This window comes from Streptomyces sp. NPDC050856 (assembly GCF_040653855.1).
In the GTDB taxonomy this organism is placed as follows: domain Bacteria; phylum Actinomycetota; class Actinomycetes; order Streptomycetales; family Streptomycetaceae; genus Streptomyces.
Genome location: NZ_JBFAGV010000010.1, coordinates 115,344 through 171,885, shown reverse-complemented (window position 1 = coordinate 171,885; position 56,542 = coordinate 115,344). Strand labels below are relative to the sequence as shown.

Genomic DNA, 56,542 nt, shown 5'->3' with positions numbered 1-56,542 from the left:
GCGCCGCTTGCGCGCGGACCCACGCGCGGTTCGCCCCGGACGCGGAGTGCCGTCACTACGGCCGGCTGCTCGACATATCCCTGCGGCGGGGCGGCACGCTGATTCCGGATATCCAGCACCACCTGGCGAAGTGCCGGTACTGCCGGTACGCGGCCGAGCAGCTGCGCCGCTTCGACGGGCGGCTGGCCCCGCTGCTCGCCGAAGCGCTGCTCGGGGAGGGCGCGCGGGGATACCTCGAGTCCCGGCCGGCGCGCTCCCGGCCGCGTCCGCTGCCACGCCGGGCCCGCCACTCCCGGACCGGACGCCCGGGGACCGGGTGGCATGGCACGCTGCCGCGCGGTGGGCCGGCGCGTGCCGGGCGGCTTCGCGGCGGCCGGCGGGCCGGGGGCCGGCCGGGCGGGGAACTGCTGGTGGGTCTGGGGATCGTGGTGACGGGTGCGCTGCTCGCGGCGGCGGTTGCCGTCCTGCGGGCCGGCGGCGGGGACGGCGGCGACGGCGGTCACGGCGCCGGTACGGGCGGGCCGAGCGGCGCCGTGACCGGCACCGCGCGCCCGCCGGCCCCGCCACCCGCCTCGGCCGGGGACCCCACCGGCCCGCTGAGCACCGGCCTGCGCAACGCCGGGGCAGGGCTGTGCCTGGACGTCCGGGACGGCCGGCCGGCCGTCGGAGCCGGGCTCACCCTCGCGCCGTGCACGGCCGGCGCCGCGACCCAGCGGTGGCTGTACGAGGACGACGGGCTGCTGCACAGCGCGGCGGCCCCCGAGCTGTGCCCGCACTCCCGGGAGCCGGCCGGGGTGGTGGTGCTGCGCCTGTGTGCCACCCGGGCCGGTACCGACGTCCGGTACGACCTGCTGGTGCGGGGCCAGGTGACCCCCAGGTGGCACCAGGGCCTGGCGCTCGCGCCGGTGGCCGCGGCGCCGGGCACCGACATCGTCGTCAAGGTGCGCGACGGCGCCGCCGCCCAGCGGTGGCTGACCGACCCGACGGGGCGGGCACCGTCGCCCGGCCCGGCCCGGGGGGCCTGAGCGCCGCCGCCGGCCCGGCGGGGTGCTCAGGGCGCCGGATGGACGCGTACGCCCCCGACGAAGGTCTGGAGCACGCGCGTGTCGGCGATCTCGTCCACGGGCGCGTCGAACGGGTCCCGGTCCAGTACCGCCAGGTCGGCCAGGTGGCCCACCCGGACGGTGCCCGTGTCGTCGAGGCGGTTCACATACGCGCTGCCCGCGGTGTACGCGGCGAGCGCGGCGTCCAGGCCGATGCGCTGCTCCGGCAGGAAGACCGGGGTTCCCTCGTCCGCGTCCGGCAGCCGGCGGTTGACGGCGACGTGCAGGGCGGCCAGCGGGTCCGGGCTGCTGACCGGCCAGTCGCTGCCGGCCGCCAGCCGGGCGCCGGAGCGCAGCAGGTCGCCGAACGGGTACTGCAGCGCGGCGCGTTCGGCGCCCAGGAACGGGATGGTCAGCTCGTCCATCTGCGGTTCGTGCGCCGCCCACAGCGCCTGGATGTTCGCGGTGGCGCCGAGCCTGGCGAACCGGGGCACGTCCTGGGGGTGGACGACCTGGAGGTGGGCCAGGTGCGGGCGGGTGCCGGTGGCGCCGTTCGCCGCCCGGGCGGCCTCCACCGCGTCCAGCGCCTCACGGACCGCGCGGTCGCCGAGCGCGTGGAAGTGCGGCTGGAACCCGTGGGCGTCCAGGGCGGTGACACAGGCCGCGAGGGCGTCCGGCTCGATGAACGAGATGCCCGAGTTGTCGGAGGCGCGGCCGCAGGCGGTGAGGTACGGGCCCAGCAGCGCGGCCGTGTGGTTCTCGGCGATGCCGTCCTGCATGATCTTCACGGTGCCGGCGCGGAGCCTGCCGTAGGTCAGCTCCTCGCGGCGCGCCAGCAGTTCCGGGAGCTGCTCCGGGCCCCGGGTCCGGTCCCACCACAGGGCGCCGACGACACGGGCGGTCAGCCGTCCGTCGCGGGACGCGGCGGCGTAGGCGGGGGCCGGGTCGTGCATCCCGGCGTGGGCGCCGAGCAGGGCGTCCTGCCAGGCGGTGACGCCGTGGGAGTGGAGCTGCGCCTGGGCCCGCAGCAGACCGGCCGTCAGCTCCGCGAGGTCCGGCTCCGGCACCAGGTCCGCGATGAGGCTCATCGCGCCCTCCTGGAGCATGCCGGTGGGGTGGCCGTCCGGTTCGCGTTCGATCCGCCCGTCGGCGGGGTCCGGGGTGGTGGCGGTGATCCCGGCCAGCTCCAGGGCCCGGGTGTTGGCCCAGCCGCCGTGGTGGTCGCGGTTGACGAGGTAGACCGGGCGGTCGGGGACCAGCTCGTCCAGGAACTGGCGGGTCGGGGTGCCGCCGGGGAACGCCTCCATCGACCAGCCGCCCCCGGTGACCCAGGCCGCGTCCGGGTGGGCGTCCGCGTAGGCCCGGACGCGCGGCCGGTACTCCTGGGCCGTGGTGGCGCCGCTCAGGTCGCAGCGGCCGAGCTCCACTCCGGCGCCCACCGCGTGGACGTGGGCGTCCTGGAACCCGGGGATGAGCAACCGGCCGCGCAGGTCGACCACTTCGGTGCGCGGGCCGATCAGGTCGTGCACCTCGTCGTGGCCGACGGCGACGACACGCTCGCCGCGTACGGCCACCGCGCTCGCCACGGGCAGCGCGGGGTTCATGGTGCGGACCGGCCCGCCGGTCAGGACGAGGTCGGCGGTGTGGGCGTACGGCATGGGTCGGGCTCCTGGGTGGTGCTGCGGGTGGACGTCTCCCGGCAGGGTGGTCCATCCGTCGCCGTACGGCCAGGGGCCCGGCGGGCGCACGCGTCCCGCCGGGCCCCGGTGTGCCGGTGTGCCGGTGTGTCGGTGTGCCGTCAGGAGGTCTGCGCCTTGTCGTACACCGCCTTGGCCTCGTCGCCGAAGTACGGGCCGAACATCCGGTTCGGCAGGAAGGTGTAGCCGAAGCTGTTCACCGAGACCTGAAGGCCGGTGCCGGCCGTCTCGCTGAAGCCGGTGAACCAGGGGCCGCCGCTGGAACCGCCCGTCATGTTGCAGCCCAGGCTGTGGTCCTGCGAGAACAGGAAGTCCTTGGCGGAGTTCCCGGAGCAGTAGATCAGCTTCGAGCCGTCGTACGGGGCCGCCGCCGGGAACCCGAAGGCGTACATCGGCTTGTTGTAGCCGCCGTTGAACTGGATGCCCTGCGCGCCGGTGACCGAGGTGAGCTTCCTGCCGTCGAGCGGGGCGACGACCGCCGCGCCGATGTCGTAGTTGATGTCCTCGCTCGCCTCCCACTGCGGGGTGGTCAGCGTCCTGGTCGCGGTCCACTGGCCGTGGGGCGCCTGGCCGTTGTCGTAGCCGGGGACGAAGACCCAGTTGGTGTGCCAGCTCCCCTGGTACTTCACGCAGTGCCCGGCGGTGATCACCGTGCTGGCGTTCTGGCTGGTGACCGCGTTGCCGGAGCAGGAGGCGGTCTTGCCCTGGAAGGTGAAGAACACCCGCCCGGTGGTCTTCGCGACGGCGCCGCCGCCGCTCCACGCGCCGCCCGCCTGCGGGAAGGCGGTGGGGCCGACCGTGGTCGTCGCGGCGCCCGGCTGCGGGGCGCGGAGGGACTTGCGCGCGGTGGGCGTGAGCCGCAGGTCGAGCGGGGCCGCGCCGCGCATCCGCTCGGCGGTCCAGAACGCGGCGGCCTGCCGCTGCTCGGCGGCGGGCGCGGTGCGGACGGCGGCGTCCCCGGGCGAGGGGGTGGCGCTCGCGGCGGTGGCGGCGGTGGCGGACAGGGCGCCGGTGAGCAGGGCTCCGACGGTCAGCAGGATGCCCACGGCGGTGCGATGGCGTCTCACGCATGTCTCCTTCTGCCGCGCCCGGTCCCGATCGGGGCCCGGGCAGGGGTGGGGGAACGAAGAGCGGTGCGAACAGACGTGCGTCAGGCAGAGTCCCACGGCACCGGTGGCTCTGTCAGGAGCGCGTCACCGACTTTCCGCGCGCCCCGCGCAGCGGCTTGGCGTAGCAGAGGCTGGCCTCGTGGTGCCGGTAGTAGCCGAACTTGGCGCACGGCTCGTATCCGCTGGAGGTGTAGAGCCCGATCGCCTCCGGCTGCTTGGTCCCCGTCTCCAGCACCATGCGGGTGCGGCCGGCGGCGCGGGCGTCGTCCTCCAGGGCGGCCAGGATGCGCCGGGCCAGGCCCAGGCCGCGGGCGGCCGGCACCACGTACATCCGCTTCAGCTCGGCGTCCCCGTCCGAGTAACCCAGGTCGTTGGCGTCCTGCGAGCGCCAGCCGCCACTGGCGACGGGCCGGCCGCCGGAGTCGTGGGCGAGGAGGTACAGGCCGCGCGGCGGCCGGAACATCGCGGGGGCGAGCGGGGTGAGATCGCCCTCGTCCTCGTACCGCTCGGCGTATTCGAGCTGGACCTGGTCGTTGAGTCTGACGGCGTCCGGGTCGTCGAACGCGGCAATGCGGATCAGCATGCGCGTTATCGTACGGGCGTGCGATAGCGCCGGGTCGGTATGGTGCCGGGATGCTCACTGTGACGACCGCCAATGTCAATGGCCTGCGCGCCGCCGCCAAGAAGGGCTTCGTGGAGTGGCTGGCGGGGACCGCCGCGGACGTGGTCTGTCTCCAGGAGGTGCGGGCCGAGCCGGCGCAGCTCCCGGACGCGGTACGGGCGCCGGACGGCTGGTACCCCCTGCACGCGCCGGCCGCCGCCAAGGGCCGCGCCGGCGTCTCCCTCTACACCCGGCGGGAGCCGGACGCGGTACGGATCGGGTTCGGGTCGAGCGAGTTCGACGGCGCCGGCCGGTACGCGGAGGTGGACCTGCCGGGCGTCACGGTCGCCAGTCTCTACCTGCCGTCGGGTGAGGTGGGCACGGAGCGGCAGGACGAGAAGACGCGTTTCATGGGCGAGTTCCTGCCGTACCTGAAGGAGCTCCGGGAGCGGGCGGCGGCCGACGGCCGTGAGGTGCTGGTCTGCGGCGACTGGAACATCGCCCACCAGGAGGCCGACCTGAAGAACTGGAAGGCCAACCGCAGGAGCTCGGGGTTCCTGCCCGAGGAGCGGGAGTGGCTGGGCCGGGTCCTGGGCGAGGCGGCGTACGTCGACGTCGTACGGGCGCTGCACCCCGGGCAGGCCGGGCCGTACACGTGGTGGTCGTACCGGGGCCGGGCCTTCGACAACGACGCGGGCTGGCGGATCGACTACCAGGTCGCCACCCCCGGGCTCGCGGCGCGCGCGGTCAAGGCGTGGGTGGAGCGGGCGGCGACGCACGCCGAGCGGTGGAGCGACCACGCGCCGGTGACGGCCGTCTACGACCTGTAGGGCGGCGACGCCCGCCGAGCGGCGGGGCGACCACGCGCCGGTGACGGCGGTCCCGATCCGCGAGTGACTCGGATCGGCGGTGTGCCCGGCCCCTCGGGGCTGCCACACTCCGGTGCTGTGCGCCCTGTCCCCGTAACCGCGCCGCGGTCCGCGCTCGTCGCCGTGCTCGCGCTCTCGCTGCTCGCCGCCACCCCCGCCGGGTCCGCGTCCCCGGCCCATTCCCCGACCCGCGGCCCCGCCGCCTGGATCCCGGCCGGGACCCCCGACGTCCTCGTCACCGACCAGGCGTCCAAGCGGATCCTGCTGCTCGACGGGGCCCGGCGCCGCTGGGACCCGGCCGCCGACCCGGCCGCCGTCAAGTGGGCCTTCTCACCGGTCGGGGACCCCCGGTACGCCGACCTCGACCCGGCCACCGGCTGGGTGCACCCCAACGAGGCCAAGGTGCGCAGGCACCGGGGCCGGACCTACGTCCTGACCACCGCCTCGTACGGGTTCGCCGCGGTCGTGGCCTACCCGGGCGGCGCGCGGTACTGGGCCGGCACCCTCTCGACCGGCACCATCCGGCACAACCCGCACAGCATCGAGCTGCTGCCGGACGGCAATGTGGCCGTCGCGGCCAGCACCGGTGACGAGGTGCGGCTCTACGCGGCCTCGCAGGGCCCGGCGGACGTGCCGTTCGCCTCGTACCGGCTCGACGACGCGCACGGGCTCCAGTGGGACGCCCGGCGGCGGGTGCTGTGGGCGCTGGGCGGCGACCGGCTGGTGGCGTTGAAGCCCGGCGGTACGGCGGCGAGGCCCACGCTCGCGGCGGACTTCGAGGTGCCGCTGCCGACGCCGCACGGGCACGACCTCGGGCAGGTGGCGGGGCGGCCCGGCCGGCTGTGGGTCAGCAGCGGTTCGGCCGTGTACCAGTACGTGAAGCGCACGGGCGCCTTCCTGCGGGACTACCCGGGCGCGGCCGGGATCAGCCGGGCCCGCGTCAAGTCCGTCGGCGACGACCCGGGGACCGGCCAGGTCGCCTCGACGGTGCCGGAGAGCGGGCTCGGCGAGACCTGGTGGACCAGGAAGGTGACGGTGCACCGGCCCGGCGGCGGCTACGAGCTGGTGAACGGCGGCATCTACAAGGCGCGTTGGTGGCTGCCGGGCGGTCCGCGCAGCGGGGGGTCCCGGAGGTCGTGAGGCCCGCCGGAGGGATCAGCCGTCCTCGGAGGCGGAGCGCAGCCGGCGGTCCAGCGCCATCGACAGCTCCGCCTCCACCACGCTCTTGGCCAGTGGGCGCAGCCGCTCGGCCCCCGCCGCGCCGTCCGCGTGCTGGTACAGCAGATCCGTGAAGAGCGTGGCCAGGGCGTCGGCGTGGACGCGTACCCGGCCGGCGGCGGCCAGTACCGCCGACAGCGGGACGCCCTCCTTGACCAGCGCGGCCGACACCTCCAGCAGGCGGCGGCTGACGTGCACGATCTCCTCGCCGTCGGTGGCCAGGTAGCCGAGGTCCAGGGCGGCGGCGAAGTTCTCGGGGGTGACCTGGTCGCCGAAGTGGTCGGCCAGTTGCTCGGGCGTCAGCCGGACCGGTTCCTCCTCGGACGGCTCGCCAAGCCCCAGCACCTCGCCGACGTCCCGCCCGCTCTCGAAGGCGGCGGCCAGGTCGGCGATGCCATTGAGGGTGTGGCCGCGCTCCAGCAGGGCGGCGATGGTGCGCAGCCGGGCCAGGTGGTGCGGCCCGTACCAGGCGATGCGGCCCTCGCGGCGGGGCGGCGGGATCAGGCCCCGCTCGCGGTAGAAACGCAGGGTGCGCTCGGTGATGCCGGCGGCCCGGGCCAGCTCCGCCACGCGGTACTCCCGCTCACCGTTCCGCTCGCCCGCCGGGTCACTCGTCACGCCCGCCACCCTATGTCGTACCGCCGGTAACTTTCCTTGTCCGCCCCCTACCGCTCGGTAAGGAGCTGCTCTACTCTCCCCATTGCGCCAGTGATTGCTGGCAGAGTCTTGGGAGGCGGCATGAGCCAGCACGAACACGAGCGGGTACGGGTGGCGGTGATCGGATCCGGTTTCGGCGGCCTCGGGGCCGCCGTCCGGCTGCGCCGCGAGGGCGTCACCGACTTCGTCGTCCTGGAGCGGGCGGATTTGGTCGGCGGCACCTGGCGGGACAACAGCTACCCCGGTTGCGCCTGCGACGTGCCCTCGCACCTCTACTCGTTCTCGTTCTGCCCCAACCCCGACTGGCCGCGCACCTTCTCCGGGCAGCGGCACATCCGCGCCTACCTGGAGCGGGTGACCGACACCTTCGGACTCCGCCCGCACCTGCGGCTGGGGCGCGAGGTGCTGGCGGCGCGCTGGGACAACGACGAACTGCGCTGGGAGATCGAGACCTCGCGCGGCCGGTTCACCGCCGACGTCGTCATCTCCGCCACCGGACCGCTGTCCGACCCGAAGATCCCCGACGTCCCCGGCCTGGCGGAGTTCCAGGAGCGCGGCGGCAAGGTCTTCCACTCCGCCCGCTGGGACCACGACTACGACCTGGCCGGCAAGCGCGTGGCGATGGTCGGCACGGGCGCCTCGGCGATCCAGATCGTGCCGGCCATCCAGCCGCGGGTGGCCCGGTTGACGCTCTTCCAGCGCACCCCGCCCTGGGTCATGCCGCGCATGGACCGGGCCATCACCGGCGTCGAGCGCTGGCTGCACCGGCAGTTGCCCTTCACCGGCACCGCGCGGCGCGGACTGCTCTGGGGCATCAGGGAGTTGCAGGTCAGCGCCTTCACCAAGCGCCCCGACGAGCTGCGCCTGGTGGAGTCGATCGCCAAGGCCAACATGGCCCGGGCCGTCAAGGACCCGGAGCTGCGGGCGAAGCTGACCCCCTCGTACCGGATCGGCTGCAAGCGCATCCTGCTCTCCAGCGACTACTACCCGGCCCTCGCCCGCCCCAATGTGGACGTCATCGCCGCCGGACTCACACGGCTGGACGGCACCAGGGCCGTCGCGGCCGGGGGCCCCGGGGAAGGGGGCGAGGCCGAGGTCGACGCCGTCATCTTCGGTACGGGCTTCCACGTGACGGACATGCCGATCGCCGACCGCGTGGTGGGCGCGGACGGCATCACGCTCGCCGAGGCGTGGAAGGACGGCATGCAGTCGCTGCGCGGCGCCACCGCCGCCGGTTTCCCCAACTGGATGACGATCATCGGCCCCAACACCGGGCTCGGGAACTCCTCCATGATCCTGATGATCGAGTCGCAGCTCAACTACCTGGCCGACTACCTGCGGCGGCTGGACTCCCTGGGCGGCCGGGCGGCGCTCACCCCCCGGGCGTCGGCGGTGGGGGCCTGGAACCGGCGGGTGCAGGCGCGGATGGAGCGCACCGTGTGGCAGGCGGGCGGCTGCGAGAGCTGGTACCTGGACGCCAACGGCCGCAACACCACGCTGTGGCCGGGCACCACCGCCGAGTTCCGGCGGGCGACGCGGAGCGTCGACCTCGGGGAGTACGAGGTACTGCGGGTGCGCGAGAAGGAGACCGTCCGATGAGCCCGGCCGCCCCCGCGCGCGGCCCGCTGCGGGTGACCTCGGCCGACGGTTCGTCCCTGCACGTCGAGGTGCACGGCCCAGGGAACGCGCCGGCCGTGGTGCTGGCGCACGGCTGGACGTGCTCCACCGAGTTCTGGGCGGCCCAGGTCCGTGACCTGTCCGCCGACCACCGCGTGGTGGTCTACGACCAGCGCGGCCACGGGCGCAGCCCGGCCGCCGGGCCGTCCGGCTACTCGACCGACGCCCTCGCCGACGACCTCGAAGCGGTGCTGGGGGCCACCCTGGAGGCGGGCGAGAAGGCGGTCCTCGTGGGGCACTCCATGGGCGGTATGACGCTCATGGCGGCGGGCCCCCGCCCGGCGGTTCGGGAGCACGCGGCGGCGGTACTGCTGTGCAGCACGGGCGCGTCCCGGCTGGTCGCCGAGTCGCTGCTGCTGCCGGTGCGGGCCGGGCGCGCGCGTACCCTCCTGACCCGGCTGGTGCTGGGGGCGCGGGCACCGCTCGGGCCGGTCACGGCGCTCTCCAGGGCGGTCCTCAAGTACGGGACGATGGGCCCGGGGACGGCGCCCGAACGGGTCGCCGAGTGCGCCCGGATCGTCCACGCCTGTCCGCGCGCGGTGCGGGTCGCCTGGTCGCGGGTGCTCGCCGAGCTCGATCTGGAGCCGGGCCTGGCGGAGTTGACCGTGCCGACGGCCGTCCTGGTCGGCTCCGCCGACCGGCTCACCCCGCCGGTGCACGCCCGCGCGCTGGCGGCGGCGCTGCCCGGGTGCCTGGGAGTCGAGGAGCTGCCCGGGATCGGTCACATGACGCCCGTCGAGGCGCCGGAGGCGGTGACGGCCCGGATCCGGGCGCTGGTGGCCGCGTACGTCCGCACCCCCGATCAGGAGGAAGTGGTATGAGCAGGGTCAGCCTGGAGGGACAGGTCGCCGTCGTCACGGGCGGGGCGCGGGGTGTGGGGGAGCTGCTGGCGCGCAAGCTCTCCGCGCGCGGCGCCAAGGTCGCGCTGGTGGGGCTGGAGCCCGACGAGCTGAAGCGGGTCTCGGCGCGGCTGCACTGCGAGAGCGACTGGTGGTACGCGGACGTCACCGACCACGAGGCGATGGCCCGGGTCGCCGGCGAGGTCAAGGACCGCTTCGGCAAGGTGGACATCGTCGTCGCCAACGCGGGCGTCGCGGCCGGCGGGCCGTTCGTGGACTCCGACCCGGTGGCGTGGCGGCGGGTGATCGAGGTCAACCTGATCGGCGGCGCCGTGACGGCGCGGGCGTTCCTGCCCGTACTGCTGGAGAGCCGGGGCTACTTCCTCCAGATCGCCTCGCTCGCGGCCATCACCCCGGCGCCCATGATGACGGCGTACTGCGCGTCCAAGTCCGGCGTGGAGGCCTTCGCGCACAGCCTGCGCTCGGAGGTCGCCCACCGGGGAGTGCGGGTCGGCGTCGGCTATCTGTCGTGGACCGACACCGACATGGTGCGGGGTGCCGACCAGGACGCCGTGATGCGCGAGTTGCGGCAGCGGCTGCCGTGGCCGTCGAACCGCACCTACCCGCTGGGCCCGGCGGTGGACCGGATCGTCGCCGGTGTCGAGCGCCGCTCGGCGCATGTGTACGCGCAGTGGTGGCTGCGGGGCATGCAGGCGGTGCGCGGCCACCTGCCCGGGCTCATCGCCACCGTGGGGCGGCGGGAGATGCGCCGGTTCGAACCACGGCTCGCGGGGGTCGGCAAGGGGCTGGTCGGCGCGGGGGGAGCGGCGGACGAGCAGGCGCGCACGGAGCGTGCCTGAACGGTCACCGAATGATCGAAATGCGCGGTGTGTCGGGCCGTGCCAGGCTGGTCGAGGCCGGGGGTCGATGGCCCCCGCATCCCCCACCACCTCCCTGTAGGAGTGAACCTCGATGGGCATTTCGGACCAGTTCAAGGACAAGTCGCAGGAGCTGAAGAACCAGGCCAAGCAGCGGGCGCAGGACGCCAAGCGCGAGGCCCAGGAGCGCACGCAGAAGGGCGAGCGGCGCGACCGCCGCCAGGAGACGGGCCAGGGCACCCGGCCGGTCCAGGAGCGTGTGGACCGCGACTACGACGTCTGACGGTACGCGGGCAGGTCCGCCCGCCGCAGGGCGCACCCGGGACGCCGGGTGCGCCCTGCGCGCTGTGCCGTGGCCGGTCGGGCGCGCTGTGCCGTGGCCGGTCCGGCGGGTGGGGGCCGCCGGACCGGCGGCCTCGCCGAGCCGGTTCGCGGGACTCCCGCGCGGCCCTGGGGCGGGGCCGCGCGGCCGGCTCCGGGGCGCCGCCCCACCGGCGCCCCCGCGGCCGGCCCGTGTCAGGGGGCCGGCCGCGGGGGGAGGGGCGGGCGGCGCAGGTCCGGGGTCCGGGAGTAGTCCGGGGGCCGGGAGACGGGGTGGGTGGCCAGCAGGTCCAGGGCCACCTCCACCGCGTCCGAGAGCTGCCGGTGGCGGCCCTCGGCCCAGTCCAGCGGGGTGCGCAGCACCTCGATGTCCGGCTCCACCCCGTGGTTCTCGACCGTCCAGCCGTACGCGTCGAACCACGCCGCGTTCATCGGCACCGTGATCACCGTGCCGTCGCCCAGCCGGTGGCGGCCGGTCATGCCGACCACCCCGCCCCAGGTGCGCTGCCCCACCACCGGGCCCAGGCCCAGCAGCCGGAACGCCGCCGTGATCATGTCCCCGTCCGAGGAGGTGGCCTCGTCGGCCAGCGCGACGACCGGGCCGCGCGGCGCGTTCGCGGCGTACGAGACGGGCTGGGCGCCCCGCGTGAGGTCCCAGCCCAGGATCCGGCGGGTGAGCGTCTCCACCACCAGCTCGCTGATGTGGCCGCCCGCGTTGCCCCGCACATCCACGATCAGCGCCGGGCGCGACACCTCGAGGCGCAGGTCCCGGTTGAACTGCGCCCAGCCCGAACCGCCCATGTCGGGGATGTGCAGGTAACCGCACGTGCCGCCGCTCAGCTCCCGGACCACCTGACGCCGTTTGGCGACCCAGTCCTGGTAGCGCAGCGGCCGTTCGTCGACCAGCGGCACCACCGCGACCCGGCGCGGGCGGCCCTCACCGTCGGCGGGCGCGAAGGTGAGCTCGACCGTGGTGCCCCCGGCCGCCGACAGCAGCGGCATGGGGCCCGCCACCGGGTCCACCGGCCGGCCGTCGACGTGGGTGAGGGCCGCGCCCTCCCGGATGCCCGTACCGGCCAGCGGTGAGCGGGCCTTGGAGTCGGACGACTCGCCCGGCAGGATCCGCGCGACCACCCAGCGCCCGTCCCGGCACACGAAGTTGGCGCCGAGCAGGCCCTGGGGGCGCTGGTAGTGCGGCGGGCCCTCGTTGCGCCGGGCGGCCGTCACGTAGGCGTGCGAGGTGCCCAGTTCGCCGAGGACCTCGCGCAGCAGGTCGGCGAACTCGTCGGGCGAGGCCACCCGTTCGACCAGCGGGCGGTACTGGTCGAGCACCGCCCGCCAGTCGATGCCGCTCATCTCCGGCTCCCAGAAGTGGGCGCGGACGATCCGGCCCGCCTCCTCGTATGCCTGGCGCCACTCCGCGCCCGGGTCCACCTCGTGCAGGATGCGGCGCGGGTCCAGGTAGACCGTGGTGTCGCTGTCCCCCGTCTCGATGGCCGGGACCGCCCGCAGCTCGCCCTCGTCCACCACCACCAGCCGGGTGCCGTCACCGCTGACCGCGAACCAGTCCAGGTGGTCGACCAGTTCGGTCCTCCTGGCCCTGGCCAGGCTGAAGTGTTCCAGGGTGGGCCGCCCGGAGGTGTCCGCCGGGTTGGCGAAGGTCTCGCCCAGCGCCCCGGAGATCGGCCAGCGCAGCCAGACCAGGCCCCCGCCGCTCACCGGGTGCAGCGAGGAGTACTTGGAGGCGGCGACCGGGAAGGGGGTCACCCGGCTCTCCAGCCCCTCGGCCTCCACCACGACCGGCCGGTCACCGGCGCCCGGCTCGTCGTCCGCCGGGTCCAGCCCGCCCGCCGCCGGACGGCCCTCCGGCGACAGGGCGAACGGCGAGGGCGTGGTCGAGGCGAGCGGCACGAGGTAGGGGCGGCAGCCCAGCGGGAAGGACAGGTCGCCGGTGTGCACGTCGTAGACCGGGTCGAAGCCCCGCCACGACAGGAAGGCGAGGTAGCGGCCGTCCCGGGTGAAGACCGGGCTCTCGTCCTCGAAGCGGCCGTTGGTGACGTCGATCACCGTCCCGTCCTTGATCCGCGCCATTCTGATCTGCCGCAGCGAGCGGCCGACGAACGGGTGCGACCAGGTCAGCCACGCGCCGTCCGGGGAGAACGCGAGGTCGCGGACCGGCCCGTTGACGGACCGCACCAGCTCGGTGACCTCGGCGGTGGACTCCTCGGAGACGTCCAGGAGCAGCAGCCGCCCGTCGTGCGAGGCGATGGCGAGCCGGTCCCCGTCGGGGTCGGACACCATTTCCGTGACATGGCCGAGCGCCCCGGCCGCCAGCCGCCGCGGCTCCCGGTCGCCGCTGGCCCGGGGCAGGTGGGCGATCTCGACCGCGTCCTCGCCCTCGGCGTCGGTGATGTACGCGATCCGGCCGCCGCCGCCCAGCGTCTCGGGCAGGCGCACCCGCACACCCGGGGTGTCCGCGATGGTCCGGGCCGGTCCGTCGCGGTGCGTGAGCCAGTACAGGCTGCCGCGCACCGACACCGCGCTCGCCCGGCCCGTCTCGTCCACCGAGACCGCGTCCAGGTGACCGGTGGCCGGCACCTGGTACGCGCGCCGTCCCGAGCGCGGCCCGCCGAGCCGCACCGCCAGCCGGCGCGGCACCGAGTCGGGCGTCAGCGCGTCCACGATCCACAGGTCACCGGCGCACTGGTAGACCACGCGCCGCCCGTCGGACGAGGCGTGCCGGGCGTAGAACGCGTCGTGGTCGGTGTGCCGCAGCAGGCCGGTGCCGTCCGGCAGGCAGGAGTAGAGATTGCCGACGCCCTCGTGGTCGGAGAGGAACGCGATCCTGCCGTCCACGAACATCGCGCAGTCCAGGTGCCCGGCGATCCGGGGCAGCAGCCGCTCGCCGTGCAGCCACAGGCGTCCGGTCGCCCCGCCCCGGTAGCGCTTCCAGGCGGCCGGCTCGTGCGGCGGCTTGCCGGTCAGCAGCAGTGTCCGCCGCTGCCCGTCGACGTCGGCCACGGCGATGTCGGCGGCCGGCCCCCAGGGCAGCCGCCGGCCGGGCGAACCGTCGGTGGGCAGGCTGTAGGCCCAGGAGAAGTGCGAGAACGGCTGGCCGTGCGAGGAGACGGCCAGGATGTCGCCGTCCGGTGTCCAGCCGCACACCCGGGTGTCCAGCGACCCCCAGTGGCTGAGCCGGCGCGCGGGGCCGCCGTCGACGGGCGCCAGGTGGATCTCCGGGTCCAGGCTGCGCCAGCTCGTGAACGCGATGTGCCGTCCGTCCGGCGAGAAGCGGGGGTGGCCGACCCTGGTCCGGTCGGCGGTCAGCCGCCAGGCCCGGCCGGGTGAGGTGTCCGAGGGGGCGAGCGGGGCGAGCCACAGGTCGTCCTCGGTCGCGAAGCACAGCAGGTCCTGGTGGAGGTGGGGGTACCGGAGGTAGGCGCTGTCGCTGCTCACGGAGCAATGCTTTCCGCGCCCGGGGCACCCGGCAACTCGGCCGGGCGCTCCGGCGCCGTCCCGCGCCGGGCGGTCAGTGGGTCACCGGGCGGGACGCCGTGTGGGTGCGCCGCAGGAAGCGCAGCAGGACCGGGGAGTCGAACTGCACCATCGCCACCCCGTCGGGCACGTGCAGCTCCACCACCGTCTGCACCCTCCCGCACGGCCAGACCCCGATGTCGCCGTGCCGGACCGGGGCGCGCAGACCGGCCTCCAGCAGCTCGCGCGGGAAGGACCACTCGGTGCCGCCGGGGAAGACCAGCCGTACCGTGTCGGGCCCGGCGTCGGGGTCGTAGCGCAGGGCGACGGGCACGGGGCGGGAGAGCGGGCCATCGGAAACGATCAGACCCTTGGCGCGGGTTTCCACCCGGGGGCTCTCAGCGGCGGCGGTCATCGGCCGACTCCTCACATGTGCGGCATCTGTCTCTAATGTCTCATTCATTCCTGGCGCACGCCCCGGTGTCTTTTGTGACCCGCGCGCTCTTGCAAGTCCTTCGCAAGAGGACTCATCATCGAAGCCGCCCCCCGGCTCCCTTTCCGCCTGTCCGAAAGCGGTCCTCGTCATGCATGTCCCCGACGGATTCATCAACGCGCCCGTCTCCGCGGCCGCCGGGCTCCTCGCCGCCGGGTCCGTCGCCGTCGCCCTGCGCGGCGCCCGCCGGGAGCTCGGGGGCGGCCCCACCGCCGGAGGCCACGGCGGAGAGCGGACGGCACCGCTCGCCGGGCTGGTGGCCGCGTTCATCTTCGCCGTGCAGATGCTGAACTTCCCGGTCGCCGCCGGTACCAGCGGTCACCTGCTCGGCGGGGCGCTGGCGGCGATCCTCGTCGGGCCGTACACGGGCGTGCTGTGCATCGCGGTGGTGCTGCTCATGCAGGGCGTGCTCTTCGCGGACGGCGGGCTCACCGCCCTGGGGGTGAACATCCTCGCCATGGGGGTGGTCACCGTCCTGGTGGCGTACGGCCTCTTCCGCGGCCTGGTCAAGGTCCTGCCGCGCACCCGCCGCTCGGTGACCGTCGCCTCCTTCACGGCCGCGCTGGTGTCGGTGCCGGCCGCCGCCGCGGCGTTCACCCTGATCTACGCCGTCGGCGGCACCACGGACGTACCCCTGCCCAAGGTGCTCACCGCCATGGTCGGGGTCCATGTGCTGATCGGCGTCGGCGAGGCCGTGATCACCAGCGCGACGGTCGGCGCCGTCATCGCGGTCCGCCCCGACCTGGTGCACGGGGCCCGCGGCCTGACGGCGCCGCTCAAGCTGCGCGTCGGCGGCCGGCTGGTCGACGCGGCTCCGGCGCCCGCCCGCCCGGCCGCCGCCCGGTCCCTGCGGAAGCTGTGGTTCACCGGGCTGGGCGCGGCCCTGGTACTGGCCGGACTCGTCTCCTACTACGCCTCCGCCAGCCCCGACGGGTTGGAGAAGGTCGCCGCCGACCAGGGCATCGACAAGAAGGCCGAGGAGCACGCCGCAGCCGGTTCACCGCTGGCCGACTACGGCGTCACCGGCATCACGGACGCCCGCCTGTCCGGGGGGCTGGCGGGCACCATCGGCGTCGGCGCCACCGTCGCGGTCGGCACGGGGGTCTTCTGGGCGGTGCGCCGACGCCGTGGGGAAACGGAGACGGAATCCGCGAAGGAAACCGTCTGACATGGGAGCCGGGCACGCCCACCGGCTCTACCGGCACGGAAACTCGCCCGTCCACCGGCTGCCGCCGCACTGCAAGCTGGCCGCCGTCCTCTGCTTCGTCGTGGTCGTGGTCTCCACACCGCGCGAGGCGGTCTGGGCCTTCGCGCTGCACGCCGCGCTGCTCTGCGCGGTCGCGGCGGTGGCCCGCGTCGCCCCCGGGTTCCTGCTGCGGCGGCTGGTGATCGAGGTCCCGTTCGTCGCCTTCGCGTTCCTCATGCCGTTCGTGGTGCCCGGCGAACAGACGGCCCTGCTGGGCGTCTCCGTCTCCGTACCCGGCCTGTGGGACGCGTGGAACGTGCTCGCCAAGGGCACCCTCGGCGTCGCCGCGTCCGTCCTGCTGGCCGCCACCACCGAACTGCGCGCCCTGCTGCTCGGGCTCCAGCGGCTGCGGCTGCCGCCCCTGCTGGTGCAGATCGCCTCGTTCATGATCCGGTACGGCGATCTGATCACGGACGAGATGCGGCGGATGTCCGTCGCCCGCCGCTCGCGCGGCTTCGAGGCGCGCGGCGTACGCCACTGGGGCGTGCTCGCCAAGTCGGCCGGCGCGCTGTTCATCCGCTCCTACGAACGCGGCGAACGCGTCCACCTGGCGATGGTCAGCCGGGGGTACGCCGGCGCCATGCCCGTCATCGACGAGGTGACCGCCTCCCGGGCCCAGTGGTCCTCGGCGGCGGCCCTCCCCCTCACCGCCCTCCTCGTCTGCCTGCTGGGATGGACCCTGTGAACCTCGATCCCGTCCCGTCGCTGGAGGTGCGCGGTCTCGCGTACGCCTACCCCGACGGCCACCAGGCCCTCTTCGGTGTCGACCTGGCCGTCGAGCGCGGCGAGCGGGTGGCGCTGCTCGGCCCCAACGGGGCCGGCAAGACCACCCTCGTACTCCACCTCAACGGCATCCTCACCGGCGGCGCCGGGACGGTGACGGTCGCCGGACTGCCGGTCGCCAAGGCCAACCTGGCGGAGATCCGGCGCCGCGTGGGCATCGTCTTCCAGGACCCGGACGACCAGCTCTTCATGCCGACCGTCCGCGAGGACGTCGCCTTCGGCCCGGCGGCGGCCGGGCTGCGCGGCCCCGAACTGGAGGCGGTCGTGCGCAAGGCGCTGTCCCGGGTCGGCATGGCCGAGTACGCCGACCGGCCCCCGCACCACCTGTCCTTCGGCCAGCGGCGCCGGGTCGCCGTCGCCACCGTCCTCGCGATGGAGCCGGAGATCCTCGTCCTGGACGAGCCGTCGTCCAACCTCGACCCGGCCTCCCGCCGCGAACTGGCCGACATCCTGCGGTCCTTGGACGTCACCGTCCTGATGGTCACCCACGACCTGCCGTACGCCCTGGAGCTGTGCCCCCGCGCGGTGGTGCTCAGCGAGGGCGTCATCGCGGCCGACGGCCCGACCCGCGAGCTGCTGGCCGACGAGGAGCTGATGCGCCGGCACCGGCTGGAACTTCCCTTCGGCTTCGACCCGGCCGCCGGGGCCACCCGGAATCCGGCCTCGCGCTGACACGTTGCACCATGGGGTGAGACCGGACCGGCCGGTCCCGGTCGATCGTGTGAGGGAGCGTGGGACGTGGACGTCCAGGGCACAGTGCAGGCGGGTTTCGAGCCGGTCAGGGACGCCTTCGTACGCAACTTCGAGCAGCGCGGCGAGCGGGGCGCGGCGGTCGCCGTCTACCGGGACGGCCGCAAGGTCGTCGACCTGTGGGCGGGCACGCGCGACGTCGACGGTACGGCCCCGTGGGCCGTGGACACCACCCAGATAGTCCGCTCGGCCACCAAGGGCGTGGCCGCCGCCGTACCCCTGCTGCTGCACCAGCGCGGGCAGCTCGACCTGGACGCGCCGGTCGGCACCTACTGGCCGGAGTTCAAGACGGCCGGCAAGGAACGGGCGCTGGTGCGCCACCTGCTGACGCACCGCGCCGGCGTGCCCGTCCTGGACCGCCCGCTCACCCTCGCCGAGGCCGCCGACCTGGACACCGCCTCCGCCGCCGTCGCCGCCCAGGCCCCGGTGTGGGAACCGGGCACCGACCACGGCTACCACGCCCAGACCTACGGCTGGCTGCTGAGCGCCCTGGTCCAGCGGGTCACCGGCCGCACCCTGGGCCGCTGGGTCGCCGAGGAGATCGCCCGGCCGCTCGGCCTCGACCTGTGGATCGGCCTGCCCGCCGACGAGGCCCACCGGGCCGGCCGGGTCGGACCGGTCGAGGAGCCGGCCACGGCGGACGGGGGCGGCCTGAAACTGCGCCCCAAGCGCTCGGTCGCCGACGCCTACGCCGACCCCGGTTCGCTCACCCGCCGCGCGTTCGGCGCGATCGACCCGGCACCGGACGAGAACGACCCCGCCTACCGCGCCGCCGAGCTCCCCGCGTCGGCCGGTGTCTCCACCGCCCGGGCGCTGGCCCGCTTCTACGCCGCGACCATCGGCCCCGTCGACGGCCACCGCCTGTTCGCCCCGGCGACCCTGGCCATGGCCCGCACCGAGGAGTCCGTCGGCCCCGACCGGGTCCTGGTGGTCGGCACCCGCTTCGGCCTCGGCTACATGCTGCACGGCCCGGCAGCCCCTCTGCTCGGGCGCGGCTCCTTCGGCCACCCCGGCCGCGGCGGGTCACTGGGCCTGGCGGACCCCGAGTCGGGCATCGCGCTGGGCTACGTCACCAACGGCATGCGCAAGGGCGTCACGGCCGACCCCAGGGCGCAGGCGCTGATCCGGGCGGTGCGCACGTCCATCGAGTAGCCCGGTGAGCGGCCGGCGGGGCCCGTTGGTGCGGCCGGCGGGCGCGCCGGCGCGCCCCGTACGGCCGGCCCGGCCGTACGGGGCGCGCTCTGCCTCCGCCTCGGCGGAGAGACGTCGGCGGGTGGGGATCCCGGTGCTGTTCACGATGGCAGCGCGCTACGGGTGCTTCCATGGGGAGAAGTGCGTATGGATTCGCGGAGGGGGCTGTGCCGTACCTGCGAGGGGACGACTACGAGCGGATGCTGGACCTGGCCGTCGGTGTCCTGGAGACCCGGCAGCCGGACCAGGTGTGGCAGTTGATCGCCCAGGAGCTGTTGCGGGCCCTGCGCGGCACCGTGGTCGTCACCAAGGACATGGAGTGGACCCCGGCCAGCGGGCTGGTCGGCGTCTGGCACCCGGACGCGGCGCGGCCCGCCGTACCGGAGGACTGGACCGCCCGCCACATCCGGGCCGGTTACCCGTTCGCGGCCCACTACCGCGCCGGCGCCGACCGCCTTCCCCGCACGGCGGCGCAACTGGCCGGTGCACGGGCGTGGCGGCACAGCGAGGTGGCGAGCGCCATGCGGGAGAGCTTCGGCACCCGCCATGTGCTCGCCGTCCCGCTGCCCGACGCCGGGGGCACGGTCCGCGGCTTCGTCGTCCACCGCGCCGGGGAGGACTTCGGGGACGCGGACCGGCTCTACGCCACCCGCGTCCAACCCCTCCTGGCCGCCGCCGCCGCCCAGTACGACCTGCTCGCCCGCCGGCAGCGGGGCGCCCGCGCGGCCAGGGCCCAGGACCGGGTGGCCCGGTCCGCGAGCTGCGGGCTCACCCCGCGCGAGACGGCCGTCCTGCTGACCCTCGCCGAGGGCCTGCCCGCCACCGGCATGGCCCGCCGCCTGGGCGTGTCGGTACGGACGGTGCACAAGCACCTGCAGAACCTCTACCGCAAACTCGACACCGTCGACCGCCTCAGCACGGTGCTGCGCGCCCAGGAGCTGGGCCTGCTCTGACCCCTGCTGGCCGGGTGGATTCCTGGTGGATCACTGGTGGCACCCCGCCCCGGCCTGTGCACCCAGCAAGGAACCCGGCCGGGGCGGAGGAGGCCCACAGAGGGGCCGGGAGCAGCTTCGCATGATCACTCCGGCCGGGAAATCGTTTCTCGGCCGTTCTCCCGCCGGTCTCCGGCCGATCTCCGGCCGATCTCCGAGCCGGACTCCATTGCGACCCGGCCCCACCCTGCCCCGGCCGTGGCGGGCCCGGCGAGGGGCCGCTGTGGCACTCCGCCGCGGCACCGGCGGGCGCGGTGCCCACCGGGTCCGGCAGCCGCAGCCCGGGCGGGCGGCGCTCCCCGGGGTGGGCCTCAGTGGCCGGCCGCCGCCGACAGCGTGGCCGGGTCGACGCCGGTGAGCTCCACGATGCGGTGGGCCGGGACACCGGCCCCCACCGCCCGGCGCAGCAGTTCGTCCCGGCCCTCGGCGGTGTCCCGGAAGGCCAGTAGTTCCGCCTCCACCCGGGCCCGTTCGCGCGGCGCGCCGGCCTGGCGGACCCGCTCCAGCTCCTCCTCGCTCAGCGGAACCGGAAGGCGCTCGGTGCCCTGCGGGATGAAGCCGGACTCCTCCGGCGGCACCACCCGCAGGCGCTGCGAGTCGGGCGGGACTCCCTGGGCGTCCAGCCACGCCCGCACGGCGGACGTCTCCAGGCACTCCAGGGCGCCCACGGCGGGCAGTGCGGTGCCCAGGGACGCGGACGAGGCGTCCGCGAGGAACAGGTAGGCGTCGTCCGTCATGGTCGGCTCACTCTCCGTCGGGACCGTATGGGCAGGGTTCCTCTACCCCGGACCGCCGCGTTCAGCTCGGATGTGGCATTCGGCCCAGTCCCCGGACGGCCGGAGCTCTCGGACGGCCCGAGCTCCTGGACGGCCCGAGCTCCTGGACGGCCCGAGCTCCCGGACCGGCCCGGGCCCGGCCGGGCGGCCCGCGCTAGCCGGGGTGGAGCATCAGCCCGATGCCCACCACCATCAGTCCGGCCGCCGCGACGCGGGGGCCGCCGAAGCGTTCCTTGAAGAACAGCGCCCCGATCGCCGCGCCCACGACGACGGACGACTCGCGCAGCGCCGCCACCGGGGCCAGTGGGGCGCGCGTCTGGGCCCACAGCACCAGCCCGTACGCCGCCACCGACAGGGCCGCGCCCAGCAGTCCCCGGACGGCGTACGGGCGAAGCTGGGCGGCCAGCGCCCCCCGGCGGCGGTACAGGGCGCAGGCGGGGATGGCCGGCCCCTCCAGGACCATCAGCCAGGCGATGTAGCCGAGCGGGGTGCCCGAGGCCCGTACGCCGACCCCGTCCACCACCGTGTACCCGGCGATCGCCAGGCCCGTCGCCAGTGCCGCCAGCAGCGCCGGCCACCGCGGGCGGCCCGCCGGGCCCCGTACCCCCCACAGGGCCAGCCCCACCAGGCCCGCACAGGCCACCGCGACGCCCGCGAGCTGCGGGCCACCGGGCACCTCGTGGACGAGGAGCGCCGCCAGCGCGGTCACCACCAGGGGCGCCGTGCCCCGCGCGATCGGGTACATCTGCCCGAAGTCGCCGAGCGTGAACGAGCGCATCAGCAGGGCCATGTACCCCACGTGCAGCACGGCCGAGGACAGCAGGTACGGCCACGCCGCGGCGGCCGGCAGCGGTGCGAAGCACGCCGTCACCGCGCCGATCAGCGCCCCGCCGCCGGATATCAGGGTGAAGGACAGCAGCTGGTCCTCGATGTGGTGCGCGATGGCGTTCCAACTGGCGTGTGTCACCGCGGCGGCCAGCACCGCCGCCGCCACCAGGGGCGTCACGCCGCCCCGCCGCGGTCACGGGCCGGGGAATCGGCCATGGGCCGCGCGCTGCCGGCAGGTGTACGGGTCATCGGGCCGGTGGTCAGCGGGCGTTCAGCACGGCCGCCACCACCGGGCCCGCCGCGTCACCGCCGTGGCCGCCCGACTCCACCACCGCCGCGGCCGCCAGGTCGTCGGCGAAGCCGGCGAACCAGCTGTTCGAGGCGGACTGGCCGTCCACCTCGGCCGAGCCGGTCTTGGCGCCCTTGTCGCCCCCCACCCCGGCCATCGCGCTCGCGCCGGTCCCGCTCGTCGCCGTGATCCGCATCATGTCCCGCAACTGCCGGGCGGCGGAGCCCGCCAGGCCCCGGGCGGCGCTCGCCGTGCGCCGGCCGTCCAGTCCGGGGTCCACGATCACCGGCTGTTTGAAGTGGCCGTGCTTCGCGGTGGCGGTGATGGAGGCGACGTTGAGCGCGTTCATCTGCACGGTGCCCTGCCCGATGTACTGGGCGGCGGCCTCCCCGCCCGTCGCCGGTGGCACGGAACCGTCCACGGTCCGCACACCGGCGCGCCAGTCCAGGCCGATGCCGAAGACCTCGCGCGCCTCCGCGGCCAGCGCCTCGTCGCCCGCGTCGTCGCTCAGCTTGACGAAGGCGGTGTTGCAGGAGCGCGCGAAGCTCTGCGCGAAGGTGCCGTCGGCGATGGAGAAGTGGTCCAGGTTGTGGAAGGTACGGCCCTCGCGCATCGCCTCGCGCGGGCACTCGGCCTTGCGGTCGGCCGCCACCAGGCCCTTCTCCAGCAGCATCGCCGCGGTGACGATCTTCATCGTCGAGCCGGGGGCCTGCTTGCCCTCGAAGGCGGCGTTGAAGCCGTCCGCGCGGTTGTTGGCGACCGCCCGTATCTCACCCGTGCTCGGTCTGATCGCCACCACGGAGGACTCGGCGTGCCGCTTCACCGCCCGCTCGGCCGCCGCCTGCACCCGCGCGTCCAGCGTGGTCCGCAGCTTGCCCGGGACGCCCTTGGACAGCGTCAGCAGCGTCCGCCTGGCGGGGGCCCCGCCGGCGGGCTCGATCCAGGTCTCGACGCCGGGAGTGCCACCCGCCTCGGCGCCGTACTTCTCACGCAACTGGTCCAGCACCGGCCCGAGCGAGGGGTACTTCTCCCGGCTCAGCTCGGCGCCCCGGTGGTCGACCGCCGCGACCGGGGCGGCGGCCGCCTCGCCGGTACGCAGGGCGGACCCCTCGTCCAGCAGCCCTGGGTGGATCACCGACGACTTCCAGGCCACCAGCGGCCTGCCCGAGGTGATCCCGCGGGTCACGGTCAGCTCCGAGGCGTACGTCCAGCGCTTGGACTTCCCCCCGTACGTCACGGTGGCGTCGACGGTGAACGGCACCCGCGCGCCGGCCGCCGGGCCGGGCGTGATCCTGGCCTTCGCGACATGGGCCGCCCGGCGGAAGTCCCGCACGGCCGGTGCGGCGCCGGCCGCGTCGTCGGTGAGCGCCCCGGCCGCGTCCGCCTCGCCCTTCGCCCAGGCCGCCAGGAACTCCTCGGCCGTCCGGGCGACCTCGTCCGGTGTCACCGGCCCGGACCTCTTCGGCGAGCCGGCGGACGCGGTGGTCGTGGTCCCGCCCGTCACCCCGTTCCACAGGTTGTACCCGCCGTACCCCACGCCGCCGGCCACGACGGCGAACACACCGCCGACGACGGCGACCTTCGCTCCACTGCGCATGGTGCGGTCCCCTCCCCAGGAGCTTGCCTGAACATGGCCCATGCAAGTAACCCGTGGCACTCTACGGGACAGCAGTGACAGCGCCGGCGGTCGTTACGGGACCGGAACCGGGGCCGGGAGGACGGCCGGAATCACACCCAGGTATCCAGCCACATCCGGTCGCGCCACTCCTCCATGGGGATGGGCTGGCCGGTGTACAGGGGCCAGAAGTAGATGAAGTTCCAGACGATGAGCAGCACCAGCACCCCCGCGCCGACCGCCCCGACGGTCCGGCGCCGTTCGGTCGCCTCGTGCGGGCCGGACGGGCCCAGCATCGCCCCGATCATCATCGTCACCGCCAGGCACAGGAACGGCACGAACACCACCGCGTAGAACAGGAAGATCGTGCGCTCCTGGTAGTGGAACCAGGGCACCCACCCGGCCGCGACGGCGCACGCGATCGCGCCGGCCCGCCAGTCGCGCCGGAACAGCCAGCGCCACAGGACGTACAGCACCGCGAAGCACGCCGCCCACCACAGCAGCGGCGTCCCGATCGCCAGCACCTCCGCCGCGCACTTGTCCGCCGTGCCCGCCGGGCAGCCCGCCTTCCCCGGCGCCGGGGACTCGTAGTAGTACGAGACGGGCCGGCCCAGCACGATCCAGCTCCAGGGGTTGGACTGGTACGTATGGCCGGACGTGAGATTGACGTGGAACTCGAAGACCTGGTTCTCGTAGTGCCACAGGCTGCGCAGCCAGTCGGGGAAGAGCCACGACCAGGCGCTGTCCTTGCCGTCCGTCCGCGCCCAGTTGCGGAAGTAGCCCTTGTCCGTGACGATCCAGCCGGTCCAGGACGCGGTGTACGTCACCAGCGCCACCGGCACCGTGGAGACGAAGGCCGGCAGGAGGTCGCGCCTCAGCACGGCCGCGTACGGGCGTCCGGCACCGGCGGTGCGGCGCGCGCCCACGTCCCACAGCACCGCCATCACCCCGAACGCCGCCAGGATGTACAGCCCGTTCCACTTGGTGGCGAACGCCAGGCCCAGCGTCACGCCCGCCGCCAGCCGCCACGGCCGCCACCCCAGGCGCAAGGTTTCGGCGACCTCGGCGTCCGGCCGCAGCACCCCGTCCGCGTCCACCGGCAGGGCGTCCGCCAGCCGGCGCCGCGCCCAGTCGCGGTCGATCAGCAGGCAGCCGAAGGCGCCCAGCACGAAGAACATCAGCACCTGGTCGAGCAGCGCGGTGCGGCTCATCACGAAGTGCAGCCCGTCCACCGCCAGCAGCGCGCCCGCCAGGCACCCCAGGAACGTCGAGCGGAACAGCCGCCGGCCGATCCGGCACAGCATCAGCACCGACAGCGTGCCGGCGACGGCGACCATGAAGCGCCAGCCGAACGGATCGAAGCCGAACAGGTATTCGCCGAGCCCGATCACCCACTTGCCGACCGGCGGGTGCACCACGTAGCCGGGGTCGGCCGGGACCGGCACCGAGCCCGGGTCGGCCAGGATCGACTTGTCGACGTCCTTGGGCCAGGCGCCCTCGTAGCCCTGGTGGATCAGGGCCCAGGCGTCCTTCGCGTAGTACGTCTCGTCGAATATCACCGCCCGCGGCTCGCCCAGGTGCCAGAACCGCAGCGCGCCCGCCACGAGCGCCACCAGCAGCGGGCCGCCCCACGCCAGCAGCGGCAGCAGCCGCACCGCGACCGCCGGAGGGACCCCGAGCACGGTCCACACCCGTGCCGAGGGCCGGGTGTACGGGGGCACCAGCCGCTCGCGCAGCCCGGCCACCGGCCGTGGCGCGTAGCCGAATCGGCGCAGGCGCCGCTGCCACGCGGGCACACCCGAGGGCGGTTCGTTCCCGGCGTCCTGGCCGCGCTGGGCCCTATGAGCAGTACTGGTCACCGCGCCATCGTAGGGAACGGGCCTGTGCGCGTCGCTCGTCCGGGCTGCGAGGATGGCACCCGTGACAGCAACGGTGACCGGAACGCTCGTACTCGCAGGGACCCCGATCGGCGACGTCGCGGACGCACCGCCGCGGCTCGCCGCCGAGCTGGGGACCGCCGACATCGTGGCCGCGGAGGACACCCGGCGGCTGCGCCGGCTGACCCAGGCGCTCGGTGTGCACACCACCGGGCGGGTCGTGTCGTACTTCGAGGGCAACGAGTCGGCCCGTACGCCGGAACTGGTCGAGGCCCTGGCCGGCGGGGCGCGGGTGCTGCTGGTCACCGACGCGGGCATGCCGTCCGTCTCCGACCCCGGCTACCGGCTGGTCGCCGCCGCCGTCGAGCGGGACATCAAGGTCACCGCCGTCCCGGGCCCGTCCGCGGTGCTCACCGCGCTGGCGCTGTCCGGGCTGCCGGTGGACCGGTTCTGCTTCGAGGGCTTCCTGCCGCGCAAGGCGGGCGAGCGGCTGGGACGGCTGCGGGAGGTCGCCGGCGAGCGGCGCACCCTGGTCTACTTCGAGGCCCCGCACCGGCTGGACGACACCCTTGCCGCGATGGCCGAGGTCTTCGGCGAGGAGCGGCGGGCGGCGGTGTGCCGGGAGCTGACCAAGACCTACGAGGAGGTCAAGCGCGGCGGCCTGGGCGAGCTGGCGCGCTGGGCGGCCGAGGGGGTGCGGGGCGAGATCACGGTCGTCGTGGAGGGCGCCCCCGAGGCGGGCCCCGGCGAGCTGGACCCCGCCGAGCTGGTGCGCCGGGTGCGGGTGCGCGAGGAGGCGGGGGAGCGGCGCAAGGAGGCCATCGCCGCGGTCGCCGCCGAGGCCGGGCTGCCGAAGCGGGAGGTCTTCGACGCGGTCGTGGCGGCGAAGAACGCGGCAGGCAAGGACGCCACGGAGGGGAAGGGCTAACCTGAGAGGCAGAGCCGACACCGCGCCGCGAGCCTCTCGGCAGGGGAAGTCCCAAGACCGGTCCATTGTTCGGCAGGGCTGATGCGCTCCAGGCCGTGAAGGCGTCCACTGGTTCAGTGGAGAGGAGCTGGCATGAGCGAGATGGCAAGCACTCCGGTCGTCCATGAGGCCTACGCCTTCGCCTGTATGAGGTGCGGCTACGGCTGGGAGCAGGAGTACGACATCGAGCACCACACGGACGCGCACGGCGGCCGGCTGGTGGTCTACAGGTCGGACGGGCACCGGGTCCCCTCGCCGCTCTCCGCCCCCACCTGCCCCAACTGCGAGTCGCACCGTCTGCGCATCATGCGCTCCGGGCGGGTCTCCTCGGTGCTGGACCTGATGGCGCAGGCGTCCGTCGCCAAGAAGGACGCGGCCGAGCCCATCTCGGCGGCCGGGCCGGTCGGCCAGCGGGCGGAGGAGCCGAAGAGCGGCCGGGGCGGGGCCGGGCAGGCGGAACGCGAGCCGCACCACTGGCACCTGTCGGACCTGCTGCACCACTGGCACCGCAAGTAACCCGCCGCGCCGCCCGGCCAGGCCGCCGACGGCCCGTGTCGGATCCCTCGGCGCCGCCCGGCCCCGGTCCGGTGGCGGCCCGCCCCGGTCCGGTGGCGGCCCGTCGCCTCCGGCCCGCCTCGTACGATCGGGGCATGAGTTCCAAGGACGCTCCGCCGCCGCTGCCCGAGCCCCTCGGGGTGCCGGTCGCCGATTCGCACACCCACCTGGACATGCAGTCCGGCACCGTCGACGAGGCCCTCGCCAGGGCCGCCGCCGTCGGCGTCGACACCGTGGTCCAGGTGGGCTGCGACCTCAAGGGCTCCCGCTGGGCCGCCGAGACGGCCGCCGCGTACCCGCAGGTGCACGCCGCCGTGGCCCTGCACCCCAACGAGGCCCCGCGCATCGTGCTCGGGGACCCCGACGGCTGGTCCCGCCAGGGCGCCCGCGAGGCCGGTGGCGACACGGCACTCGACGACGCCCTCGCCGAGATCGACCGGCTCGCCGCGCTCCCGGAGGTCAAGGCCGTGGGCGAGACCGGCCTGGACTTCTTCCGTACCGGCCCGGACGGCATCGCCGCGCAGGAGCGGTCCTTCCGCGCCCACATCGAGATCGCCAAGCGGCACGGCAAGGCGCTGGTCATCCACGACCGCGAGGCGCACGCCGACGTCCTGCGGATCCTCGCCGAGGAGGGCGCCCCGGAGCGGACGGTCTTCCACTGCTACTCCGGCGACGCCGAGATGGCCCGGATCTGCGCGGCGGCCGGGTACTTCATGTCGTTCGCCGGCAACGTGACCTTCAAGAACGCCCAGCCGCTGCGCGACGCGCTCGCCGCCGTCCCCCGGGAGCTGGTCCTGGTCGAGACGGACGCGCCGTTCCTGACGCCCGTGCCGTACCGCGGACGGCCCAACGCCCCGTACCTGGTGCCGATCACGGTGCGGGCCATGGCGGCGGTGCGGGGCGTCGACGAGGAGGCCATGTCGACGGCCATCGCCGCCAACACGGCCAGGGCGTTCGACTACTGACCCGGGGTGGCGGCGCCCTCCGCGGGGCCCGACGGACGCCATAACGGTATGACTCTGTGTAGCCGAGTCGCTTTGGAGAGTGACTGCCCCTCCGCTAGTGTCCCGGCCTCGTGAGCAACTCGCAGGGCAGTCACCGAGCCACCGCGGCCGCACGTGGCGGGCGCCGCGCCGCCAGGACGGCCGCCGAGCCGCTCCTGCCCCGCCAGAGTCCCGGCGCCGAGCCCGCGGCGCCCGCCGGGACGGCCGCCGGGGCACCCGTCGTCGTGGGTCCCGGGGGCAGCCGGGCCCAGGCCCGCCGGGACGCCCGGGGCCGGCGCCGCAGGGCCGCCGTCCCGGCCGGGGCCGACGGGCTGCGCCGGCTCGTCCCGCAGGCGCTCGTCGTGGTGTTCCTGGCCGGCGGCACCAGCGCGTTCGTCGCCAGCGACAAGGCCGTCCGGCTCAGTGTCGAGGGCCGGCCGCGCACCATGCACACCTTCGCCGACGACGTCGCCGAGCTCCTCGCCGACGAGGGCCTCGCCGTCGGCGCGCACGACCTGGTGGCCCCCGCCCCCGCCGCCGCCCTCAGCAGCGGTGACGAGGTCGTCGTCCGCTACGGCCGCCCCGTCGCGCTCACCCTCGACGGGCAGCGGCGCCAGGTGTGGACCACGGCCCGGACCGTGGGCGAGGCACTGCGCGCCCTGGGCGTACGCGCCGAGGGCGCCTACCTGTCGGTCGCCCGCTCCGCCCCGATCTCCCGCCGGGGCCTCGTCCTGGACGTGCGCACCGAACGCGCCGTGACCTTCATGGCCGACGGCCGGGAGCGCACCATCCGCACCAACGCCGCCACCGTGCGGGAGGCGGTCGAACAGGCCGGCATCACCCTCAGCGGGGAGGACACCACCTCCGTACCGCCAGGCAGTTTCCCGCGCGACGGCCAGACCATCACCGTGATGCGCATCACCGGGGGCCAGGAGGTGCGCGAGGAGGCCATCCCGTACCAGGTGGTCAGGACCGACGACCCGGCCCTCTACCGGGGCACCGAGGTCGTCGCCCGGCAGGGACGGCACGGGGTGCGCCGCATCACCTACTCCGTGCGCACCGTCAACGGAGTCGCCCAGCGGCCCCGCAGGATCGCCGACGAGGTCGTCAGGGAGCCGGTCGACCGGCTCGTGAAGGTCGGCACCAGGCCCAGGCCCGCCTCCGTGGACGGCGCCGACCACCTGAACTGGTCCGCCCTCGCCCAGTGCGAGTCCGGCGGCCGGGCCGACGCCGTGGACCCGTCCGGCACCTACGGCGGGCTGTACCAGTTCGACGCCGGCACCTGGCGCTCCCTGGGCGGCAGTGGCCTGCCCCAGGAGGCACCCGCCGACGAACAGACATACCGGGCGAAGAAGCTCTATGTGCAGCGGGGGTCGAGTCCCTGGCCGCACTGCGGTCGTAGGCTGTATCGGTGAGCACCACTGAGCCCGACGCACTCCTCGGCCCCGCCGACATCCGTGAACTGGCCGCAGCGCTGGGCGTACGCCCCACCAAGCAGCGCGGCCAGAACTTCGTCATCGACGCCAACACCGTCCGGCGGATCGTCCGCACGGCCCAGGTGCGCGAGGACGACGTGGTGGTGGAGGTCGGGCCCGGCCTCGGCTCATTGACCCTGGCACTGCTGGAGGCGGCGGACCGGGTCACCGCCGTCGAGATCGACGAGGTCCTCGCCGCCGCCCTGCCCGCGACCGTCGCCGCCCGTCTGCCCGGACGCGCCGAGCGCTTCTCGCTGGTCAACTCCGACGCGATGCTGGTCCGGGAACTGCCCGGCCCGCCGCCCACCGCGCTGGTGGCGAACCTCCCGTACAACGTCGCCGTACCGGTCCTGCTGCACATGCTGGAGCGCTTCCCGACCATCGAGCGCACCTTGGTCATGGTCCAGGCCGAGGTGGCCGACCGGCTGGCCGCGGGCCCCGGCAGCAAGGTGTACGGCGTGCCGTCGGTCAAGGCCAACTGGTACGCGGAGGTCAAGCGGGCCGGCGCGATCGGGCGCAACGTCTTCTGGCCGGCGCCCAACGTCGACTCGGGCCTGGTGTCCCTGGTCCGCCGGGCCGAGCCGGTGGCGACCACGGCGTCCAGGAAGGAAGTCTTCGCGGTGGTGGACGCGGCCTTCGCGCAGCGCCGCAAGACCCTGCGGGCCGCGCTCGCGGGCTGGGCGGGCTCGCCCGCCGCGGCCGAGGCGGCGCTGGTCGCCGCCGGCGTCTCGCCGCAGGCGCGGGGCGAGTCGCTCACCGTGGAGGAGTTCGCACGCATCGCGGAGGCCAAGGCGTGAGCACCACCGCCGTCACCGTCCGGGTCCCGGCCAAGGTCAACGTCCGGCTCGCGGTGGGCGCCGCCCGGCCCGACGGCTTCCACGACCTGGCCAACGTCTTCCTCGCCGTGTCGCTGTACGACGAGATCACGGTCACCCCGGCCGACACCCTGCGGATCACCTGCTCGGGGCCGGACGCGGACCAGGTGCCGCTGGACGCCACCAACCTCGCCGCGCGTGCCGCCGTCCGGCTCGCCGAGCGGCACGGCGTCGCGCCCGGCGTCCACATCCACATCGCCAAGGACATCCCCGTGGCGGGCGGTATGGCGGGCGGCAGCGCGGACGGCGCGGGCGCGCTGCTCGCCTGCGACGCGCTGTGGCGCACCGGCGCCTCCCGGGAGGAGCTGCTGGAGATCTGCGCCGAGCTCGGCAGCGACGTGCCGTTCTCCCTCGTGGGCGGGGCGGCGCTCGGCACCGGACGCGGCGAACGGCTCACCCCGCTGGAGGTCGGCGGCACCTTCCACTGGGTGTTCGCGGTCGCCGACGGCGGGCTGTCGACACCGGCGGTGTACGCAGAGTTCGACCGGCTGACCGCCGGAGCGGACGTCCCGGCGCCGGCCGCGTCCCCGGCCCTGCTGGACGCCCTGCGCACCGGTGACGCCGGCGCGCTGGCGGGGGCCCTCGCCAACGACCTCCAGCCCGCGGCCCTCTCGCTGCGCCCTTCCCTGGCCGGCACCCTGGCCGCGGGGACGGCGGCGGGCGCGCTCGCGGGCCTGGTCTCCGGCTCGGGTCCCACCACGGCGTTCCTCGTCAAGGACGAGGAGGCGGCCCACGCGGTCGCCGGCGCCCTGCTCGCCTCGGGCACCTGCCGCACGGCGCGCCCTGCCATGTCCCCGGCCCCCGGCGCCACGCTGCTCGGGCGCTGACGGCGCCCCTCTCCGCTCCGCCCCTCCCGCTCGGCGGCGGGCGACCGCCCCCGGCCCCGGCCGATCGCCGCAGGCCGGGGCGGTGCCGGTGGCGACTACCCTGGGATGTCGACCCTTCCCCCAGTAGCAGGAGTGAAATGGCCGCCAATCTGGTCAATGTCGAGGCAGTCAGCAAGGTGTACGGCACCCGCGCGCTGCTCGACGGTGTGTCCCTCGGCGTCTCCGAGGGGGACCGGATCGGCGTCGTCGGGCGCAACGGCGACGGCAAGACCACCCTCATCCGGATGCTCGCCAAGCTGGAGGAGGCCGACACCGGCCGCGTCACGCACAGCGGCGGTTTGCGGCTGGGGGTGCTCACCCAGCACGACTCGCTCGACCCGGCCGCCACCGTCCGGCACGAGGTCATCGGCGACCTCGCCGACCACGAGTGGGCGGGCAGCGCCAAGATCCGCGACGTCCTGACCGGGCTGTTCGGCGGTCTGGACATGCCGGGCTTCCCGCAGGGGCTGGACACCGTCATCGGGCCGCTGTCCGGTGGTGAGCGGCGCCGTATCGCGCTGGCCAAGCTCCTCATCGCCGAGCAGGACCTGATCGTGCTCGACGAGCCCACCAACCACCTGGACGTGGAGGGCATCGCCTGGCTCGCCAAGCACCTCCAGGAGCGCCGCTCGGCGCTCGTGTGCGTCACCCACGACCGCTGGTTCTTGGACCAGGTCTGCACCCGGATGTGGGACGTGCAGCGCGGCACGGTCCACGAGTACGAGGGCGGGTACTCCGACTACGTCTTCGCGCGCGCCGAGCGCGAGCGCATCGCCGCGACGGAGGAGACGAAGCGGCAGAACCTGATGCGCAAGGAGCTGGCCTGGCTGCGGCGCGGCGCCCCCGCCCGGACGTCCAAGCCGCGCTACCGCATCGAGGCGGCCAACGAGCTGATCGCGGACGTGCCGCCGCCGCGCGACACCAGCGAGCTGATGAAGTTCGCCAACGCCCGGCTCGGCAGGACCGTCTTCGACCTGGAGGACGTGACCGTGACCGCCGGGCCCAAGGTGCTGCTCAAGCACCTGACCTGGCACATCGGTCCGGGTGACCGGATCGGTCTGGTCGGGGTGAACGGCGCGGGCAAGACCTCGCTGCTGCGGGCGCTCGCCGACGCGGCCACCACGCAGGGCGAGACCCAGCCGGCGGGCGGGCGGGTCACCGTCGGCCGGACCGTGCGCCTGGCCTACCTCTCGCAGGACGTGGCGGAGCTGGCGCCGGGGCTGCGGGTGCTGGAGGCGGTCCAGCAGGTGCGCGAGCGCGTCGACCTCGGCAAGGGCCGGGAGATGACGGCCGGGCAGCTCTGCGAGCAGTTCGGCTTCACCAAGGAGAAGCAGTGGACGCCGGTCGGTGACCTGTCCGGCGGTGAGCGGCGCCGGCTCCAGCTGCTGCGGCTGCTGATGGACGAGCCGAACGTCCTGTTCCTCGACGAGCCCACCAACGACCTGGACATCGAGACGCTGACCCAGCTCGAGGACCTCCTCGACGGCTGGCCCGGCTCGATGGTGGTGATCTCCCACGACCGGTTCTTCGTCGAGCGCACCACCGACAAGACGTTCGCCCTGCTGGGCGACGCCACGCTGCGGATGCTGCCGCGCGGCATCGACGAGTACCTGGAGCGGCGGCAGCGCATGATCGAGGCGGCCTCGCCCGCCCCGGTGGTGGCCTCCGCGCCCGCCAAGGACAGGTCGGCCGGCGACGCGCGGGCGGCCAAGAAGGAGCTGCAGCGGATCGAGCGACAGCTCGACAAGCTCTCCGACAAGGAGAGCTCTCTGCACACCCAAATCGCTGATAACGCAACAGACTTCGAAAAGGTGGCCAAACTGGACGGGGAGCTCCGCGAACTGTCGGGTCAGCGCGAGGAGTTGGAGCTGCGCTGGCTGGAACTCGCCGAAGACGCCTAGCCGGACCGGCGCGTGGGGAACGCGCGCGGAGCCGATAACGAGGGCATCACGGGCCGGTCCTCCCTTGGGAACAGGGGGCGGACCGGCCCCTTTGGCGACCACCCCGGGTGATACAAAGAAGGCCCGCTCGAGTCACGTACCACTGCGGAATCCATGTCCGATTCGCTCCTTTCCGGCGGTGCGTTCACGCCGGAATCGCGGGGGAGGCCGGTCGGTCAGCGGACCGCACGAAGGGGGAAGCGCTGATGACTCAGCCGCCCAGCCACCAGCCGTCTCAGGGGGGATACGGGTTCCCGCAGGAGCCCCAGCAGCCGCCCGGCACGCCCCCGGCCCCGCCGCAGACCCCTCCGGTGCCGCCGTCCGCCCCGCCGCAGACGCCCCCGGCCCAGCCGGGTTACGGCTACCCGCAGGCACCGGCGCAGCAGTCGGGCCCCTACGGCCCGCCGCAGCCCGGTCCCCACGGCCAGCAGCCGAACCCCTACGGGCAGCAGCCCGGCCCCTACGGCCAGCCCCAGCCGGGCCCCTACGGCCAGCAGCCCGGCCCCTACGGCCCGCCGCAGCCGGGTCCCTACGGCGGTTACCCGGGCCAGCCGCAGTACCCCGGCGCCCCCACGCCTCCTCCCGGCGGGGGTGGCGGCAACCCCTTCAAGGGCAAGCCCGGCGTCGTCATCGGTGCCGCCGTCGCCGCGCTGCTCGTCATAGGCGGCGGCACCTGGTTCGCGCTGAGCGGTGACTCCGGTGGCGAGCCCGAGGTCAAGGGCTCCAGTGCCGCACCCGCGCCCACCGGGTCGGTCGAGGTCGACGAGGGCGACGGCAGCGGCGACGGCAGGGCGGCCGAGGACGACCTCAACGCCGACCGCAAGCCCGGCGAGGCCAAGGTCGACTGGCTGGTCACCAACGACGTCGACCTGCCGCGCAACGGCGCCAGCGTCTACGGCCCCTGGGTCGTCGGTGACACCGTCGTCAAGGGCATGTACCGGAGCCTGGCCGGCTACTCGGTGACCGACGGCAAGAAGAAGTGGGAGATACCCTTCACGACCGACCTGTGCGCCGCTCCGGTCGCCCCCGCCACGAGCGGCACGATCGTCATCGGCGTCAAGGACGGCACCGGCGAACGGGCCGACTGCACCGTCCTCCAGCAGGTCGACCTGAGGACCGGCAAGGCGGGCTGGAAGGCTCCCGTGCCCAAGGGCAGGGGCTTCAGCGCCCTCTCCGACATCACGCTGGCCATCAGCGGCAACACCGTGACCGCCGCCGGGACCAACAACTCCTACGGCTTCTCGCTCACCGACGGCAAGCAGCTCTTCGGCAAGCCGTCCGGCCGCTGCCAGCCGTTCGCCTTCGCGGGCGGCCCCAAGCTGATCGCCGCCGCGAGCTGCCCCACCGGCGACTCCGACAAGAGCCAGCACCAGCTCAGCGAGGTCGACCCGGCCACCGGTACGCCGAAGTGGACCTACCGGCTGCCCGCCGGCTGGGAGGTCGACAAGGTGTACTCGGTCAGCCCGCTGGTGGTCTCCCTCACCCAGCGGGAGCCGAAGAAGTGGAGCGTCGTCGCGCTCACCGACGCCGGCAAGCTCCGCTCGCAGATCGCCGGCGGCACGGACAAGTTCCAGCCCAGGTGCGGCGGTTCCTTCATCGTCTTCGGCCAGAACCTCCAGGGCTGCGTCGGGGTGGCCGCCGACCCGAACACCTTCTACATGGCGACAGCGCCCACCCAGCTCACCAGGGGCACCAACGAGGTCGTCGCGTTCGACCTCGGCACCGGCAAGCCCAAGTGGCGCGCCGCCGCGGGCCCGGAGCGCACCATGACCCCGCTGCGCATGGAGGGCGGCGAGGTCCTGGTCTACCTGGAGGGCGCGTACGACAAGGGCGGCGCCGTGGGCACGGTCGCCCCGAGCGGCGGCAGCCCGAAGGTGCTCCTCCAGCACCCGGCGTCCACGGCCCAGATCGAGCGCTCCTTCTTCCAGCCGCAGTACGCCTACGACGGTGGCCGCTTCTTCATCGCCGCCGGCCGGGTCAGCGCGAGCAACGACGCCGAGGAGAAGCGGCTCAAGACCATGATGGCCTTCGGCAAGTGACGGGCACCGCACCGCGCTGACGCCGGGAGCGCCGCCGAGGAGCGGGAGGAGCCGGGCCCGACGGCCTTCGCCGAGTGACCCGGCCCGCCCCTCCCGGCGCCTCCCGTCCCGACTTCCGTCCCCCTCCCAGAGGTACGCACACGATGACGCAGCCACCACCACCGCCGAACCAGCCGCCCGGCCCACCGCCGAACCAGCCGCCCGGCCCGCCCCCGCAGGGCGGCGGCTTCGGCGCCCCGCAGGATCCTCCGCCCGGCTTCGGCGCGCCCACCCCGCCGCCGCAGAACCCCGGGTACGGCCACCCGCAGACACCGCCGCAACCCCCCGGCTACGGCTACCCGCAGACGCCGCACGGCTACCCCCAGGCACCGGGCCAGCAGCAGCCCGGGTACGGGCACGGGTACGGATACCCCACCGCCCCCGTACGGCAGCCGGTGCCGCCGCAGGGCGGCGGCCGGAGGCTGTCCACCCAGGCGCAGATCATCATCGCCGCGGCCGTCGCCGTGGTGCTGATCATCGCGGCCGGTGTCTGGTACGCCGCCGGCAGCGGTGACGACCCCGCCGACGACCCCAAGGCGTCCGCCGGCGCGACCGGGGGCGGCCAGGGCGGTGGCGCCCCGGCGCCCGACGGTGCCGGCGAGGAGGAGGCGCCCGACAACCCGCGGGCGAAGGTGGCCTTCCAGCTACCCCAGCCCAAGATCACCGACACCACCGACGTCAACGGCTCCTGGATCACCGACAAGGTCTTCGTCAAGCCCGGCGTCAACTCGATCGTCGGCTACGACATCGCCAGGGGCACCCAGCTCTGGACCATCCCGCTCCCGGGCCAGGTCTGCGCCGCCTCGCGGCACGTCAAGGACAACAAGACCGCGTTCGCCTTCGAGGCGGCCAAGCGGGTGCCGCCGAAGAACTTCGAGGTGTGCACCGAGGTCGCCGCACTCGACCTGGCCGCCGGCAAGCTGCTGTGGACCAAGTCGACCACCGGCGGCAAGGCCGGCGACCGCAAGGTCCGGTTCAGCGAGGTCACCGTGGGCGGCGGCACCGTCGCGGCCGGCGGCTCGGACGGCGGCGCGGCCTGGGACCTGGCCACCGGCAAGGAGCGCTGGAAGCCCGTGGTCGACAGCGAGTCCTGCTACGACATGGGCTACGGCGGCGGCGAGAACCTGGTCGCTGCGCGCAAGTGCGGCCCGTACGGCAGCCAGTGGGTGACGATCCAGAACCTCGACCCGGCCACCGGGACGCCGGTCTCGTCGTTCAAGATGCCCACCGGTGTGAACTACGCGGCCGTCGTCTCCACCAAGCCGCTGGTCGTCGCGGCCAACGTCGGTGACACCGCGACCGACGGCTCGGGCATCTCCGACCTGTTCTCCGTCGACGAGAAGACCGGCAAGCTGAAGGTGAAGATCGCGGTGGACAGCGGCCGGTTCGACGGCCGGTGCCCCACCACCGAGGTGGAGGGCTGCCGCCGGGTGGTCGTCGGCAACGGCCGGGTCTACCTGCCCACCGACGAGCACGAGGGGGCAGCGGAGTACGGCAACACCAACGAGATCGTCTCCTTCGACCTCACCACCGGGAAGCCCACCAGCGACCGGGCCGACGCGGGCGAGCGGTACTCGATGTGGCCGCTGCGCATGGACGGCGGCGACATCATCGCGTACAAGACCCCGCCCTACGACAAGGGCGGCCAGATCGTCAGCATCGACGGCGCCACCTTCAAGCAGACCGTCCTGCTGGAGAACCCGGGTGACAAGTCCGTCCGGGACGCGGAGCGCGCCTTCACCAAGGACTACGCGGAGATGCGGTACGCCGGCGGCCGGCTGTTCATCTCCCAGTCCATGCTGTCCAGACCGAGCAGTGTGGTCCCCGACGAGAAGAGGTACCTGGCGGTGTCGTACACCACCAACTGACGCCCTGGGCAAGCGAGTCGGCCCGGCACGCCGATCACCGGCGCGCCGGGCCGTCAGCATGACGCGGCGCAAGTAGCCCTGATTGGCGAAGAATTCGACATTGTGGGGGGCTCCTGCCGCGTAGAGGGCGCGCGATGTCGAACAAGCGTGTAGCTTGCCGGGTCAACAGTGCTGGGGGAGGGGGTTGCTCGATGGGCGTGCGGCTCATGGTGGTCGACGACCACCGACTGCTCGCAGAGGCGCTCGCCTCGGCTCTGAAGCTGCGCGGGCACCGGGTGCTCGCCGCGGCGGCACCGATCGCGGGCGCGGCCGAGCTGGTGGTGAGCCGGGCGCCGGAGGTGTGCCTGCTGGGGACGGCGGCACCGGCCGAACCGGGCGCGTTCGAGCCGGTCGTGCGCATCAAACGGGAGCGCCCGCAGGTGGCCGTGGTGGTGCTGGGGCCGGTGCCCAGCCCGCGCGGGATCGCCGCCGCCTTCGCGGCCGGCGCGTCCGGCTACGTACGCCACGACGAGCGGATCGAGGGGGTCGAGCGTGCCCTGGTCAAGGCGCGGGCGGGCGAGGCGGCGGTGGCCCCGCAGCTCCTCCAGGGCGCCTTCACCGAGCTGCTCAACCCGGCCGTCCAGCCGGACGACGAGGGGCAGCGGCTGCTGCGGATGCTCACCCCCCGGGAGGTCGAGGTGCTGGTCCGGGTCGCGGAGGGCGAGGACACCCGGCTGATCGCGGCCGGGATGGGGATCGCGCCGAGCACCGCGCGCACCCATGTGCAGCGGGTGCTGATGAAGCTGGGGGTGGGCTCGCGGCTGGAGGCGGCGGCGCTGGCGGCCCGTACCGGTCTGCTCGACCGGGCCGCCGTGGTGGCCCTGCCGAGGGGCCCCGGCGCCGGGTGAGGCCCGGGCCCGGGCGGGCGGTTCACTCGGCGGGCGGTACCGGCGGGGCGAGCGGGCGCGGCCACAGCCACACCGGAAGAACAGCCCCAGCGCCGGCGTCCCCGGTCCGGTCCAGAGGTTGATGTCGACGCCGACGGCCTTCTCCAGGTCGGCGTGGGACGCGGTGGGCCCGGCGACGGTGTCGATGATCCCGTGGACCGTGAAGACACGAAGTTGGCGCCCTGGTCGGTCGGGATGGCGACGAGGCCCTGCTTGTGGACGACGGAGTAGTTGACCATCGCGGCCACCGTGCCCGCGACCAGGCCCGAAAAGCCCTCGTCATCACCAGGCCCAGGAAGACCATGGCCGGGATGGCGCCGATCCAGTACCAGTGGACGACGGCGACGCCGTACTGCGCGCCGGTCGCGGCCATGCCCCGGATCTCGGTGGCGCCCAGGGCGGCGGCGGCGAAGGCCGGGCCGGTGACCCGGGCGGGCAGGGGGCGGCCGGAGAGGAAGAAGCCCAGCCCGGTGCGCACGCTGGCCCGGGCGGCGAAGCCGATGCCCAGGACCACGGCGGAGTAGATCGCCAGGATCGTGTGGTCGAGCCCGTTGGTGGGGAGCCGGAGCCCGTCGCCCGGAGAGCGCACAGGTGTCTCGCTCCGTGGCGCGAACGGATCGGGCCGGAAGGTGCGCCCCCACGCCGTCGATCTGACCGCTTCTGTTGGTTTCTTTTGTTCGATCGCGATCGAGTGCGGCGGAAGGTCCGGAGAGCGCCCCGGGTGGGGAGTTCCTGCGGTGTGCCATGGTGGATGATGATTGGTGATGTTAGATTATGTTGAGTTGTCGTGGCGGAGGAGTCACCGGAGTGAAGAAGACGTCGACCCGCCTGGCCGACGGCCGTGAGCTGGTCTATTACGACGCGCGGGACGACGTCGTCCGCGACGCCGTGGACCACCGCCCGCTCGCGCCGGTCACCACCACCTCCGAGATCCGCCGCGACCCGCTCCTCGGCGACTCGGTCGCCGTCGCCTCGCACCGCCAGGGCCGGACCTACCACCCGCCCGTCGACGCGTGCCCGCTGTGCCCGTCGCGCGACGGCCACCGGGGCGAGATCCCCGACAGCGACTACGACGTGGTCGTCTTCGAGAACCGCTTCCCCTCCCTCGCCGGTGACGCCGGGCGCTGCGAGGTGGTGTGCTTCACCTCCGACCACGACGCCTCGTTCGCCGATCTCAGCGAGGAGCGCGCCGCCCTGGTGCTGGACGTGTGGACGGACCGCACCGCCGAACTGGCCGAACTCCCGCAGGTGGAACAGGTGTTCTGCTTCGAGAACCGGGGCACCGAGATCGGCGTCACCCTCGCCCACCCGCACGGCCAGATCTACGCCTATCCGTTCGTCACCCCCCGTACGGAGCGGATGCGGCACTCCGTCGCCGAACACCGCGCCGCCACCGGCCGCAACCTCTTCGACGACCTCGTCCGGCGCGAGCGCGCCGAGGGCGACCGGGTCGTCCTGGCGGGGGAGCACTGGACCGCGTTCGTGCCGTACGCCGCGCACTGGCCGTACGAGGTCCACCTGTACCCGACCCGGCGGGTCCCCGACCTGCGGGCCCTGGACGAGGCGGCTCGCACGGAGTTTCCCCGGATCTACCTGGAGCTCCTCAGGCGTTTCGACCGGATCTTCGGCGATGCTGGAACACCGACGCCGTACATCGCCGCCTGGCACCAGGCGCCGCTGCGCGACCGGCGGCGTGAGGACTTCGCCCTCCACCTGGAGCTCTTCACCGTCCGGCGCACGTCCGGCAAGTTGAAGTACCTCGCGGGATCGGAGTCCGGCATGAGCGTGTTCATCAACGACGTGCCGCCGGAGGCGGCGGCCCGGCGACTGCGGGAGGTAGCGAGCGCATGACGAAGTACCTGGTGACGGGCGGAGCCGGCTACGTGGGCAGCGTGGTCACCGCGCACCTGCTCAGGGCCGGGCACGAGGTGACCGTCCTGGACGACCTGTCGACCGGCTTCCGCGAAGCTGTCCCGGCGGGCGCCGCGTTCGCCGAGGGCCGGGTGCAGGACGCCGCCCGCTTCCTCGACCCCTCGTACGACGGCGTGCTGCACTTCGCCGCCTTCTCGCAGGTCGGCGAGTCGGTCGCCCGCCCGGAGAAGTACTGGGACAACAACGTCGGCGGATCGATGGCACTGCTGGCCGCGATGCGCGCGGCGGGCGTGCGCCGGCTGGTCTTCTCCTCCACCGCCGCCACCTACGGCGAACCGGTCTCCACCCCCGTCACCGAGGCCGACCCGACCGCCCCCACCAGCCCGTACGGCGCCACCAAACTCGCCGTCGACCACATGATCGGCGGCGCGGCCGCCGCGCACGGCCTGGCCGCCGTGTCGCTGCGGTACTTCAACGTGGCGGGCGCCCACGAGGGGTACGGCGAGCGCCACGACCCGGAGTCCCACCTGATCCCGCTGGTGCTCGGAGTGGCGCTCGGCGACCGGGAGTCGGTCTCGGTGTACGGCGACGACTACCCGACCCCGGACGGCACCTGCGTCCGCGACTACATCCATGTCGCCGACCTCGCCGAGGCCCACCTGCTCGCCATGGAGGCGATGGCCGCCGGCGCGGTCGCCCCGGGTGAGCACCTGATCTGCAACCTGGGCAACGGCAGCGGCTTCTCGGTGCGCGAGGTCGTGGCGACCGTCCGCGAGGTCACCGGCCGGCCCGTGCCCGAGGTGACCGCGCCGCGCCGCCCCGGCGACCCGGCGGTCCTGGTCGCCTCGGCCGCCACCGCGCGTGACCGGCTCGGCTGGAAGCCCTCCCGGCCCGACCTCCGGGACATCGTGGCCGACGCGTGGGAGTTCGCCCGGCGGCGGAAGGCCGGGGCGTGAGGGTCGCGGACGGTTTCGCGGAGCTGTACGGGTCGGCCCCCGAGGGCGTGTGGGCGGCCCCGGGCCGGGTCAACCTGATCGGCGAGTACACCGACGTCAACGACGGTTTCGTACTGCCGCTGGCGCTCCCGCACACCGCGGTGGCCGCCGTGTCGCGCCGCGGGGACGGGGTGTTGCGGCTCCACTCGGCCGATGTGCGCCAGGGCGTGGTCCAGCTTGCCGTGGACGACCCGGCGCCGCTCACCGGCACCGGCTGGGCCGCCTACCCCGCCGGTGTCGTGCGGGCGCTGCGCGAGGCCGGGCACCCGGTGACCGGCGCGGACGTCCACCTGGCCTCGACGGTGCCCACCGGGGCCGGGCTCTCCTCGTCGGCGGCCCTGGAGGTCGTCACCGCGCTGGCGCTCAACGACCTGTACGGGCTCGGGCTGACCGGCCCCGAGCTCGCCGTCCTCGCCCAGCGGGCCGAGAACGCCTTCGTGGGCGTCCCGTGCGGGGTGATGGACCAGATGGCCTCCGCCTGCTGCACCGAGGGCCACGCCCTGTACCTCGACACCCGGGACCTGACCCACCGGCAGGTGCCCTTCGACCTCGCCGCGCGGGGGCTGGGGCTCCTGGTGGTCGACACCCGCGTCAAGCACGCGCTCGGGGACGGCGCGTACGCCGAGCGGCGCGCCGGCTGCGAGGCCGGCGCGCGGGCGCTCGGCGTGCGCACGCTGCGCGAGCTGGAGTACGCGCAACTGCCCGCCGCCCTGCCCCGCTTGGCCGACGGGACCGTCCGCTCGTACGTCCGGCACGTGGTGTCCGACAACCACCGGGTGCGGCGGGTGATCGACCTGCTCGAGGCGGGGGACGCGCGGGGCGTCGGCCCGGTGCTCACCGAGGGCCATGTCTCGCTCCGCGACGACCTGCGGGTCTCCTGCCCCGAACTGGACCTGGCCGTCTCCTCCTCGCTCGGCGCGGGGGCGCTGGGCGCGCGGATGACCGGCGGCGGCTTCGGCGGCTCGGCGCTCGTGCTGACCGAGGCGGACGCCGCGGACGTGGTGACCAAGGCGGTCCGGGAGGCGTTCGCGGCGGCCGGGTACCCCGCCCCGCGGATCTTTCCCGGCGTGCCGTCGGCGGGCGCGCGCCGGCTCCGCTGATCGGGGCAGTTGGACGAAACCCCCTCCGCGTCGGACCCCCGCCCGTACCCTGATGCCAGCACGGGTGGGCGACCGGCCCGATCGGGGCGCGAGCACCGGGTACGGCGCCCGGGGCGGGGTAACCATCAGTGCACGGCGGCGGCCGTACGAGCACGGGACACCTCAACTCCGGGCGCCGTGACCGCAGCTGCTCCGTTTCCCGCGATCTTGGGGGTGTCAGTGGTCCGTATCCGGGTGCTGGTGGTGGACGACCACCGCATCTTCGCCGAGTCGCTCGCCGCCGCGCTGGCGGCCGAGCCCGATGTGGACGTCGCGGCGGCCGGCAGCGGGCCCGCCGCGCTGCGCTGCCTGGAGCGGGCGGCCGGCGAGGGGCGCCGGTTCGACGTGCTGCTGGTCGACGCCGACCTCGGCGCGGCGGCCGGACCGGCGGTGGCCCGCGCGGTGCCCGACCACGGCGAGGGCGTCGTGGACGGCATCTCGCTGGTGGCCGGGGTCCGCTCGGGCCAGCCCTCGGTGCGCACCGTCGTACTGGCCGAGAAGGACGACCCGCGCCGTGCCGCGCTGGCCCTCCAGGCCGGGGCGTCGGGCTGGGTCGCCAAGGACTGCTCGCTCCAGCGGCTGCTGGCGGTGATACGGGGTGTGCTGCGCGACGAGACCCATCTGCCGCCCGCGCTGCTCACCGGGGTGCTGCGGGAGCTGACGGCCGCGCGCAAGCACCGCACCGACAGCGAGCGGCTGGTCGATTCGCTGACCCCGCGCGAGCGGGAGGTGCTGCGCTGCATGGTGGCGGGCCTGGGGCGCAAGGCGGTCGCCGAGCGGCTGTTCCTGTCCCCGCACACCGTGCGTACGCACATGCAGAACGTGCTGGGCAAGCTGGGTGTGCACTCCACCCTGGCGGCGGTGGCGCTGGCCCGGCGGGCCGGGGTGGGGCCGGCCGACTCAGCCGGGGATGTTGTCGAACGGGGCGGTCAACTGGCGTAGCAGTCCGGCGAGTTCGCCGCGCTGGGTGCGGGAGAGCTCGCCGAGGATGGCCCGTTCCTGGGCGAGCAGTCCGGCCAGGGCCTGGTCGGCGCGGTCGCGTCCCTCGGGGGTGAGGCGCACCAGGACGCCGCGCCGGTCGCTGGGGTCGGGCAGCCGCTCGACCAGGCCCTTCTTGGCGAGCCGGTCGATGCGGTTGGTCATGGTGCCGGAGGTGACCAGCGTCTGGGTGAGGAGCTGACCGGGGGAGAGCTGGTAGGGCGCGCCGGCCCGGCGCAGTGACGTGAGGACGTCGAACTCCCAGGGCTCCAGGTTGTGCTCGGCGAAGGCGAGCCTGCGGGCGCGGTCGAGGTGGCGGGCCAGCCTGGAGACGCGGCTGAGCACCTCGAGTGGTTCCACATCGAGGTCGGGGCGCTCGCGGCGCCATGCAGCGACCAGACGGTCGACCTCGTCCTCCATGTCGATCAGTGTAGGCGATCTGTCGACATGAAGTCTCTTGATGTCAAGATATATTCTGTTGGAGCATTGGGCAGAACGGGGGCCGGGGCACCGTTCCGCTTCGGTGACCCGTTCCAGTAAGGGGGCTTCGAACATGTATTCCGCACCCACGTGGGATCCACAGCAGTACCTCCGCCACGCCGATCACCGGACCCGACCGTTCCTCGACCTGCTCGCCCGCATACCCGAACTGCCCGCGACCGCCGAGGGGAGGCCCGCCCGGATCGCCGACATCGGGTGCGGCCCCGGCAATGTCACCGCCCTCCTCGCCGACCGCTGGCCCGACGCCCGCATCACCGGCTTCGACCTGTCCCGCGAGATGCTGGAGCAGGCCGAGAAATACCACGCCGGTACCACGCCCGGTGGCGGCTGGCTGGATTTCCGGCCCGCCGACGCCGCGCACTGGACGCCCGACGGGACCTACGACCTCATCGTCTCCAACGCCGCGCTCCAGTGGGTGCCCAACCACCCCGAGTCCTTCCCCCGCTGGCTGGACGGCCTGGCCCCCGGCGGCACCCTCGCCTTCCAGGTCCCCGGCAACTTCACCGCGCCCAGCCACGCCCTGCTGGGCGAACTGTGCGACGCGCCCCGGTGGCGAGACCGCCTCGCGGGCCACGGCCGCCGCTTCGTCCACATCCTGGACAGTGCCGACTACCTGACCCGCCTCACCGACCTGGGCTGCGCGGTCGACGTGTGGGAGACCGTGTACTCCCAGCTCCTCCAGGGCGAGGACCCCGTCCTGGAATGGGTCAAGGGCACCGCGCTGCGCCCGGTCCTCACCGTCCTCGACGGCGACGAGGAGGCCACCGCGGAGTTCCTCTCCCAGTACCGCGACCTGCTGCGCAAGGCGTACCCGCCCGGCCCGCACGGCACCGTCTTCCCGTTCCGGAGGATCTTCGCGGTGGCGCGCAAGGAGGCCGTGTGCTGAGCGCCGTCGACCACGTCCGGCTCGCGGCCCCGCGCTCCGCGGACCGCGCCGGCAACCGGCTGGGGCTCCCGGAACCGGTGGAGTGAGCGTGGCGGGCCCGGCCGGCGGAGCGCCCAGAAGGGGCCGCCGGCCGGGCCATGGCGGGTTTTCGCCGTGGCGGATTTTGGCCACGGGGCGCTCGGTCCGGGCTCTCCGGCGGGCGTTCCTCGCGAGGGCCGGCCGACCCGGGGCACGTGCCGGCGGGCGGGCGAACGGGCCGTGCCGGGTGCGCTCCGGCCCCGCCCGGCCGCACGCGGGGGCGCCGGGCGGGCGGCGCGGTCAGCTCTTGCGGTGGCCTATCAGCCGGGGCTTGGGCTCCAGGCCGTCCAGCCCGTGCCAGGCCAGGTTCACCAGATGCGCCGCCACCTCCGCCTTCTTGGGCTTGCGGGCGTCCAGCCACCACTGGCCGGTCAGCGCGACCATGCCGACCAGCGCCTGGGCGTACAGCGGCGCCAGCTTCGGGTCGAAGCCGCGCGCCTTGAACTCCAGCCCGAGGATGTCCTCCACCTGGGTGGCGATGTCCGAGATCAACGACGCGAACGTACCCGTGGACTGGGCGACCGGTGAGTCCCGGACCAGGATGCGGAAACCGTCCGTGTACGTCTCGATGTAGTCCAGCAGCGCGAATGCCGCCTGTTCCAGCAGCTCACGCGGGTGGCCGGCGGTCAGGGCGCCGGTGACCATGTCCAGGAGCTGGCGCATCTCGCGGTCCACCACGACCGCGTACAGCCCCTCCTTGCCACCGAAGTGCTCGTACACCACCGGCTTGGAGACGCCGGCCTTCGCCGCGATCTCCTCCACCGACGTGCCTTCGAAGCCCCGCTCGGCGAAGAGCGTGCGACCGATGTCGAGCAGTTGCTGACGGCGCTCCGCGCCCGTCATGCGGACCCTTCGCCCGCGCCGCGGTTTGTCACTGCCGGTGCCACTGCCGTCGATCGCCACATCGCCCATCATGCCGCGTTCGCGGACCGTTCCTGGCGCCGGGCTTCGATCCGGGAGGCGGTCGGCCAGCGCACGTCGTACGCCCAGCCCAGCTTCTCGAACCAGCGGATCAGCCGGGCGCTGGAGTCGAGCTGCCCCTTCATCACCCCGTGCCGCGCGCACGTCGGGTCCGCGTGGTGCAGGTTGTGCCAGGACTCGCCGCACGACAGGACCGCCAGCCACCACACGTTGCCGGAACGGTCACGGGACTTGAAGGGGCGCTTGCCCACCGCGTGGCAGATCGAGTTGATCGACCAGGTCACGTGGTGCAGCAGGGACACCCGTACCAGCGAGCCCCAGAAGAACGCGGTGAACGCGCCCCACCACGACATCGTCACCAGACCGCCCACCAGCGGCGGGATCGCCAGCGACAGCACCGTCCAGCCGATGAACTGGCGCGAGATCGCCCGGATCGCCGGGTCCTTGATCAGATCCGGCGCGTACTTGGCCTGCGGGGTGCGCTCCTCGTCGAACATCCAGCCGATGTGCGCCCACCACAGGCCCTTGAGCAGTGCCGGCAGGGTCTCGCCGAACCGCCACGGCGAGTGCGGGTCGCCCTCCGCGTCGGAGAACTTGTGGTGCTTGCGGTGGTCCGCCACCCACCGCACCAGCGGGCCCTCCACGGCCAGTGACCCCATGACCGCCAGCGCGATCCGCAGCGGCCGCTTCGCCTTGAAGGCGCCGTGCGTGAAGTAGCGGTGGAAGCCGATCGTGATGCCGTGGCAGCCGATGTAGTACATCGCCACCAGCAGGCCCAGGTCGAGCCAGCTCACGCCCCATCCCCAGGCCAGCGGCACCGCCGCGAGCAGGGCCAGGAAGGGCACTGTGATGAACAGCAGCAGTGCGATCTGCTCGATCGAACGCTTCTTGTCCCCGCCGAGCGTGGCGGGGGGCAGATCGGGTGCCGTTTTCAGCGCCTCGGAAGTGGTGGTCATGGGCGTCCCCTGAGGGTGAGGGTTACAACGGGATGCCGAGCCTACGGTTCCGTAACCTACGGCAACGTAAGTATGGCAGGGGCCGGGCGCCCGGCAAGAGGCCCGACGGGATCGCCGCGTGCGCGGACGCCTATCCTGGGTCTGTCGGACAGCGCGGTCCGCAGCCTCCAGTACCCCTCCAGACGTGCTCAAACACTGCAAGGAGCCGCACCTGTGAGCAGTGCCGACCAGACACCCTCCGCCAGCGCCGAACTGCGCTCCGACATCCGCCGACTGGGCGACCTGCTGGGCGAGACGCTCGTACGGCAGGAAGGACCGGAGCTCCTGGAGCTCGTCGAGAAGGTCCGCCACCTCACCCGCGAGAACGGCGAGGCCGCGGCCACGCTGCTGGGTGACACCGACCTGGAGACCGCCGCCAAGCTGGTGCGCGCCTTCTCCACCTACTTCCACCTGGCCAACGTCACCGAGCAGGTGCACCGGGGCCGCCGGCTGCGGGAGAAGCGCGCCGCCGAGGGCGGGCTGCTCGCCCGCACCGCGGACATGCTCAAGGACGGCGACCCCGAGCACGTACGCGAGACGGTCAAGAACCTCAACGTCCGTCCCGTGTTCACCGCGCACCCCACCGAGGCGGCGCGGCGCTCGGTCCTGAACAAGCTGCGGCGCATCGCCGAACTCCTGGAGACCCCGGTCATCGCCGCCGACCGGCGCCGCCACGACCTGCGGCTCGCCGAGCACATCGACCTCGTCTGGCAGACCGACGAGCTGCGCGTGGTGCGCCCCGAGCCCGCCGACGAGGCCCGCAACGCCATCTACTACCTCGACGAACTGCACGCCAACGCCGTCGGCGACGTCCTGGAGGACCTCGCCGCCGAACTGGAGCGCGTCGGCGTCGAGCTGCCCCCCGGTACCCGGCCGCTGACCTTCGGCACCTGGATCGGCGGCGACCGCGACGGCAACCCCAATGTCACGCCCGCCGTGACCTGGGACGTCCTGATCCTCCAGCACGAGCACGGCATCACCGACGCCATCGAGGTCATCGACTACCTGCGCGGCCTGCTGTCGAACTCCATCCGCTACGCCGGCGTCACCCAGGAGCTGCTCGACTCCCTCCACCGGGACCTCGAACTGCTGCCCGAGATCAGCCCTCGCTACAAGCGGCTCAACGCCGAGGAGCCCTACCGGCTCAAGGCCACCTGCGTCCGCCAGAAGCTCGTCAACACCCGCGAGCGCCTCGCCAAGGGCACCCCCCACGAGGAAGGCCGCGACTACCTCGGCACCGCCGAACTCATCGCCGACCTCACCCTGATCCAGACCTCGCTGCGCGCGCACCGCGGCGCCCTGTTCGCCGACGGCCGCATGGACCGCGTCATCCGCACGCTGTCCGCGTTCGGCCTCCAGCTCGCCACCATGGACGTGCGCGAGCACGCCGACGCCCACCACCACGCCCTCGGCCAGCTCTTCGACCGGCTCGGCGAGGAGTCCTGGCGCTACGCGGACATGCCCCGCGACTACCGGCAGAAGCTGCTCGCCAAGGAGCTGCGCTCGCGCCGGCCCCTCGCGCCCACGCCCGCGCCGCTCGACGCGGCCGGGCAGAAGACCCTCGGTGTCTTCCACACCATCAAGGAAGCCTTCGAGCGCTTCGGGCCCGAGGTCATCGAGTCCTACATCATCTCCATGTGCCAGGGCGCCGACGACGTCTTCGCCGCCGCCGTCCTCGCCCGCGAGGCCGGGCTGATCGACCTGCACGCCGGCTGGGCGAAGATCGGCATCGTTCCGCTGCTGGAGACCACCGACGAGCTGCGCGCCGCCGACGTCATCCTCGACGAGATGCTCGCCGACCCCTCCTACCGGCGCCTGGTCTCCCTGCGCGGCGACGTCCAGGAGGTCATGCTCGGCTACTCCGACTCGTCCAAGTTCGGCGGCATCACCACCAGCCAGTGGGAAATCCACCGCGCCCAGCGGAGGCTGCGGGACGTCGCCCACCGCTACGGGGTCCGGCTGAGGCTGTTCCACGGCCGCGGCGGCACCGTCGGCCGCGGTGGCGGCCCCTCGCACGACGCCATCCTCGCCCAGCCCTGGGGCACCCTGGAGGGCGAGATCAAGGTGACCGAGCAGGGCGAGGTCATCTCCGACAAGTACCTCATCCCGTCCCTGGCCCGGGAGAACCTGGAGCTGACCGTCGCGGCCACCCTCCAGGCCTCCGCGCTGCACACCGCGCCCCGCCAGTCCGACGAGGCCCTCGCCCGCTGGGACGCGGCCATGGACACCGTCTCCGACGCCGCCCACGGCGCGTACCGCAAGCTGGTCGAGGACCCGGACCTGCCCGCGTACTTCTTCGCCTCCACGCCCGTCGACCAGCTCGCCGAACTCCACCTGGGCTCCCGGCCCTCCCGCCGCCCCGACTCCGGCGCGGGCCTGGACGGGCTGCGGGCCATCCCCTGGGTCTTCGGCTGGACCCAGTCGCGGCAGATCGTGCCCGGCTGGTACGGGGTCGGCTCCGGCCTCAAGGCACTGCGCGAGGCCGGCCTGGACGCCGTACTGGACGAGATGTACGGGCAGTGGCACTTCTTCCGCAACTTCATCTCCAACGTCGAGATGACGCTCGCCAAGACCGACCTGCGCATCGCCCGCCACTACGTCGAGACCCTCGTACCGCAGGACCTGCGGCACGTCTTCGACGACATCGAGGCGGAGCACGCGCTGACGGTCGCGGAGGTGCTGCGCGTGACGGGCGGTGAGAAGCTGCTGGACTCCAACCCGGTGCTCCAGAAGACCTTCGCCATCCGGGACGCCTACCTGGACCCGATCTCCTACCTCCAGGTCGCCCTGCTGGCCCGTCAGCGGTCCGCCGCCGAGCGCGGCGAGGAGCCCGACCCGTTGCTGGCCCGGGCACTGCTGCTCACGGTCAACGGCGTGGCGGCCGGCCTGCGCAACACCGGCTGACACGGAGCACGACGAAGGGGGCGGTGCCCGGCCGGACCGGGCACCGCCCCCTCACTTGTGCGCGCCGTGGAGCGCGCCGGCGTCAGTCCTGCTGCGCCTGCGCCTTGCGACGGCGGGCCACCAGCAGACCGCCGCCCGCGAGGAGCGCGGCCGCGGCGCCGGCCAGGACGCCGACCGGGGTGCTCGAACCGGTCTCGGCGAGGTCACCGGTGCCCGGACCCTGCGACGGACCGGCCGAGGGGGCCCCGGCCCCGCCCGGGGCCGAGGCGGACGGCGTGCCGGACGGCTGCTCACCGGGCACGCCCGGGCCGCTCGGCGTGGCCGAGGGCTGCCCGCCCGGCTCGGTGGGCTTACCCGGCTCCGTGGGCGTACCGGGCTCGGTCGGCTTGCCCGGCTCCGTGGGCTTGCCCGGCTCGGTGGGCTTGCCGGGCTCGGTCGGCTTGCCCGGCTCGGTGGGCTTGCCGGGCTCGGTGGGCTTCGGCTTGTCCTCGCAGTCGGTCTTGAAGACCTTGTGCTTGGCCTTGCCCTTCTCGCCCTCCCAGTTCCAGAACAGCTTGTACTGCCCGTTGGGCAGCGTCATGTCCTCGGTACGGCCGTGGCCCTCGCCGTTGAGGGAGAGCGAACCGGACTCGACCGTCTCGCCCTTGGCGACGTCGTTCTTGGCCCAGGCCTCGATGTGCCAGCTGACCTTCTGCCCGGCGTCGAAGTTGAAGGCGACGAGGTAGAACTCGCACACCTTCGGCTCGTTCTTCCGGAGCTCTTCCCCGGTGGTGGCGTCGTGGATCTTTACGGTGCCGTTGTCGCCTTTGGTGGCGTGGGCGGCGGGGGCGAGCAGCAGCGAGCAGGCCGCGGCGGCCACCAGCGCGCTGGTGGAAGTGAGAAGGCGCATGCGCATGGGCAGTCCAACGTGAGTAAGAGGGGCCGTGGGGGGCGGCGGCTCAGCATCCTGTCGGCCCCGACGGCCCGTCAAGCCACATTGCGTCACGTTCGTACCGACAGCGACCAGTTGCCCCAATGCTCCCGGATAACAATTGGGTGAATGACCTATTCCGCTCCACCGGACGCCCGGCCGGGCGCGGCGTCCGCCCCCTGGCCGGCGGGCGCGGCGCCCGCCCCGCCCTCGCCCGGCAGCCGGCCTCAGAGAGCGAGGAACGCCCCCACCAGCAGCGTGCCCCCGGCCGCCGCCGACACCCACGCCGGCCGCGTCAGCCGCATCCCGCCGCCGATCACCAGTGCCGCCAGCAGCAGCGCGCCGCCCAGCGGCAGCCACGCGTGCAGGCCGCCCGCCCAGCCCGTCCGGACCAGCTCCCTGGTGTCCGGCTTCACCACGACCGGGTACACCCCGCCCTTCTGGACCGCCACCGAGTGCGCGATCGTCATGTCCGTACGGGGACCGGCCGGGCCGTCCGGCTCGTAGCGGCCGGTGCACACGTCCGTGGCGCAACCGGTGACCGTCAGGGTGCCGTGCTCGCGGCCCTGGGACAGCAGGACGTGCTGCGCCGTGCCCCACGACGCCCAGACGCCCGCCACGACCAGCAGCAGGGCCACCAGGCCCATGGCGGCGACACGGGCGTACGGGAGGGCGGAAGTCCGCTTCTTGCTCATGGGGCGCGATCCTCAGCCATGTGACGGCTCCCGGTCAATCGCCGCCTGCCCGGCGTCAGGAGTTGTACGCGCTCTGCGCCCGCTCAAGACCCTCGGCCACCAGGCACTCCACCGCGTCCGCCGCCCGGTCCACCAGGTAGTCCAGTTCCTTGCGCTCGGCCGACGAGAAGTCCTTCAGGACGAAGTCGGCGACCTGCATCCGGCCCGGCGGACGCCCGATCCCGAACCGCACCCGGTGGTAGTCCGGGCCCATCGCCTTCGTCATCGACTTCAGCCCGTTGTGCCCGTTGTCCCCGCCGCCCAGCTTCAGCCGCAGCGTGCCGTAGTCGATGTCCAGCTCGTCGTGGACCGCCACGATGTGCGCCGTCGGCACCTTGTAGAAGTCCCGCAGCGCCGTGACCGGCCCGCCCGACAGGTTCATGTACGACATCGGCTTGACCAGGACCACCCGACGGCTGCCCGGCCCGGCCGGCCCGATCCGCCCCTCCACCACCTGCGCCTGCGCCTTCTGGGCGCGCTTGAACGTGGCTCCCATCCGCTCCGCGAGGAGGTCGGCCACCATGAAACCGGCGTTGTGCCGGTTGCCCGCGTACTCCGGTCCCGGGTTGCCCAGGCCCACGATCAGCCAGGGGGCGCTGGCGTCCGTCGTCATACGGTTCAGTCTCCTCGCTGCCACGCACGGAACAGGAAAAACGGGGTGGCGGGCCGCAGCCCGCCACCCCGTCGAGCGGTACCCGAGGCTCAGGCCTCGGCGCCCTCGGTGCCCTCGCCCTCACCGGCGGCCGGCTCCTCGGCCTGCGCCGACAGGATCTGCAGGACGACGGTGTCACCGTCGACGGCCAGGGAGACACCCTCCGGCAGGGAGATGTCCTTCGCCAGGACGGAGTCACCGGCGGTCAGGCCCGCGATGGAGACCGTCAGGGACTCGGGGATGTGGGTGGCCTCGGCCTCGACCGGCAGCGCGTTGAGCACGTGCTCCAGCAGGTTGGCGCCCGGGGCCAGCTCGCCCTCGGCGTTGACCGGGATCTCGACGTTGACCTTCTCGCCACGGTTCACGACGAGCAGGTCGACGTGCTCCAGGAAGCCCTTCAGCGGGTCACGCTGCACGGCCTTCGGGATCGCCAGCTGGGTCTTGCCCTCGAGCTCCAGGGAGATCAGCACGTTGGACGTGCGCAGCGCCAGCAGCAGCTCGTGGCCCGGCAGGGTCACGTGCAGGGGGTCGATGCCGTGACCGTAGACGACACCCGGGACCTTGTTCTCGCGGCGGACGCGGCGCGCGGCGCCCTTGCCGAACTCGGTACGGGTCTCGGCGGTGAGCTTCACCTCGGACATGTGCACTCCTCGTAGTAGAGACGTGAATCGAATCTGGGGGGTGCCCCCCGCTCCGGTGGAGCTTGGGACGGTCACCCGGCCACGACTGGACTTGGCCTGCTACGAAGAGCGCGTCGATAACGGACCGCCGCACCTGACGTGCGGCCTCCCTCGCCGAGCAACTGCGCCAGTCTACTCGGCACCCCCGGAACGGCCCAATCCGATCAACGGCCGAGGGCCGCCCCCGCGACAGCGGGGGCGGCCCTCGGCCGTTGATCCAGTGGCGTGCTCAGCCCTGCTCCTCGAAGAGGCTGGTCACCGAACCGTCCTCGAAGACCTCGCGCACCGCGCGCGCGATCGTCGGCGCCATCGACAGCACCGTGATCTTGTCCAGCTCCAGCTCGCCCGGCGTCGGCAGCGTGTTCGTCAGGACGAACTCGCTCACCTTCGAGTTCTTCAGGCGGTCCGCCGCCGGACCCGACAGGATGCCGTGCGTCGCCGTCACGATGACGTCCTCCGCGCCGTTGGCGAACAGCGCCTCGGCCGCGGCGCAGATCGTGCCACCGGTGTCGATCATGTCGTCCACCAGGACACACACCCGGCCCTTGACCTCACCGACGACCTCGTGCACCGTCACCTGGTTGGCGACGTCCTTGTCGCGGCGCTTGTGCACGATCGCCAGCGGCGCGTCCAGCCGGTCGCACCAGCGGTCGGCCACCCGGACCCGGCCGGCGTCCGGCGAGACCACGGTCAGCTTGTTGCGGTCGACCTTGGCGCCCACGTAGTCCGCCAGCACCGGCAGCGCCGACAGGTGGTCCACCGGACCGTCGAAGAAGCCCTGGATCTGGTCCGTGTGCAGGTCCACCGTGAGGATCCGGTCGGCGCCGGCGCACTTCAGGAGGTCCGCCAGGAGCCGGGCCGAGATCGGCTCACGGCCGCGGTGCTTCTTGTCCTGACGGGCGTAACCGTAGGACGGGATGATCACGGTGATGCTCCGCGCGGAAGCCCGCTTCAGAGCGTCGATCATGATCAGCTGCTCCATGATCCACTTGTTGATGGGAGCCGTGTGGCTCTGCATCAGGAAGCAGTCCGCGCCGCGCGCCGACTCCTGGAAGCGGACGTAGATCTCGCCGTTGGCGAAGTCGAAGGCCTTGGTGGGCACGAGACCGACACCCAGCTGATGTGCGACCTCCTCGGCCAGCTCGGGGTGGGCGCGGCCGGAGAAGAGCATCAGCTTCTTCTCGCCGGTCGTCTTGATCCCGGTCACAGCACTGTCTCCTCAGACGTGTTCCCTGGCCGCGAACCACTTCCGCGCGAACCAGCCGAATTTGTGTGCACGTATCACGGTACGCCGAGTTCGACGCACCTGTTTCCGGTCAGCCTTCGTCGGCCACCCGCTCCGACGCCGCCTGCGCCGCCTGCGCGGCGGCGCTGCCCGGCCGCTTGCGAGCCACCCAGCCCTCGATATTCCGCTGCTGGCCACGGGCCACGGCCAGCGAACCGGGCGGCACGTCCTTGGTGATCACGGAGCCGGCGGCGGTGTACGCGCCGTCCCCGACCGTGACAGGAGCCACAAACATGTTGTCCGAGCCGGTCTTGCAGTGCGACCCGATCGTCGTGTGGTGCTTGGCCTCGCCGTCGTAGTTCACGAACACGCTCGCCGCACCGATGTTGGTGTACTCGCCGATCGTCGCGTCCCCCACGTAGGACAGGTGGGGCACCTTGGTGCCCTCGCCGATCGTGGCGTTCTTCATCTCCACATACGTACCGGCCTTCGCCTTCACACCCAGCCGGGTACCCGGGCGCAAGTACGCGTACGGGCCCACCGAGGCCTCCTCGCCGACCTCCGCGCCGTCCGCCACGGTGTTGTCCACCCGGGCGCCCCGGCCGACCGAGGTGTCCTTCAGCCGCGTGTTCGGGCCCACCACGGCGTCCTCCGCGATGTGCGTGGCCCCCAGGAGCTGCGTCCCCGGCAGGACCACCGCGTCCCGCTCGAACGTCACCGTCACGTCCACCAGGACCGACGCCGGGTCCACGACCGTCACGCCGGCCGTCATCGCCCGCTCCAGCAGCCGCCGGTTCAGCAGCGCGCGCGCCTCGGCAAGCTGCACCCGGTTGTTGATGCCCAGGATCTCCCGGTGGTCGGCGGCCACCGACGCGCCCACCCGGTGCCCGGCCTCGCGCAGGATCCCCAGCACGTCCGTGAGGTACTCCTCACCCTGGCTGTTGTCCGTGCGCACCTTGCCCAGCGCGTCGGCCAGCAGCCGCCCGTCGAACGCGAACACCCCGGAGTTGATCTCCCGGACGGCCCGCTGCTCCTCGGTGGCGTCCTTGTGCTCCACGATCGCCGTGACGGCCCCCGTCCCGGCGTCCCGCACGATGCGCCCGTACCCGGTCGAGTCGGGTACCTCGGCGGTCAGCACGGTGACGGCGTTGCCGTCCGCGGCGTGCGTCGCCGCCAGCGCGTCCAGCGTCCCGCCGGACAGCAGGGGAGTGTCGCCGCAGACCACGACGACGGTGCCGTCGAGGGCCTGCGCCCCCAGCTCCTCCAGCGCCATGCGCACCGCGTGCCCGGTGCCGTTCTGCTCGTGCTGCACGGCGGTGCGGGTACCGGCGTAGTGCTCGTCGAGGTGCGCGGTGACCTGCTCACGGGCATGCCCGACGACGACACAGAGGTGCGCGGGGTCCAGCTCGCGTGCTGCGGAGACGACGTGTCCGACGAGGGACCGCCCGCAGATCTCGTGCAGGACCTTGGGGGTCTTCGACTTCATGCGGGTGCCCTCACCCGCTGCGAGGACGACGACGGCTGCCGGGCGTTTGGCGCTCACGGGAATGCCCTTCGGCTTCGGGTGATGGACATCCGCAGGATACCGGGGGGTTTCGCCGAGGAAATGAGGGCGGGTCCCGACCTGTGAGGTCAGGACCCGAACCGGGGCTCCCGGGGAAGGAATCGAACCCTCATTCAATGGACCAAAACCATTTGTCCTGCCATTAGACGACCCGGGATAGATCGCCCTGTATGACCGATTTTCTCGGCCGGTTACGAGAGCAGCCCCTACTATGCCGTACCGACACCCCTCGGTGCGACGGTACGAATCGTCGTCGCCGAACTTCGCTGACAGGTCGGCGAGCATCCTCCGTTCCGGCGCGGAGTTGGCCGGGTGTTCCGGTTGCGGAGAGTCATACCGTGTGGTCAGGGAGCCCCGGAAAATGGGTCGCGGGCGCCCGTAGGCTGGAAGACATGACCACAACGGGGGCGCACCAGGACGCCGCGGGCACGGTCGCCCGTGGCTGGTGGTGGTGGGAGCGGCGGCGCGGAGCCGTGCTGGACGTGGTGCTGGCGGTCCTCTCGGCGCTGGAGTGCGCGGCCGAGGGCGTCGGGTTCGCGGAGAACGCGGCGTTGCCGGTGCCGGTGGGGGTGCTGTTCGGGCTGGTGGCCGGGGCGGCGCTGGTGCTGCGGCGGCGGTGGCCGATCGCCGTGGTGCTGGTGTCGATCGCGGTCACACCCGCCGAGATGGGCTACCTGATGGCCGTCGTCGGGCTCTACACGCTGGCCGCGTCCGAGGTGCCCCGGCGGATCGTCGCGGCGCTGGCGGGGATGTCGCTGGTCGCGACCCTGATCATCACCTTCGTACGGGTGCGGCAGGACATCGCGTCGGCCGACTTCGATCCGGCGCCCGGCCCCTGGTACGTACCGCTGTTGGCGGTGTCCATGTCGCTGGGGATGAACGCGCCGCCCGTGTTCTTCGGGTTGTACATAGGGGCGCGGCGGCGGCTGATGGAGAGCCTGCGGGAGCGGGCGGACAGCCTGGAGCAGGAGCTCTCGCTGCTGGCGGACCGGGCGGAGCAGCAGGCGCAGATGGCGCGCACGGAGGAGCGGACCCGGATCGCGCGGGAGATGCACGACGTGGTGGCGCACCGTGTGAGCCTGATGGTGGTGCACGCTGCGGCGTTGCAGGCGGTGGCGCTGAAGGATCCGCACAAGGCGGCGCGCAATGCCGCGCTGGTGGGGGACATGGGGCGGCAGGCACTGACCGAACTGCGGGAGATGCTGGGGGTCTTGCGTGCGGGCGACGACGGGGCGGCGGGGCGCAGGCCGGCCGCCGCGCCGGTGGCGCCCGGCTCCCTGCCCGCGTCCGGGGGCGGGACCGCGCCGTCGGCGGCGGACGTCCGGGCGGCCGCGGCGGCCCGGGCGGCGGCCGAGGAGGGGGCGTGCCTGGACCAGCTCGAGGAACTGGTCGAACAGTCCCGGCAGGCGGGCGTGGTGGTGGAGCTGCGGGTCACCGGTGAGGTGCGGCAGTACGACCCGGGTGTGGAGAAGACCGCGTACCGGGTGGTGCAGGAGGCGCTGACCAATGTGCACAAGCACGCGGCGGGCGCGCGGGTGGTCGTGCGGCTGGCGCACCGGGGCGACGAGGTGGCGATGCAGGTGGAGAACGGCCCCTCGGACGGCGCGGTGGCCGACGCCGGGCTGCCGAGCGGCGGCAACGGCCTGGTGGGGATGCGGGAGCGGGTGACGGCGCTCGGCGGCGTGTTCGTCTCCGGGCCGACGGACGAGGGCGGGTTCCGGGTGTCGGCGGTGCTGCCGGCCCCGGCCGCGT

The 56,542-nt window shown here is 73.7% G+C and carries 48 protein-coding genes, 1 tRNA gene and 2 pseudogenes (2 of these 51 only partly in view); 29 read left to right on the top strand and 22 right to left on the bottom strand.

What is annotated here, in order from left to right:
* On the top strand, positions 1-1,025 hold the 3' portion of the coding sequence (locus tag AB0H53_RS12580) for an RICIN domain-containing protein (RefSeq protein ID WP_362110578.1). Its footprint begins 550 nt before the window's first position; the window shows 1,025 of its 1,575 coding nt (coding positions 551-1,575); its start codon lies beyond the left edge, outside the window; it ends in the stop codon at positions 1,023-1,025.
* Positions 1,026-1,051: 26 nt separating this feature from the next.
* On the opposite strand, the gene AB0H53_RS12575 is transcribed toward AB0H53_RS12580, so the two are convergent.
* From AB0H53_RS12575 to AB0H53_RS12565, 3 genes are all read right to left on the bottom strand, one after another.
* Positions 1,052-2,701 carry an amidohydrolase gene (locus AB0H53_RS12575; RefSeq protein WP_362110575.1) on the bottom strand — a complete coding sequence of 550 codons (1,650 nt, stop codon included), beginning with the start codon at positions 2,699-2,701 and terminating at the stop codon, positions 1,052-1,054.
* A gap of 140 nt (positions 2,702-2,841) precedes the next feature.
* Complete coding sequence (locus tag AB0H53_RS12570; RefSeq protein WP_362110572.1) at positions 2,842-3,807, bottom strand: peptidase; 966 nt, start codon at positions 3,805-3,807, stop codon at positions 2,842-2,844.
* A 115-nt stretch (positions 3,808-3,922) separates the two neighbouring features.
* The gene (locus AB0H53_RS12565) at positions 3,923-4,432 is read right to left on the bottom strand and encodes a GNAT family N-acetyltransferase (protein WP_362110569.1); all 510 of its coding nucleotides are present in this window, start codon (positions 4,430-4,432) and stop codon (positions 3,923-3,925) included.
* A 50-nt stretch (positions 4,433-4,482) separates the two neighbouring features.
* On the opposite strand from AB0H53_RS12565, the gene AB0H53_RS12560 reads away from it, so the two are divergent.
* Both AB0H53_RS12560 and AB0H53_RS12555 read left to right on the top strand, forming a co-directional pair.
* A complete protein-coding gene (locus tag AB0H53_RS12560) occupies positions 4,483-5,280 on the top strand; it encodes an exodeoxyribonuclease III (protein WP_362110566.1) in 798 nt (265 codons plus the stop codon).
* A 117-nt stretch (positions 5,281-5,397) separates the two neighbouring features.
* Positions 5,398-6,459, top strand: coding sequence for a DUF6528 family protein (locus AB0H53_RS12555; protein WP_362110563.1), 1,062 nt, complete (start codon positions 5,398-5,400; stop codon positions 6,457-6,459).
* 15 nt (positions 6,460-6,474) lie between these two features.
* Here the strand turns inward: AB0H53_RS12555 and AB0H53_RS12550 are convergent, their stop codons facing one another.
* A complete protein-coding gene (locus AB0H53_RS12550; protein WP_362110560.1) occupies positions 6,475-7,155 on the bottom strand; it encodes a MerR family transcriptional regulator in 681 nt (226 codons plus the stop codon).
* 120 nt (positions 7,156-7,275) lie between these two features.
* On the opposite strand from AB0H53_RS12550, the gene AB0H53_RS12545 reads away from it, so the two are divergent.
* The 4 genes from AB0H53_RS12545 (at position 7,276) to AB0H53_RS12530 (ending at position 10,871) form a co-directional block, all read left to right on the top strand.
* Positions 7,276-8,793: an NAD(P)/FAD-dependent oxidoreductase gene (locus AB0H53_RS12545; RefSeq protein WP_362110557.1), complete on the top strand. Its 1,518-nt coding sequence runs from the start codon at positions 7,276-7,278 to the stop codon at positions 8,791-8,793.
* Positions 8,790-9,692, top strand: a complete 903-nt coding sequence (locus tag AB0H53_RS12540) for an alpha/beta hydrolase (protein ID WP_362110554.1) — start codon at positions 8,790-8,792, stop codon at positions 9,690-9,692. The genes AB0H53_RS12545 and AB0H53_RS12540 overlap by 4 nt, the downstream gene beginning before the upstream one ends.
* On the top strand, positions 9,689-10,570 hold the full coding sequence (locus tag AB0H53_RS12535) for an SDR family oxidoreductase (protein ID WP_362110551.1): 882 nt from the start codon (positions 9,689-9,691) through the stop codon (positions 10,568-10,570). Before AB0H53_RS12540 ends, AB0H53_RS12535 begins: the two co-directional genes overlap by 4 nt.
* Before the next feature lie 112 nt (positions 10,571-10,682).
* On the top strand, positions 10,683-10,871 hold the full coding sequence (locus tag AB0H53_RS12530; RefSeq protein ID WP_362110548.1) for a hypothetical protein: 189 nt from the start codon (positions 10,683-10,685) through the stop codon (positions 10,869-10,871).
* A 233-nt stretch (positions 10,872-11,104) separates the two neighbouring features.
* Here AB0H53_RS12530 and AB0H53_RS12525 read toward each other — a convergent pair whose 3' ends face one another.
* Both AB0H53_RS12525 and AB0H53_RS12520 read right to left on the bottom strand, forming a co-directional pair.
* Positions 11,105-14,365 (bottom strand): S41 family peptidase, encoded by a 3,261-nt coding sequence (locus AB0H53_RS12525; protein WP_362110545.1) that lies wholly within the window; start codon positions 14,363-14,365, stop codon positions 11,105-11,107.
* A gap of 73 nt (positions 14,366-14,438) precedes the next feature.
* Positions 14,439-14,798, bottom strand: a complete 360-nt coding sequence (locus AB0H53_RS12520) for an SsgA family sporulation/cell division regulator (protein ID WP_362110542.1) — start codon at positions 14,796-14,798, stop codon at positions 14,439-14,441.
* Positions 14,799-14,967: 169 nt separating this feature from the next.
* Here AB0H53_RS12520 and AB0H53_RS12515 point away from each other — a divergent pair, with 169 nt between their 5' ends.
* The 5 genes from AB0H53_RS12515 to AB0H53_RS12495 all read left to right on the top strand — a co-directional run bounded on the left by AB0H53_RS12515 (position 14,968) and on the right by AB0H53_RS12495 (position 19,799).
* Complete coding sequence (locus AB0H53_RS12515; RefSeq protein WP_362110539.1) at positions 14,968-16,044, top strand: energy-coupling factor ABC transporter permease; 1,077 nt, start codon at positions 14,968-14,970, stop codon at positions 16,042-16,044.
* 1 nt (position 16,045) lies between these two features.
* A complete protein-coding gene (gene cbiQ / locus AB0H53_RS12510; protein ID WP_362110536.1) occupies positions 16,046-16,807 on the top strand; it encodes a cobalt ECF transporter T component CbiQ in 762 nt (253 codons plus the stop codon).
* Positions 16,795-17,577 (top strand): ABC transporter ATP-binding protein, encoded by a 783-nt coding sequence (locus tag AB0H53_RS12505; RefSeq protein WP_362110533.1) that lies wholly within the window; start codon positions 16,795-16,797, stop codon positions 17,575-17,577. The genes cbiQ and AB0H53_RS12505 overlap by 13 nt, the downstream gene beginning before the upstream one ends.
* A 66-nt stretch (positions 17,578-17,643) precedes the next feature.
* Positions 17,644-18,807 (top strand): serine hydrolase domain-containing protein, encoded by a 1,164-nt coding sequence (locus tag AB0H53_RS12500; RefSeq protein ID WP_362110530.1) that lies wholly within the window; start codon positions 17,644-17,646, stop codon positions 18,805-18,807.
* A gap of 206 nt (positions 18,808-19,013) precedes the next feature.
* A complete protein-coding gene (locus tag AB0H53_RS12495; protein WP_362110527.1) occupies positions 19,014-19,799 on the top strand; it encodes a LuxR C-terminal-related transcriptional regulator in 786 nt (261 codons plus the stop codon).
* A gap of 350 nt (positions 19,800-20,149) precedes the next feature.
* Here the strand turns inward: AB0H53_RS12495 and AB0H53_RS12490 are convergent, their stop codons facing one another.
* The 4 genes from AB0H53_RS12490 to AB0H53_RS12475 form a co-directional block, all read right to left on the bottom strand.
* Positions 20,150-20,575, bottom strand: a complete 426-nt coding sequence (locus AB0H53_RS12490) for a DUF6003 family protein (RefSeq protein ID WP_362110524.1) — start codon at positions 20,573-20,575, stop codon at positions 20,150-20,152.
* Between the two features lie 193 nt (positions 20,576-20,768).
* Positions 20,769-21,620: a DMT family transporter gene (locus tag AB0H53_RS12485; protein ID WP_362110521.1), complete on the bottom strand. Its 852-nt coding sequence runs from the start codon at positions 21,618-21,620 to the stop codon at positions 20,769-20,771.
* Between the two features lie 82 nt (positions 21,621-21,702).
* Positions 21,703-23,328, bottom strand: a complete 1,626-nt coding sequence (locus tag AB0H53_RS12480) for a penicillin-binding transpeptidase domain-containing protein (protein WP_362110518.1) — start codon at positions 23,326-23,328, stop codon at positions 21,703-21,705.
* A gap of 131 nt (positions 23,329-23,459) precedes the next feature.
* Entirely contained in the window at positions 23,460-25,205 is a 1,746-nt protein-coding gene (locus AB0H53_RS12475; RefSeq protein ID WP_362110515.1) for a phospholipid carrier-dependent glycosyltransferase, read from the bottom strand.
* A 73-nt stretch (positions 25,206-25,278) separates the two neighbouring features.
* Here AB0H53_RS12475 and rsmI point away from each other — a divergent pair, with 73 nt between their 5' ends.
* From rsmI to AB0H53_RS12425, 10 genes are all read left to right on the top strand, one after another.
* Positions 25,279-26,151 carry a 16S rRNA (cytidine(1402)-2'-O)-methyltransferase gene (gene rsmI, locus AB0H53_RS12470; protein WP_362110667.1) on the top strand — a complete coding sequence of 291 codons (873 nt, stop codon included), beginning with the start codon at positions 25,279-25,281 and terminating at the stop codon, positions 26,149-26,151.
* A gap of 132 nt (positions 26,152-26,283) precedes the next feature.
* Complete coding sequence (locus AB0H53_RS12465) at positions 26,284-26,706, top strand: hypothetical protein (RefSeq protein WP_362110512.1); 423 nt, start codon at positions 26,284-26,286, stop codon at positions 26,704-26,706.
* A 134-nt stretch (positions 26,707-26,840) separates the two neighbouring features.
* Positions 26,841-27,710, top strand: a complete 870-nt coding sequence (locus AB0H53_RS12460; protein WP_362110509.1) for a TatD family hydrolase — start codon at positions 26,841-26,843, stop codon at positions 27,708-27,710.
* A gap of 110 nt (positions 27,711-27,820) precedes the next feature.
* Positions 27,821-29,143, top strand: coding sequence for a ubiquitin-like domain-containing protein (locus AB0H53_RS12455; protein ID WP_362110506.1), 1,323 nt, complete (start codon positions 27,821-27,823; stop codon positions 29,141-29,143).
* Positions 29,140-30,000, top strand: coding sequence for a 16S rRNA (adenine(1518)-N(6)/adenine(1519)-N(6))-dimethyltransferase RsmA (gene rsmA, locus AB0H53_RS12450; RefSeq protein WP_362110503.1), 861 nt, complete (start codon positions 29,140-29,142; stop codon positions 29,998-30,000). Before AB0H53_RS12455 ends, rsmA begins: the two co-directional genes overlap by 4 nt.
* Positions 29,997-30,905, top strand: a complete 909-nt coding sequence (locus AB0H53_RS12445; protein ID WP_362110500.1) for a 4-(cytidine 5'-diphospho)-2-C-methyl-D-erythritol kinase — start codon at positions 29,997-29,999, stop codon at positions 30,903-30,905. Before rsmA ends, AB0H53_RS12445 begins: the two co-directional genes overlap by 4 nt.
* 137 nt (positions 30,906-31,042) lie before the next feature.
* On the top strand, positions 31,043-32,845 hold the full coding sequence (locus AB0H53_RS12440) for an ABC-F family ATP-binding cassette domain-containing protein (RefSeq protein WP_362110497.1): 1,803 nt from the start codon (positions 31,043-31,045) through the stop codon (positions 32,843-32,845).
* Positions 32,846-33,090: 245 nt separating this feature from the next.
* Positions 33,091-34,923 carry a PQQ-binding-like beta-propeller repeat protein gene (locus AB0H53_RS12435; protein WP_362110490.1) on the top strand — a complete coding sequence of 611 codons (1,833 nt, stop codon included), beginning with the start codon at positions 33,091-33,093 and terminating at the stop codon, positions 34,921-34,923.
* Between the two features lie 143 nt (positions 34,924-35,066).
* The gene (locus AB0H53_RS12430; RefSeq protein ID WP_362110487.1) at positions 35,067-36,830 is read left to right on the top strand and encodes a PQQ-binding-like beta-propeller repeat protein; all 1,764 of its coding nucleotides are present in this window, start codon (positions 35,067-35,069) and stop codon (positions 36,828-36,830) included.
* A gap of 191 nt (positions 36,831-37,021) precedes the next feature.
* The gene (locus AB0H53_RS12425) at positions 37,022-37,717 is read left to right on the top strand and encodes a LuxR C-terminal-related transcriptional regulator (RefSeq protein WP_362110484.1); all 696 of its coding nucleotides are present in this window, start codon (positions 37,022-37,024) and stop codon (positions 37,715-37,717) included.
* A gap of 22 nt (positions 37,718-37,739) precedes the next feature.
* On the opposite strand, the pseudogene AB0H53_RS12420 reads toward AB0H53_RS12425, so the two are convergent.
* Together AB0H53_RS12420 and AB0H53_RS12415 are read right to left on the bottom strand one after the other, a co-directional pair.
* Positions 37,740-37,924, bottom strand: a pseudogene (locus AB0H53_RS12420) (hypothetical protein); the annotation flags it as partial.
* Between the two features lie 112 nt (positions 37,925-38,036).
* A pseudogene (locus AB0H53_RS12415) lies at positions 38,037-38,345 on the bottom strand (Na+/galactose cotransporter); the annotation flags it as partial.
* A 218-nt stretch (positions 38,346-38,563) separates the two neighbouring features.
* On the opposite strand from AB0H53_RS12415, the gene galT reads away from it, so the two are divergent.
* The 4 genes from galT (at position 38,564) to AB0H53_RS12395 (ending at position 42,704) form a co-directional block, all read left to right on the top strand.
* Complete coding sequence (gene galT / locus AB0H53_RS12410; protein ID WP_362110481.1) at positions 38,564-39,607, top strand: galactose-1-phosphate uridylyltransferase; 1,044 nt, start codon at positions 38,564-38,566, stop codon at positions 39,605-39,607.
* Positions 39,604-40,584 carry a UDP-glucose 4-epimerase GalE gene (gene galE / locus AB0H53_RS12405; protein WP_362110478.1) on the top strand — a complete coding sequence of 327 codons (981 nt, stop codon included), beginning with the start codon at positions 39,604-39,606 and terminating at the stop codon, positions 40,582-40,584. The genes galT and galE overlap by 4 nt, the downstream gene beginning before the upstream one ends.
* On the top strand, positions 40,581-41,723 hold the full coding sequence (gene galK / locus AB0H53_RS12400) for a galactokinase (RefSeq protein ID WP_362110475.1): 1,143 nt from the start codon (positions 40,581-40,583) through the stop codon (positions 41,721-41,723). The genes galE and galK overlap by 4 nt, the downstream gene beginning before the upstream one ends.
* 219 nt (positions 41,724-41,942) lie before the next feature.
* Positions 41,943-42,704 carry a response regulator transcription factor gene (locus tag AB0H53_RS12395; RefSeq protein ID WP_362110664.1) on the top strand — a complete coding sequence of 254 codons (762 nt, stop codon included), beginning with the start codon at positions 41,943-41,945 and terminating at the stop codon, positions 42,702-42,704.
* Here AB0H53_RS12395 and tamR read toward each other — a convergent pair.
* Positions 42,663-43,160 carry a MarR family transcriptional regulator TamR gene (gene tamR / locus AB0H53_RS12390; RefSeq protein ID WP_362110473.1) on the bottom strand — a complete coding sequence of 166 codons (498 nt, stop codon included), beginning with the start codon at positions 43,158-43,160 and terminating at the stop codon, positions 42,663-42,665. The genes AB0H53_RS12395 and tamR overlap by 42 nt on opposite strands.
* 133 nt (positions 43,161-43,293) lie before the next feature.
* Here tamR and AB0H53_RS12385 point away from each other — a divergent pair, with 133 nt between their 5' ends.
* Positions 43,294-44,127 (top strand): trans-aconitate 2-methyltransferase, encoded by an 834-nt coding sequence (locus AB0H53_RS12385; RefSeq protein ID WP_362110470.1) that lies wholly within the window; start codon positions 43,294-43,296, stop codon positions 44,125-44,127.
* 318 nt (positions 44,128-44,445) lie between these two features.
* Here AB0H53_RS12385 and AB0H53_RS12380 read toward each other — a convergent pair whose 3' ends face one another.
* Positions 44,446-45,117: a TetR/AcrR family transcriptional regulator gene (locus AB0H53_RS12380; protein WP_362110661.1), complete on the bottom strand. Its 672-nt coding sequence runs from the start codon at positions 45,115-45,117 to the stop codon at positions 44,446-44,448.
* Complete coding sequence (locus AB0H53_RS12375; protein WP_362110467.1) at positions 45,117-46,082, bottom strand: fatty acid desaturase; 966 nt, start codon at positions 46,080-46,082, stop codon at positions 45,117-45,119. The genes AB0H53_RS12380 and AB0H53_RS12375 overlap by 1 nt, the downstream gene beginning before the upstream one ends.
* A gap of 213 nt (positions 46,083-46,295) precedes the next feature.
* Between AB0H53_RS12375 and ppc the strand changes: the two genes are divergently transcribed.
* Positions 46,296-49,025 carry a phosphoenolpyruvate carboxylase gene (gene ppc, locus AB0H53_RS12370; RefSeq protein WP_362110464.1) on the top strand — a complete coding sequence of 910 codons (2,730 nt, stop codon included), beginning with the start codon at positions 46,296-46,298 and terminating at the stop codon, positions 49,023-49,025.
* 82 nt (positions 49,026-49,107) lie between these two features.
* On the opposite strand, the gene AB0H53_RS12365 is transcribed toward ppc, so the two are convergent.
* The 7 genes from AB0H53_RS12365 to AB0H53_RS12335 form a co-directional block, all read right to left on the bottom strand.
* Positions 49,108-49,914, bottom strand: a complete 807-nt coding sequence (locus AB0H53_RS12365) for an LAETG motif-containing sortase-dependent surface protein (protein WP_362110461.1) — start codon at positions 49,912-49,914, stop codon at positions 49,108-49,110.
* Between the two features lie 248 nt (positions 49,915-50,162).
* Positions 50,163-50,630 (bottom strand): hypothetical protein, encoded by a 468-nt coding sequence (locus tag AB0H53_RS12360; protein WP_362110458.1) that lies wholly within the window; start codon positions 50,628-50,630, stop codon positions 50,163-50,165.
* Positions 50,631-50,685: 55 nt separating this feature from the next.
* Positions 50,686-51,282, bottom strand: a complete 597-nt coding sequence (gene pth, locus AB0H53_RS12355) for an aminoacyl-tRNA hydrolase (protein ID WP_362110455.1) — start codon at positions 51,280-51,282, stop codon at positions 50,686-50,688.
* 89 nt (positions 51,283-51,371) lie between these two features.
* Positions 51,372-51,962, bottom strand: coding sequence for a 50S ribosomal protein L25/general stress protein Ctc (locus tag AB0H53_RS12350; protein WP_362110452.1), 591 nt, complete (start codon positions 51,960-51,962; stop codon positions 51,372-51,374).
* Between the two features lie 268 nt (positions 51,963-52,230).
* Entirely contained in the window at positions 52,231-53,208 is a 978-nt protein-coding gene (locus tag AB0H53_RS12345; protein WP_362110450.1) for a ribose-phosphate diphosphokinase, read from the bottom strand.
* A gap of 109 nt (positions 53,209-53,317) precedes the next feature.
* Positions 53,318-54,769: a bifunctional UDP-N-acetylglucosamine diphosphorylase/glucosamine-1-phosphate N-acetyltransferase GlmU gene (gene glmU / locus AB0H53_RS12340; RefSeq protein ID WP_362110447.1), complete on the bottom strand. Its 1,452-nt coding sequence runs from the start codon at positions 54,767-54,769 to the stop codon at positions 53,318-53,320.
* A gap of 107 nt (positions 54,770-54,876) precedes the next feature.
* Positions 54,877-54,947: transfer RNA gene (locus AB0H53_RS12335), tRNA-Gln, on the bottom strand.
* 235 nt (positions 54,948-55,182) lie between these two features.
* Between AB0H53_RS12335 and AB0H53_RS12330 the strand changes: the two genes are divergently transcribed.
* On the top strand, positions 55,183-56,542 hold the 5' portion of the coding sequence (locus AB0H53_RS12330; RefSeq protein ID WP_362110444.1) for a histidine kinase. 2 nt of this gene lie beyond the right edge of the window; the window shows 1,360 of its 1,362 coding nt (coding positions 1-1,360); its start codon is at positions 55,183-55,185; its stop codon straddles the right edge of the window (only 1 of its three bases is visible, at position 56,542).

Excerpts from the sequence above, each read along its gene's own strand:
- AB0H53_RS12460 (WP_362110509.1), top strand. The coding sequence starts at position 26,841 with ATGAGTTCCAAGGACGCTCCGCCGCCGCTGCCCGAGCCCCTCGGGGTG.
- galE (WP_362110478.1), top strand. The coding sequence starts at position 39,604 with ATGACGAAGTACCTGGTGACGGGCGGAGCCGGCTACGTGGGCAGCGTG.
- AB0H53_RS12430 (WP_362110487.1), top strand. The coding sequence starts at position 35,067 with ATGACGCAGCCACCACCACCGCCGAACCAGCCGCCCGGCCCACCGCCG.
- AB0H53_RS12545 (WP_362110557.1), top strand. The coding sequence starts at position 7,276 with ATGAGCCAGCACGAACACGAGCGGGTACGGGTGGCGGTGATCGGATCC.
- AB0H53_RS12565 (WP_362110569.1), bottom strand. The coding sequence starts at position 4,432 with ATGCTGATCCGCATTGCCGCGTTCGACGACCCGGACGCCGTCAGACTC.
- AB0H53_RS12480 (WP_362110518.1), bottom strand. The coding sequence starts at position 23,328 with ATGCGCAGTGGAGCGAAGGTCGCCGTCGTCGGCGGTGTGTTCGCCGTC.
- tamR (WP_362110473.1), bottom strand. The coding sequence starts at position 43,160 with ATGGAGGACGAGGTCGACCGTCTGGTCGCTGCATGGCGCCGCGAGCGC.
- AB0H53_RS12505 (WP_362110533.1), top strand. The coding sequence starts at position 16,795 with ATGGACCCTGTGAACCTCGATCCCGTCCCGTCGCTGGAGGTGCGCGGT.
- AB0H53_RS12375 (WP_362110467.1), bottom strand. The coding sequence starts at position 46,082 with ATGACCACCACTTCCGAGGCGCTGAAAACGGCACCCGATCTGCCCCCC.
- AB0H53_RS12360 (WP_362110458.1), bottom strand. The coding sequence starts at position 50,630 with ATGAGCAAGAAGCGGACTTCCGCCCTCCCGTACGCCCGTGTCGCCGCC.
- AB0H53_RS12515 (WP_362110539.1), top strand. The coding sequence starts at position 14,968 with ATGCATGTCCCCGACGGATTCATCAACGCGCCCGTCTCCGCGGCCGCC.
- AB0H53_RS12575 (WP_362110575.1), bottom strand. The coding sequence starts at position 2,701 with ATGCCGTACGCCCACACCGCCGACCTCGTCCTGACCGGCGGGCCGGTC.
- AB0H53_RS12435 (WP_362110490.1), top strand. The coding sequence starts at position 33,091 with ATGACTCAGCCGCCCAGCCACCAGCCGTCTCAGGGGGGATACGGGTTC.
- AB0H53_RS12520 (WP_362110542.1), bottom strand. The coding sequence starts at position 14,798 with ATGACCGCCGCCGCTGAGAGCCCCCGGGTGGAAACCCGCGCCAAGGGT.
- AB0H53_RS12440 (WP_362110497.1), top strand. The coding sequence starts at position 31,043 with ATGGCCGCCAATCTGGTCAATGTCGAGGCAGTCAGCAAGGTGTACGGC.
- AB0H53_RS12425 (WP_362110484.1), top strand. The coding sequence starts at position 37,022 with ATGGGCGTGCGGCTCATGGTGGTCGACGACCACCGACTGCTCGCAGAG.
- AB0H53_RS12535 (WP_362110551.1), top strand. The coding sequence starts at position 9,689 with ATGAGCAGGGTCAGCCTGGAGGGACAGGTCGCCGTCGTCACGGGCGGG.
- AB0H53_RS12560 (WP_362110566.1), top strand. The coding sequence starts at position 4,483 with ATGCTCACTGTGACGACCGCCAATGTCAATGGCCTGCGCGCCGCCGCC.
- AB0H53_RS12365 (WP_362110461.1), bottom strand. The coding sequence starts at position 49,914 with ATGCGCCTTCTCACTTCCACCAGCGCGCTGGTGGCCGCCGCGGCCTGC.
- AB0H53_RS12350 (WP_362110452.1), bottom strand. The coding sequence starts at position 51,962 with ATGTCCGAGGTGAAGCTCACCGCCGAGACCCGTACCGAGTTCGGCAAG.
- AB0H53_RS12490 (WP_362110524.1), bottom strand. The coding sequence starts at position 20,575 with ATGACGGACGACGCCTACCTGTTCCTCGCGGACGCCTCGTCCGCGTCC.
- AB0H53_RS12540 (WP_362110554.1), top strand. The coding sequence starts at position 8,790 with ATGAGCCCGGCCGCCCCCGCGCGCGGCCCGCTGCGGGTGACCTCGGCC.
- AB0H53_RS12380 (WP_362110661.1), bottom strand. The coding sequence starts at position 45,117 with ATGGGCGATGTGGCGATCGACGGCAGTGGCACCGGCAGTGACAAACCG.
- AB0H53_RS12530 (WP_362110548.1), top strand. The coding sequence starts at position 10,683 with ATGGGCATTTCGGACCAGTTCAAGGACAAGTCGCAGGAGCTGAAGAAC.
- cbiQ (WP_362110536.1), top strand. The coding sequence starts at position 16,046 with ATGGGAGCCGGGCACGCCCACCGGCTCTACCGGCACGGAAACTCGCCC.
- pth (WP_362110455.1), bottom strand. The coding sequence starts at position 51,282 with ATGACGACGGACGCCAGCGCCCCCTGGCTGATCGTGGGCCTGGGCAAC.
- AB0H53_RS12465 (WP_362110512.1), top strand. The coding sequence starts at position 26,284 with ATGAGCGAGATGGCAAGCACTCCGGTCGTCCATGAGGCCTACGCCTTC.
- AB0H53_RS12385 (WP_362110470.1), top strand. The coding sequence starts at position 43,294 with ATGTATTCCGCACCCACGTGGGATCCACAGCAGTACCTCCGCCACGCC.